This is a genomic window from Arthrobacter sp. CG_A4 (genome assembly GCF_035985125.1).
In the GTDB taxonomy this organism is placed as follows: domain Bacteria; phylum Actinomycetota; class Actinomycetes; order Actinomycetales; family Micrococcaceae; genus Arthrobacter.
The window spans coordinates 1-56,250 of record NZ_JAXCID010000027.1 but is presented as its reverse complement, the minus strand read 5'-3'; the positions used below and the strand labels follow the sequence as shown (position 1 = coordinate 56,250).

Genomic DNA, 56,250 nt, shown 5'->3' with positions numbered 1-56,250 from the left:
GAGCTGCAAATGCGGCTCGATCCCGATGACACGCGCTCGCCGGCTGCGGACATGGGCTACCGGAAGTTCCGGATCGCTATCCAGTACGACGGCGCCCCCCACCTCACGCTGCAACAGCAGTCCCGGGATATCCGCCGGGACGAGACGTTCCGCAGGGCAGGGTGGGCGTATTTCAAAGCCAACGCCGATGACCTGGCCGACGGCTTCGAAGGCGTCATCGCCCGGATCAAGAGGGTCCGGCCCGGTCGCGCCTGAACCCACTAATCCAACGCGGGGTCACATCGCGCCCATAATGTGGCTCCGGATGGGCCGTAGGTGACCCCGCGTTGCTTCAGAGGGGGCGGGAGGTGCTAGTGGGTGCGGTGGTCCTGGATGGTCATGCAGGGGCCGAAGGTCGGTTTGCGGAAGCCGCTGAGGCCGATCATCCGGACCACGCGCTGCCGGTGCCCGGCCCACGGGGCGAGCAGGCGCAGCATTCCGGCGTCGTCGGTCCGGTGGCCGGTCAGCGCCGCACCCACATACGCCGCCAGATGGTAGTCGCCCACCGAGACCGAGTCCGGGCAGCCGTGCGTGCGCTGCACCACCTCGGCCGCGGTCCACGCACCGATGCCGGGAATGGTCTGCAGCTTCGCGGAGGCCTCCGCGGCCGGGAGCGAGGCGAGCCGTTCCAGCGCGACGGCGGAGCGCAGCGCGCGCATGACGGTCGCGGAGCGCTGGGGCCCCACGCCGGCCTGGTGCCATTCCCAGGACGGGATGCGCAGCCACTGCTCGGGGGTGGGCTGGACCAGCAGATTGGCGGGGGCGATGGTGCCGGCACCCGGGGCGGGCCTCCCGAAGCGGCACACCAGGTAGCGGTAGCCGCGCCGGGCCTCAATGATAGTGACCTTCTGCTCCAGGATGGCGGGCACCAGCGAGTCGATTATGCGGCCGGTGGCGGGCAGCCGCACAGCGGGGTTCCGGCGTCGGGCCGCAACGACCATCCGGGGGAGCGTGGCGTGGAACGCGGGTGCGTCAAAGCCGGACCAGTCATCGTCGGAGCCCAGCAGCCGCGGCACGGAATCGGCGGCGTCGGCGGAGCCCGGACCCCAGGCCTGCACGTCCACGGCAGGGTCTGCGGGCGGACCGGCCGTGGTCAGCCGGAGCGTGGCCGGACCCGACGGTGTGGTGAACGCCAGCCAGAGGCCGTCCGGCGCGGTGCGGATGGACGGATCCCCGTTCCCCCGCAGGAGTGTGCCGACCGTCCGGGACAAATCGAAGGGACCGCCGGGGTGCCAGCGCAGCGAGGTGTCCGCAGCCGCGGCCAAGCCGGCGGGGACGTCTGCAATGGTCATCAGACCATGATTCCACGAAGGCCTGACGCGGCCCGTATCGGCAGGCACCAACATGGGCCGCAGGGCCCTTAAACTGCCGCGCCGCCGGGAGTAGACTCCGGCTGTGGCGCGGACCGCCCGCGCCCTGCCTTGCAGGCCGATCTTTTGGAACATCAGGTGAGCGCAGTGGCCCCAGGAGTAGTACATTTCGAGATCCCCGCCGACGACGAAAACCCGCGCGGGGAAGTTCTACAGCGAAGCGTTCGGCTGGGAAGTCAGTCCCATGCCGGAGATAAATTACGCCATGATGATGACCACACCCACCGACGAGACCGGCATGCCGGCAGAGGCAGGCTCGATCAACGGCGGAATGTTCGTCAGGGAAGGCGAGCTGAGATCACCCGTCGTCGTAGTGGATGTGGAGGACATCGACGAGGCACTGGATAAAATAGGAACCCTCGGCGGGAGCACTGTCCAGGCCAAGCAGGCCGTGATGGACATGGGCTTCGCGGCCTACTTCAGGGACCCGGAAGGCAACGTCCTTGGCCTCTGGCAGAACGCGACCCCGGCGGACGGCCCGGCGGGCAAGCAGAGCGCGGCGGCGGGCGAGGGGGCGGCGGGCAGGAACGACATCGGGGCTTGAGCGCCCCCGTTCCGGCGCCGCGGCGGCCCCCGGCGGCCGCTGGCGGGCGGAGACGGTAACTTTGTACGTATGAAGTACGCCCAGTCCGTTCTGGACCTCATCGGCAATACGCCGCTCGTCAAACTTAACCACGTCACCGACGGCATCGGGGCCACGGTCCTGGTGAAGCTCGAATACCTGAACCCCGGCGGTTCCATCAAGGACCGCATCGCGGTGAAGATGATCGAGGAGGCCGAACGCAGCGGCAGACTCCTGCCCGGCGGAACCATCGTCGAACCCACCTCCGGCAACACCGGCGTCGGGCTGGCCCTCGTGGCCCAGCAGAAGGGCTACCGCTGTATCTTCGTGGTGCCGGACAAAGTCGGCGAGGACAAACGGTCCGTGCTCCGGGCTTACGGCGCCGAGGTGGTGGTGACCCCCACCGCCGTCGCCCCGGACAGCCCGCAGAGCTACTACGGCGTCTCCGACCGGCTGGTCGCGGAGATCCCCGGTGCGTACAAGCCGGACCAGTTCTCCAACCCCGCCGCCCCGGCCAGCCACTACGAATCCACCGGCCCGGAGATCTGGCGCGACACCGACGGCCGCATCACCCACTGCGTGATCAGCGCAGGCACCGGCGGCACCATCACCGGCACCGGACGGTACCTCAAGGAAGTTTCCGCGGGGCGTCCAGTGGCCGACGGCGGCGTGGTCAGGATCATCGGCGCCGACCCGGCAGGCTCGGTCTACTCAGGCGGCACCGGCCGGCCGTACTTCGTCGAAGGCGTCGGCGAGGACATGTGGCCCGCCAACTACGACAAGTCCGTCCCGGACTCCGTCATCGCCGTCACCGACGCCGAGTCCTTCGAGATGACCCGCCGGCTGGCCCGCGAAGAGGGTCTGCTGGTGGGCGGCTCCTCCGGCATGGCCGTCGTGGCCGCACTGCATGTCGCCAAAGACCTCCCGGAAGACGCCGTCGTCGTGGTCATCCTGCCGGACTCCGGCCGCGGCTACCTGGCGAAGATCTTCAACGACCAGTGGATGCGCTCGTACGGCTTCCTCGCCAGCGGTGACGACGCCTCTGTGGGCGAGGTGCTTAAGGCCAAGACCGGCGAACTGCCGGACCTCGTGCATATCCATCCCAACGAGAGCGTCCGCGACGTCATCACCATCATGAACGAGTACGGCGTCTCGCATATCCCCGTGCTGTCCCAGGAGCCCCCCGTGGTGATGGGCGAGGTGCTGGGCGCCGTCGACGAACGCACCCTGACCGCCAAGCTCTTCCGCGGCGAGGCGCAGCTCACGGACAAGATCTCCGAACATATGGAGGCCCGGCTGCCCGTGATCGGCTCGCTCGAATCGATCTCGACGGCCCGCGAACTCCTCTCCGACACCGACACCCTGATGGTGACGTTCGTCGGCGCCCCGGTGGGGATCCTGACCCGCCACGACCTGCTCGCCTACCTCAGCAACTGACCCGGCCACGGGCATGCCGCTGCGGCATGTTCCGGCCGCCGGACGAAAGGACCGCACATGTCTTTGCCAGAAAGCCCTACCTCGAAAACTGCCGGCTTCAACACCCGTGCCGTGCATGCCGGCCAGGCCTTCGAACCGCGCACCGGCGCCGTGGTGCCGCCCGTGCACTTCTCTACCACCTACGCCCAGGAAGCGATCGGCGTGCTGCGCGCCGGCTACGAATACGGCCGCGGCACCAACCCCACCCGTGACTCGCTGCAGGAACAGCTTGCGGCGCTGGAGGGCGGCTCCGCCGCGTTCTCCTTCAGCTCCGGGCTCGCCGCCGAGGACTCGATGATCCGGGCCCTGACCCGTCCGGGCGACCACATTGTGCTCGGCAACGACGCGTACGGCGGCACCTACCGGCTGATCAGCCGGGTCCTGGGGGAGTGGGGCATAGGCAATACCCCGGTGGACATGTCCAATCTTGACGCCGTCGCGGCGGCCGTCGCGGCCGGCGGCGCGGGCGGGGGCGCCGGCGGATCAGGCGCCGGCAAGACCCGGCTTGTGTGGGTGGAGACGCCGTCGAACCCCATGATGAAAATCACCGACATCGAGGCCCTCGCAAAGCTGGCGCACGACGCCGGAGCCCTCCTGGTGGTGGACAACACCTTCGCCTCGCCGTACCTGCAGAACCCGCTGGCCCTTGGGGCCGACGTCGTGGTGCACTCCACCACCAAGTACATCGGCGGGCACTCCGACGTCGTCGGCGGCGCCATCATCGTCAACGATGCAGGCCTGGCCGAGAAGATCGGCTTCGTCCAGTTCGCTGTCGGCGCGGTGTCCGGACCGATGGACGCGTTCCTGACCACCCGCGGACTCAAGACCCTGGGTGTCCGGATGGACCGGCACAGCGGCAACGCCCAGGCCGTGGCCGAGTGGCTGCTGCAGCGCCCCGAGGTCGAAGCCGTGCTGTACCCGGGGCTGCCCTCGCACCCGGGCCACGAGCTGGCCAAAAAGCAGATGAAGAAGTTCGGCGGGATGATCTCGGTACAGTTCAAGGGCGGCGAGGCGGCGGCACGCAAGGTGGCCGAATCGACCTCCGTGTTTACCCTCGCGGAGTCCCTCGGCGGGATCGAATCCCTGATGAATTACCCCTCGGAAATGACGCACGCCTCGGTCAAGGGCACCGAACTGGCCGTACCGGTCAACCTGATCCGGCTCTCCTGCGGCATCGAGGACGTCGAGGACCTCATCGCTGACCTCGAGCACGCGTTCTCGCAGATTGAATCTGCCACCGGCGAGTCAGGCAGCTAAGCACCCGTGACAACCACCACCACGGCCATCACCTCCACCGCCCGCGGCTGGCTTGCGACGGCGGCCGGCGCGCTCGCCGTCGTCGCCGCCCTGGTGGTGCTGTACACCGCTTACATCCCGCTGCTGAACGACTTCGAGGTCTACTTCTACGGCGGCAGCCGGGTGCTTACCACCGGCGAGAGCGGCGTCAACGAACTGTATGCGCCGCGCGACGGCCTCCCCTTCACCTACCCGCCGTTCGCCGCGTTGCTGTTCGCCGCGCTCGCAACCATGGGGCAGGGCGCCGCCGGCCTGGTGTTTATTACGACGGCGCTGCTGGGCGCTGCGATCGTGTCCGCCTGGCTGGTGCGGCACTACTTCCGGCTGGGCACCTGGCGGAACGCCTTCGCGGACTGGCGCTTCCGCTCCGCGGCCCTCACCGGAACCGCCGCGATCCTGCTGCTGGGACCCTGGCGGGATACCTTTGATTTCGGCCAGATCAACATCATCCTGATGGGCCTGATCCTGGCCGACTTCGCGCTCTACACGAAGGTGCGGGCGGGGCGGCTCCGCTGGCCCGCGGGGCTCCTGATCGGAATCGCGGCCGGCATCAAGCTCACCCCGCTCGCCTTCGGACTGTATTTCCTGGTCCGCCGCGACTTCAAGGCCCTCGGCTGGATGGCCGCAGGCTTCTGCGGCTCCATCGCCCTGGCGTGGGCCCTGCTGCCGACGGCCTCGCTGACATTCTGGACCAGGATATTGCCGGACACCGGGCGGATCGGCGGCCCGGCCTATGTGGACAACCTCTCTGTTAAGGGCCTCCTGCTGCACCTGGGCATGCCCGACTCCGGCCTGGCGTCCGTGCTGTGGCTGGTGATCTCCCTGGCCCTCATTGCTGTGGCTGCGCTCGTGATCAAGTGGGCGGTGGACGCCGGCGAGAACTTCGTCGCCGTATCCGCCACCGCCCTGCTGATGCTTCTGATCAGTCCCGTGTCCTGGTCCCACCATTGGGTGTGGATGGCTGTGGCGCTGCCGTCGCTGGGCTTCGCCATTCACCGGGTGCCGTCCCGGGACGGGAAAATGCGGCTGGCCGGCTGGGTCATCGTGGCGTTCAGCGCGGCCTCGTTCTACCTGACGCCGAAGTACCTCGCGGTCATGGCCGGGGCGGACGAGTGGGGCAAGGACCCGCAGACGCAGTGGCAGCTCATCGTGGCAAGCCTGGGCGTGGTGTGCGGCATCGCCATGCTGGTTTACTGGGCCCTGGCCTACCGGCCGACCCGTGCAGGACTGCGCCCGGGAGCGTAGCGCCACCGCTTTTCCTTTCGTAACGCCGCAGGCCCGGCTGTGTCTTCGGGGCCACCGCCGCCGTCATCCGCGGCTACCGCCGGAACGACTCAGGCAAGAGGGAACCGGTTCCGGCCTGGTGCTTCTGTAGGATGGGCTTCGAGGATGGCGCCCAGAGCCCTGGGGTCCTGGTGCCGATGGGCCCGGGCGCCGATGGGCACCTAGAGACCCGGTGGACCAGTTGGACCCATTGGCCCCGGTGGCCAAGGTGGACCCGGACCAGGCGGCCAACCTCGAACCAGCAGTCAATATTGGGGGATACACATGCCACTGCTCGACGCCGTAGACAAACCCGCCGCGACTACGGAGTCCGGGTACTATACCCGGCCCGGGCGGTCCTTAGTCCCCGCGGTCAGACGGCGGATCGCCGGATACTGGCTGCTGCGGCTTTCCACAGCCCTTGCGGTGGGGGCCGCGGCGTTCCTGGTCTGGACCTGGCTCGCGGGCTGGGCCGCGCAGGGTCTTGACTTCAGTGTCTATTGGTACGGCGGCAAGATCCTCAATGACGCCGGGGCGGCGCCGTCGGACCTCTACGGGCCGTCCGTCGCCTGGGCCGGCGGGCCCGGCCTGCCATTCACCTACCCGCCCTTCGCTGCGATGATCTTCGGCCTCTTCGCAAGGCTGCCCCAGCACACCGCGCTCACACTGTTCAACAGCGCAGGCGTCGTCGTCGCAGTCTGGGTGGCGGGCCGCACGGTCCGCTACTGGAACGCAAAGACGGACTGGCGCAGTACCTTCCGCTCCCCGGCCAGCCGCTGGGCCGCCGCCGTCCTGGCTTTGGCCGTCCTTAACCTGGGACCGTGGCGCGAAACCCTGGCTTTTGGCCAGATCAACATCCTGCTCATGGGCCTGATGGCGGCGGACCTCCTGGTGCGGAATCCGCGCTGGAGCAAGGGAATCCCCGGCAGCGGGTTCCTGGTGGGCGTCGCGGCCGGTATTAAGCTGACGCCGCTGGTGTTCGGACTCTATTTCCTGGTGCGCAAGGACTGGCGCGGCCTGCTGAACATGGGTATGGGCTTTGCCTCCACCGTGCTGATCGGCTGGCTGCTGCGTCCGGCCGAATCCCTGCAGTTCTGGCTCGAAATCCTGCCCGACACCTCCCGGATAGGCGGCGCCGGCTACGTCGACAACCTGTCCCTCAAGGGTGCGCTGCTGCACTTCGGCGTTCCGGAAACCTCGGTCACGGTTCCATGGCTGCTGCTGAGCCTGCTGGTGGTGGGGACGGCAGCCGTGACCATCAGGACGGCCAGTCTCCAGGGCTCCCGCGTCGTGGCCATCTCGACGACGGCCCTCACCATGCTGCTGATCAGCCCGGTTTCGTGGTCCCATCACTGGGTCTGGATGGCGGCGGTCCTTCCGGCATTCGCCTGGACTTTGCGCGAAACCCCGCTTCGCTCCCGCGGAACCCGCTGGCTCATGGGCGGGGTGCTGGGCGTCTCCACGCTGGTGTTCCTCTTCTCGCCGAAGACTATCGGCGAAGCCCTGGGCGCGGAGAACCTCGATATCCAGTCTCCCGGGCTTTGGATCATGGCGTCGAGCGCCGGGGTCTTCTGCGCCCTGGCCATCATGGTGTGCTGGCTGGTGGTCCTGCGCCGGGCTCTTCCGTTGCCGGCGGCTGACCTCCGTGGGCGCTGGGTCCGCCCTGGCGCTGAACCGGCCGGCATCCGGGCACCTGCCGCGGGCACACCCCCGGTGGGCTGGTCAGCTTGAGCCTTCCTTCTTCCCAGCCCCCGGAGCCCCCGGTGTCTCCGGCCCAGCCCCCGGCCCAGCGCAAGTCGGCCCAGCACAAGACGGCACTCGTGACCGGCGTGGGCCGGCTGGCGGGAATCGGCGCCGGGATCGCGCGGCGGCTCGCGGCCGACGGCTGGGACCTCGTGCTGACGTACTGGCAGGACTACGACGCCCGGATGCCCTGGGGCGTCCAGCCGGACGACGTCGAACGCCTCACCTTGGAACTCCAGGCCACCGGTGCCGCCGTCGTGGCTCTGCCGGCAGATTTCGAGAACCCTACGGCCGTGGACCGGTTGATGGCCGCGGCGGCGGAGAAGGCCGGGACCCTGCAGGCCCTCGTGCTCAGCCACACCGAATCCGTGGACTCCGGCATCCTGGACACGTCGCTGGGAAGCTTCGAACGGCACTTCGCCGTCAACACCCGCGCCAGCTGGCAGCTGATCGCGGCCTTCGCCCGGCAGGCACCGGCGGAGGGCGGCGCGATTGTGGCCCTCACGAGCGACCACACCGCCTTCAACGTGCCCTATGGTGCGTCCAAGGGTGCGCTTGACCGGATCGTTTTTGCGGCGGCCCGGGAGCTGGGCCCGCTGGGGATCAGCGCCAACGCGCTCAACCCCGGCCCGGTGGACACGGGCTGGATGGACCGGCAGCTGCGCGAAGACCTGGCCCGGCGCCAGCCCGGCGGCCGGCTCGGCACACCCTCGGACGTGGCCGGGACCGTGGCGTTCCTGCTCTCCCCGGCAGGCCGCTGGGTGTCCGGCCAGCTGGTCAAGGCGGACGGCGGCTTCTCGGCATGAGCCGGGCCTGTCGTAACCCTCCAGCGGCATGGCGGGTCCGCCAGGTTCGGCGTGCTACACCGCGGCGCCGGCAGGCTTCCGCTCGACGAAGTAGCCCCGGGTGGAGGGGGCGAAGCGGCACACTGCGGCCAGCACTGCGCCGAACGCAAGCAGCACAACGCCGCTGACGAAGGTCCCGCCGACGCCCAGGATGGTTGTGTCGCCGTAGCCCGGATCCCACATCTGCACCGCGGAGATGCAGAAGGCAGCCGCCAGTGCCAGTGCGCCCAGGAACGGCAGGATCCCGCGGAACCAGAGGTTGCGGGGCGAGCTGCGCAGGGTCCCGCGGAAGTACCAGACGCAGGCGAACCCGGTCATTGCATAGTAGAAGGCGATGAACAGGCTGATGGAGCTGATCGAGTCGGAGAGCAGGTTCTCGCTGACAAGGCTCATCAGCACGTAGTAGCCGATGGCGGCGGCGCCCATCACCTGGGTGGAGAACCCGGGGGTCTGGTGGCGCGGGTGGACCGCGCCGAACTTCGCGGGCAGCGCCCCGTGCACGCCCATCGACAGGGTGCCGCGGGCCGTGGGGAGGATGGTGGTCTGCGTGGAGGAGAGTACCGAGGCCAGGACCGCGACGACGATCAGCCAGCCCCAGGGCCCGAGAACTACGTCCTTCATGGCCAGGAAGATGTCGCCCTTGTTGGCGTCGTTGCCCAGGCCGATCCCTTCCGTGCCGACGGTGGCGTACATCATCACCAGGAGGGCCACGGAAACGTAGATCGCCACCAGCACAAACGCGGAGATGACGGCGCCCCGGCCCGGTGTGGTGGCCGGGTTCTCTGTCTCTTCGTTCACGGCGAGGCAGGTGTCCCAGCCCCAGTAGATGAAGAGCGCCAGCAGCACACCGTGGACGACGGCGCCCGGATCGGCGAAGGCGCCCACCGGATTGAACCACTCAAAGTCGAAAGCCTGGCCGTTGATGGCCCCGGCAGGTGTCCCGCCGACAATCTGGACAACAATCGCGACGGCGAAGATCCCCAGCGAGACGTATTGCACGTAGGTCAGGACCCGCTGGACATGCTCACCGAGACGGATGCCCCGGTAGTTCACCACGGTCATAAAAGCAATGAACAGCACCCCCGTAGCAGTCACCACGACTCTGTTCCCGGCCAGCGAGCCGTCCCCGACCAGCAGCCACAGGTACTGCCCGGCGACCTGGGCCAGGTTGGCCAGCACCACGACGCCGGCCAGCGCCACCCCCCAGCCGCCCAGCCAGCCGGCCCAGGGGCCGAAGGCACGGCGGGCCCAGATGAAGGTGGTCCCGCAGTCCGGCATCGCGCTGTTCAGCTCGCGGAAAGCATAGGCGATGAAAAGCACCGGCACGAAGCCCAGGAGCAGGATCAGGGGCGTGTAGTTTCCGTTCACGGCCACGATCAGGCCCAGGGTGGCCGCGAGCGAGTAGACCGGGGCGGTGGACGCTAGGCCCAGCATCACCGAGTCGCCGAGATCCAGGACTCCGGCGCGTAGCCCTTTGGCAGGGATGGCAGGCTGCCCGCCGGGGCCGCCGGCCGTCGTCGTCCTGGTGCTCATAGTGTGATGCCTGCCTTGCTGGAGTGGACGGTCGAGGGAGGGGGGAGCGGGGCCAGGGAGTCAATGGTGTTTGGCACAAAGCGGCAGAAGTAGTCGGTGATCGGGCCATCGGATTCGCGGATGCCGCAGCCGACGGATTCGCCGTCGACCACCCAGAGCCCCAGCACCGGATGGTTGCCATCGAAATCCGGCAGGGCGTGGAACTGCTGGTAGCACCAGCCTTCGCGGCCGTAGCCGCCGGGCTGTTCGAGGTTGATGCCGGCGGCGTGGATCTTGATGTTGTCCCCTTCGCGGCCGTGCAGCGGCTTGGCCACCCACTCGGTGAGCGGGCCGGGACTGTCCAGATAGGCCGGCAGCAGGTTGGGGTGGTCCGGGTAGAGGTGCCACAGGGCTGCGAGCAGTGCCTTGTTGGAGAGGAGCATTTTCCAGGCGGGCTCCACCCAGCGCGGGTTGTGGGCACGCTGGAGCAGGCGGTGGCCGAACGGCTCCTTCATCATCAGCTCCCAGGGATAAAGCTTGAACATGGTGCTGATGATGAAGTTGTCCAGGTCCACGAAGCGGTTGAGGTTCGGGTCCCAGCCGACGTCGGACATGTTGATTCCGATGGTTGTCCAGCCGCCCTGGCCTGCGACGTCCCGCATGTACGCAGCCGTCATCCAGTCCTCGCCGGATTGCTCCGCTTCGGAATGGGCAATATGGAGGGTGCTCATACCGGTCCTGTACTGCAGTTTCTTCCATTGCCGGATCAGGGCTTCGTGGATGCCGTTCCACTGGTCCTTCCCGGGGAAGACATCCTGCAGCCAGAACCACTGCGCCACCGAGGCCTCAATGAGCCCCGTGGGGGTGTCCGCGTTGTACTCCAGCATCTTGGCCGGGCCGCCCTGGCCGTCGTAGATAAAGTCGAAGCGTCCGTAGACATCCGTGTCACCGGCCTGCAGCGATTCAGCGGCGAGCTCCAGTGCCTGCTGCCCGATTCCGATCGTCCCCATGGCGCCGCTCGCGAGGAACTTTGCCGCTTCCAGGGACATCAGGTGCATTTCCTCCGCGGTCTCTTCGAGCGCCTCCACCTCGTCCATGGTGAACTCGTAGTAGGCGCCTTCGAGCCAGTACTCGACGGTGCTGCCGTCCGGCCGGGCCGTGGTGGAGAAGACCAGGCCCTGCTCTTCTATCCGCTGCTTCCAGTCCGGCCTGGGCTCCGAATTAAGTCGTTTCATGCCTAACCTCCCGTGCTTCCGCCCTTGGAGCTGGATCCGAAGCCACCCCGGCTCACGGTGCCGCCCTTGGAGCTGTACCCCGTCGAGGCCTTCGCTCCTGCCGGGACGGTCCTGGTGTAGCTGGGGTAGCTGGCCCGGTTCTGTCCCAGCGCCGGTACGTTTGCACCGCGGGAGTAGAAGTACCAGGCGTAGACGCCGGAGCCGCGTCCCTCGGTGCTGCTGTTGTTGCATTGGGAGTCATCAACGCGCTCGCCGGTGCCATCGTCGAAGCAGACTTGGGCGTAGTCGGCGTCTTCCTCGTTGCTGGCCACCATCGCGGTGATGGTGCCGGCCAGCAGCGCCGTCACGCCAAGCGCGACCACCACCGTGCGCCGCTGCAAGCGTTTCTTCCGGCCGGGAGCTGACGCCTGTCGCCGCGCACTTTCACGGCTGGAGGGACCAACGGGGGGGACCGGCTGGGCAGGACCGCCCGGAGCCGGGGCGCCCGGGGGCACGGACATATCCGGCTGGCCCAGGAGCTCGGGCCGAAGGGCCGGCCGGGGCACCTGCCAGGGCGGCTGTTGACCTTCAGTGCTCCGGGGCCTCGAGGTGAAGTCCTCCCGGGCAGTTCCCCACGCAGGCGGCGCTTCATCCGTTCTTTCATGGTCCGGCTTCGGTTCCTCCGGATTCTCCTGCTTGTCCATGCTGTCCCCTGCATTCCCCTGGCTTGCGGCCGTAGTGCCGGTGCCAGCCTAACCGCCATCCGTTTCGCCTGCCAGCGAATAGCGGGGCAGCTCTCCGCGTACCGGCCGCAGCGCCCGGCCACGGGGGACACGGGCCTACACTGGTGCCATGGACACCGCATCTCTGCTTGCCGTCTGCCGCGTACACCAGTTGCTCCCGGACCCCGGCAGCGTGGGCGTTACAGCCATCGATAAGCGTCCTGTCGACGGACCTGTGCGGGTGCACAAGCTGGGCCTGCACGGCGACATCCAGGCCAGCAGGATCCACCACGGCGGCGAGGACCAGGCACTCTACGCCTATTCCCAGGACGACGCCGACTACTGGGCCGCGGAGCTGCACCGCGAGCTTCCGCCGGGCGTCTTCGGCGAGAACCTGCGTATCACCGGGATCAGCGCGAGCAACGCGATCATCGGGGAGCGCTGGAAGATCGGACTGGATGTTGAGGTCGAGGTGACCTCGCCCCGCGTACCCTGCGCCACGTTCCAGCGGCGGATGGACGTGCCGCACTGGGTGAAGCGGTTCGGCGAGGCCGGCCGGGTGGGTGCCTACCTCAGGGTGATCAGGACGGGCACCATTCAGGCCGGGGACCACATCCATCGGATCTTTGTCCCCACCCACGGGGTCACCATCGGTCAATGGTTCAGCGATCCCACGGTCGAGGACATGGAGGCGCTGCGGGACGCCGACGCCGACGGCGAGATCCGCCTCCAGCCCGAGTACCACGAATATTTCGAGAAGCTGCAGCGCCGGCTCGGCGTCTAACGGGCATTTTCCTTAGTTCGACAGGGGTCCGGGCGGGGTGGCCGGGCGCGCTGATGCGTCCGGGCTCAGGGACATGCCCCGCGCCGGGGGCAGCGGGTGGGCATAGTGTCATTGTGTCCAGTTCCCGGGTGCGAAGAATGGGCATGTCCCCGCGGCGCAGGGCGGGACGGCCCGTGTGCGCAAGCTCACCGCCGTCGTAAGCCGTTTGGGTTACCTTGCGCGCATCAATGCCTTACACTTGAAACATCCCCCACTCCGGAAATCCCTTATTCCTGCCCAATTCTTGAGGCAGGACTGGCAAGTGTTGGGGCCCGCAAATTGTGATGCGGGCATTTTCATAGGGAGAGCCGGCTAAAGAAAACGCTGTACAGACTGCTGGGATAGCAGCCAAGAGATGCAGCGGGAAGTCCTGCCACGGGATTGCGAAAGCGCCGGACTTCTATGTGACCGGCCGGTCAAAGTATGCCCGGCACTTCCGGTCACGCGTACTGCGGCTCCGCTCACCTCGGGTTGTGCCGCTTGGCCCCTATGGATGAGGAAATTTCACCTATGCCCGAAAATCAGAACAACTCCGTCGATACTGAACTCGCCACCGAGAATAGCCACGTCGACGTCGAGACTTCTGAAACGGCTGCACACGCAGCCGGCTCCGCCCCGGAATTCACCGAGGCTCCTGCCAACGTTGAGGCTCCGGCTGCTGCCGAAGACTCCGCGCAGGCTGACACCACGTCCGCTGACCCCGACACCCAGTCCGCGGACTCCGCCAAGCAGACGGAGTCCGCCAAGCAGGCTGACCCCGCCACGCAGGCTGCGCCGGCCAAGGACCAAGAGCCCGAAGATGACGGTGTCAAGTTCGTTGACCTCGGCATCGACGCCCGTGTTCTTGCCGCCCTGCAGGATGTCGGCTACGAGAAGCCGTCCCCGATCCAGGCAGCAACCATTCCGCTGCTGCTCGAAGGCCGCGACGTCGTGGGCCTGGCCCAGACCGGTACCGGTAAGACTGCAGCATTCGCAGTACCGGCGCTGTCCCGCCTGGCCGAGCTCCACGACCTCAACGGCCCGTCCCGCAAGACCCAGGCGCTGGTTCTTGCACCGACCCGCGAGCTCGCGCTTCAGGTCGCCGAGGCCTTCACCTCCTACGCCAAGCACATCGACGACTTCACCGTCCTCCCGGTGTACGGCGGCTCGGCCTACGGCCCGCAGCTCGCCGGACTGCGCCGCGGCGCCCAGGTTGTTGTCGGTACCCCCGGGCGAGTGATCGACCACATCGCCAAAGGCTCCCTCGACCTGTCCGAACTCCAGTACCTGGTGCTGGATGAGGCTGACGAGATGCTGCGCATGGGCTTCGCCGAAGACGTTGAGCAGATCTTCCAGCAGACCCCCGAGGGCCGCCAGGTTGCACTGTTCTCCGCCACGATGCCGAGCCAGATCCGCCGGCTGTCCAAGCAGTACCTGAACAACCCGGCCGAGGTGCAGGTCAAGTCCAAGACCACCACCGGCGCCAACACCCGCCAGCGCTACCTGCAGGTCATGGGCCCGCACAAGCTCGATGCACTGACCCGCATCCTCGAGGTCGAAGAGTTCGAGGGCGTTATCGCTTTCGTGCGGACCAAGATGGCCACCGAGGATCTGGCCGACAAGCTGCGCTCCCGCGGCTTCCAGGCTGCCGCCATCAATGGCGACATCCCGCAGCAGCAGCGTGAGCGCACGGTCGAGGCGCTGCGCGACGGAAAGATCGACATCCTGGTCGCTACCGACGTCGCGGCCCGCGGCCTTGACGTTGAGCGCGTCAGCCACGTGGTCAACTACGACATTCCGCACGACACCGAGTCCTACGTCCACCGCATCGGCCGCACCGGCCGTGCAGGCCGGTCCGGTGACGCGATCCTGTTCATGACGCCGCGGGAGAAGTACCTGCTGCGCTCCATTGAGAAGGCGACCCGCCAGCCGGTGGAGCAGATGCACCTGCCCACCGCGGAATCGGTCAACACGCTGCGCCTGGGCAAGTTCGCCGAAAAGATCACCGAGACGCTTGCGTCCGAGGATGTTGCGGCGTTCCGCGACCTCATCTCCTCCTACGAGGAAGAGCACAACGTCCCCGCCTCGGAGATCGCTGCCGCACTGGCCGTTATGGCCCAGGGCGGTCAGCCGCTCCTGGTCAAGGAACTGCCTGCGGCTCCTGAGTTCCAGAAGCGCGAGCGGGCTAAGGATGGCTTCGGCTCACGCGGTCCCACCCGCTCGCTGACCGAGGGCAACGCCACCTACCGGATCGCCGTCGGACGCCGTCAGCGCGTTATGCCGGGTTCCATCGTTGGCGCCATTGCCAACGAAGGCGGCATTTCCTCGGCCCAGATCGGCGGCATCGACATTCGTGCGGACCACTCCCTCGTGGAGCTCCCTGCGGACCTGAGCGCCGACCAGCTGAAGGCTCTGTCCCGCACCCGGATCGGCGGCGAGCTGATCCACCTCGAGCTGGACAACGGCCGTTCGCCCGCAAGCGACCGGGGCGGCTACCAGGGCGGCAGCCGCGGCGGCGACCGCGGCGGGTTCTCCGGCGGCAGCGACCGTGGTGGATACTCGGGCGGCGGCGGGAACTTCAAGGGCAATGGTGGCTTCAAGCGCGAGTTCCGCAAGCCCGACGGCGAGCGGTCCTCCGCCGACCGCGGCGGACGCTCGTTCAGCGACCGTGCCGAGCGCGGCGTCGGTACCGACGCGGCCCGCAAGCCCCGCACCGAAGGCGGCTTCAAGCCCCGCAACAAGTGGTAACCACCGCTGCTAGGCACTGAATCACCCTGAGATCGGGCCGGCTCCTAAGCCGGCCCGATCTTGTGTGAGTTCCTTTGGTCACATCCGTGGCCCAGGGGCTCCCGCAGGGCCCAGGCCGGGCATCGGCCTGTGCTTTCTGGACACCCCGGAAGCCCGGGTTTCCGCCGGATTCGGGGCCTTCGTAAGCCCTCCCGGCGCCGATTTGTTGGGAGCGGAATCTTCCGGTAAAGTATTTACTCGTTGCCCCCCTAGCTCAGTGGTAGAGCGCGTTCTTGGTAAGAACGAGGTCACCGGATCGATTCCGGTGGGGGGCTCTGAATGAGGGCCTGTGTCAAGGCGGTTTTTTGACCGGCTTAGCACGGGTTTTCCTCATTTGTGGCGGTGTAGCTCAGTTGGTTAGAGCGCACGACTCATAATCGTGAGGTCGGGAGATCGAGCCTCCCCACCGCTACCAGATAAGACCCCGCAGGCCAGCCTGCGGGGTTCTTTTGTTTCACCCGTTTACCCTGTCACTTGGAGTGGCTCCGGCCGCCCGAAAGCAACCAAAAGTGATAGCGCAACGGGCGCGGGCCGAGGTTTTGGGACAGAATGGTGTTATGACTCGAATCGCAATCATCGGTGGCCACGGCAAAGTGGCTCTGGAACTTTCCCGCATCCTCGCAGCAGAAGGGCAGGACGTGACATCCTTTGTCCGCAATCCGGACCACCAGTCCGACGTCGCCGCCACCGGCGCCACGCCGGCCCTGCTGGACGTTGAACATTCGACGACGGCGGAGATCGCCGAGGCGCTGCGGAACCACGACGCCGTCGTGTGGTCCGCCGGTGCCGGCGGCGGCGGCAGCCCGGAGCGGACCTACGCGGTGGACCGTGACGCCGCCGTCCGTTCGATGGACGCTGCGGCCGAGGCCGGCGTCGGACGCTACATCATGGTCTCCTACCTCGGGGCCGGGCCGGACCACGGGGTCCCCAAGGATGACAGCTTCTTCGCCTACGCCGAGGCCAAGGCGGCCGCGGACTCCTACCTGCGCGGCACCGCCCTGAACTGGACCATCCTGGGCCCCGGAACGCTCACCGACGGACCCGGCAACGGACTGATCGACGTTGACCCCGCCGACGCGGCAGAGGCCCAGGGAACAGCACGGGACAACGTGGCCCTGGTTGCCGCAGCCGTGCTTGGTCTCCCCTCGCTCGCCGGCCGGACCATCGAGTTCCGGGACGGCACGTTGCCGCTCGCGGGTGCCCTGGCGGCGCTGGGCTAGGGCGTGTCTGATGTGCCGCTGACGTGGGAAGTCCCGATTCGCAGGTAGTGCGGAATGCGCGGCCTGAAAACGCTGGCGGCCTGCGCGCTGCTACTGGCGGCGGTCCCACAGCGGTCGGCTATTGCGGCGGTGAAGAGTAACGAGCTAGTGAACCAAGCGAGACCTGGTGGTCGCTGCGCAGTAAATTGCCCTCGACGCTGCCCGCCAGGAAGTCGTGGCGGCCCGCAACGAGCCCGATATGGACCCAGAGGTGGCAGGCAGGGTGCCTCGGCGGCTGGACCTGCGCACCATGATTATTCCGGATGAGCCCGCCCGTGTGATGACGGAGGGAAGACAGGAAAGGGCCGGTCGTAGACGGACCGGCCCCTTTTCTGTCTCGCTTGGGCGCCTTGAAGATCAGCTCTCCTGCCTACGACACCGAAGCGGCGAAGGTACGGGCGATGTAACCCTCGTTCGGCTGCATGCCGGTCCCCGAGTAGGCCCAGAGCGAACCATTCGGCTGCCGGGCAACCAGGTCGGGGAAACCGTCGGCGTTCAGCTTTCCGGCTCCCAGGACCGTGTCAAAAACGTTCCAGCCTGTTCCGATCCTGCGGGGGGTGGTGAGATTTCCTCTTCCGTCCCCCGGGTACATCCAGAGCATGCCATCTAACGTCCTGGCGATAATGTCGTTCTTGCCGTCCGCGTTGAAGTCCCCGGTCCCGGCCAGCTGGTCAAAAGCTTCCCAGCCGTAGTCGCCGATCTTCACGGCCCCGGTGTAGCCGACGTTGCTGCCGCTGACGGTGCCCGTGCCACCGTAAAGCCAGAGGGAGCCGTCAGCCCGCCTTGCCAGCAGGTCGTTCTTGCCATCCCCATTGAAATCTCCGGTTCCCGTCAGAGCGGTGAAGACATCCCAGCCGTAGTCTCCGATTCGCTTCGGGGCCGAGAAACCTGAGCTCGTGGCGTCCACGCGCCCGGTGCCGGGGTACAGCCAGAGGGAGCCGTCGGGCTTGCGGGCCAACAGGTCATTCTTGCCGTCACCGGTGAAGTCACGGATGCCGATCAAGGAGTTGAAGGCCTCCCAGCCGTAGTCGCCAATCTTGCGTGCCGTTCCGTAGGCGCCGTGTCCGTTGCCAGGGTAAAACCAGAGGCTTCCGTCCGGCTTGCGCGCCAGCAGATCCGCGATCTTGTCTCCATTAAGGTCTTCAGCGGCCGTCAGGGAGTCGAAGGCCTCCCAGCCGAAGTCGCCGATTTTCCGGGCACCAGTGTAGCCCTGGTCCCTCATAGCGGTCCCGGCAAAGAAAAAGACGCTGCCGTCGGCCTGGCTTGCCACAAAGTCAGCGGTACGGTCCCCGTTGGCGTCGCCGGCGCCCATGATGGTGGTATAGATGCCCCAGCCCGTTCCAATCTGCTGGGGACTGATGAGCTTCGCCGGACCGGAGTTCGAGTACAGCCAGAGAGAGCCGTCAGGACGCCGCGCGGCGAGGTCATTGGTTCCGTCGCCGTTGAAATCCTGAATCGGGATCAGCTGGTCGAAGACTTCCCAGCCGTAGTCGATATTGCGGGGTGTCCCCGGGCGGCCCGTGCCCATGCCCGGGTACAGCATCAATACACCGTCAGGGCGACGGGCCAGGATGTCCGGCTTGCCGTCGCCGTCAAAGTCACGGACGCCCAGCAGCACGTCGAAGGCGTCCCAGCCGTAGTCGCCGATTTTCACCCCGCTGAGATATCCCTCGCTGGCGCTGGAAATCCGGCCGGTGCCAGCATAGAACCAGAGGGAGCCATCGAACCTCCTGGCCACCAGGTCGTTCCTGCCGTCACCGTTGAAGTCGCCAGTGCCGAGGATACTGGTGAAGACTTCCCAGCCGGTCCCAATTCGTTGGCCCATCCGGGACTTGCCGGTGCCGTCGCCCGGGTAGAGCCAGAGCTCGCCGTTGGCCTTGCGCTGAATGAGGTCTGCGATTCCGTCGCCGTTGAAATCGCCGGGGGCGACCAGAACCGGCTTGGCCGGCGGCAATGCATCAATCGTGATGCCTGCAGCCGAATTCGAGATCCAGTCGATGGTGACCTTGGTCCCTGCGTGGGTCTTGAAAGTCTGTCCGGGCTGCCATGCCTGGTTATAGCTGAAGTAGCCGTTGAACGTGGTGGTGCTGGGCTGCAGGGCGATGGAACCCGCGCCGTATGCTTGGACGACTTTGACTCCGCGGTTGCCGCCGACGGCCGTTGCCGCATCGTTACCCACCGGAAGACGAAGTTCGAGATAGTACGTCTCTCCGCTGACGGGATCCGCGAACCTGATGGCGCGGTTGTCGTCCGCGCTTCCCCAGGCATTCAACTGATAGGAGTTCTTCCCGGCTACCTTCCCCAGGTTCCTAACCTCGTTGCCTGAGCCGAATCCGCCAAACTCATAAATGGGGGAGCTCACCACCGGCTGGCTAGGCTGTGAAACACCCATCAGGTCGAGATTGTCCTTGTATTCTTCGGTGCTGCACGAACCGTTGGCGAATGACCCGTCTGCGTTGCTGGCCGTGTCCACGGCTCCATTTGTGCAGCGAAGCCTGTTCGCGTGCATCAGACCCAGGACGTGCCCGAATTCGTGGGTCAGGACGCTCCTGGTCAGCGTCGCCGGGAGCGGCATAAGGACGCGTCCGCTGGTTCCGTTGTAGCTCCAGCCCGCCCCATACGCCCCGTCCGAGAGTGTGGGTGCGGAAACGAACACCACGAGTGCCGTGTAGGCGCTGGGGACCCAGCCGATTTCTCCGGCGATGGTGTTCATCATCGAGGAATAGCTCTGGGTCGACGTCGCTCTGCTGGTCCTGTTTTCGACCTCGGTGACGCTCATCAGCAGTCTGCCGTTGGATATGGCGCTCCAATAGTCACTGCTGGTGTTGACTGCCGCCCTAGCGGCCGATTCTGAGATGGCCGCTTTCCTGTCCGCCAGCTGGACCATCACCAGCTTCACCTTGATATTGCCACCGCGAGCAAGGGAAAAAGCCTCGGTGGTTGCTTCGTGTGGTGCAGCCCCTTTTTTCCCGTGTGCCGACGTGCTCTCCACGGAGGAGCTGGACGTGGGGCGACTGCCCCCAACGACTTCGGTGAACAAAGGCTCCGGAGTTACCAAGGCCTGCGACTCGGCCACTTCATGGGGAGCCATGGTTGCCGGTTGAGAAGGTGCTGGTGTGGGCGAGGCTATGGCATCGGGGGAGACAGCGGCCGTCGGCGTCGGCGTCGCCACAGGTGACGAGGTCGTGGTGGGGGTCGACGCCGGATCAGCCAAGGCAGGCGAGAGCGTCACGGCGGTGAGCGAGGCGAGAGTAACAACAAACGCCGTCAGAAGCGCTGTCGTCTTCCGTATTGAATTCACTTTTTGTCTTTCATGAGTCCGCCGCCACACTGAAACCTCAGCGTGGCGGCGGGGGGAGACCGGGAAGTGAGGTCAGTCTATGGAGGGTACGCCGCCAGACTCGGCATGCTGCAGCAATCTTGCGGCTTAGGTAGCGAATCGTTGCCGAATCTTGAGCAAAGCCTGTGTCACCCTCAAAAAGTGCTGGTCCTATCCCCGCAGTTCCAGCTCCAGGGCGTTCGCCTCGACGTAGTCCAGGGCGTGCCGGATGGCGCCCATAGTGACGATTGCGTCGCCCAACGGGGAGACCGTCACACGCGGCGGGGTTGCGGTGAAGCGGGGGAGCAGGGCGGTAATGCCGGGCAGCAGCACGCCCGCGGATTCCGCCACGGCGCCGCCGATCACCACCTGCTCGGGGTTGATGAAGCTCGCCACCGTGGCGATGACGCGCGCCATCCGCTCCGAGATCCGGTCCAGGATCGCCAGCGCCGCCGGATCGCCGGCGGCGGCGTCCGCAAACACGCGACGAGCACTCACCGTGCCGCCGGCCGCGCCGCCGCCGGCCGCGGACCATTGCCGGGCCAGGCTCGCAATGCCGTCGCTCGAGCCGACACCCTCGACCATGTCCAGGTAACCCATTTCGCCGGCGGCGCCGCTGCGGCCGTGCAGCAGCCGGCCGGACTCCAGTACCCCGGCGCCCAGCCGTTCGCCGGCCAGCAGCACAACAAGGTCGTCCACCCCGGCGCCGGAACCCCGCCAGCGTTCGCCGAGTGCGGCGAGGTTCGCGTCGTTCTCCAGCAGCACCGTCCAGCCGTGCAACTCCTTCAGGGCGGCGCGGAGCCCGACGTCGAACAGGCCCCAAAAGTGCTGGGTCACCAGCACGTTGCCGTCCCGGTCCACCGGGGCCGCAATGCCTGCCCCGGCCGCGAGCACCTGGCGGGCATCGGTCCCGGCGGCTTCAAGGGCCTGCCGGCAGACCCGGTCCACGACGTCGATGCGCTCCGCGGCGGGGATGTCGGCGGCCCGGAAGCTCTCGCTGGACCGCCCGAGGACGCTCCCGCGCAGGTCCGCGACGGCCGCGGTGGTGGTTGCGGCGCCGATATCGATCCCGAGGACAAACCCGGCCCGGGAATTGAGTTCGAAGCGCCGCGCCGGGCGGCCCTTCCGCGGGTTGCCGGGCCGTTCCTCGTCCCGGGCCTCCAATTCGCGGATCCAGCCCCGCCGGATGAGGTCCTCACAGACGGCGATGACCGACGCGCGGGTGAGCCCGGTATGCGCCATCAGCCCGGTTCCGGTGGCCACGTCGGTGCTCCGGATGAAGCCCAGCACTGCCTGGGCGTTCACCCGGCGCAGCAGCCGGGGTGTGGCCGCGCCCGCCGTCGGCTTCAAATCTTGACCTCTTCCGGATCCGGACCCATAATTGTTCAGGCAATATATTTAGCTTGTATCTAAAATACTTGTATCCAAAATAACAGAAACCGTTCCGAGCTCCGAAGGATCATCCCTTGCCCAATACCGCCACGCTGGCAACCCTGTCCGGTTCCGACCTCGCCGCCGACCCCAACTGGTGGCGCCAGGCGTCCGTTTACCAGATCTACCCGCGCAGCTTCGCCGATTCCAACGGTGACGGCCTCGGCGACATCAAGGGCATTACCGCGAAGGTCCCGTACCTGGTGGGCCTCGGGATCGACGCCGTCTGGCTGAGTCCGTTTTACCCCTCGGCTCTCGCCGACGGCGGTTACGACGTCGACGACTACCGCGATGTGGACCCCAAGCTGGGCACCCTGGATGACTTTGATGAGATGTCCGCAGCCCTCCACGCCGCCGGCATCAAGCTGATCGCGGACATCGTGCCGAACCATTCCTCCAACCGCCACATCTGGTTCCAGGAAGCCCTCGCATCGCCCCGCGGCTCCGACGCGCGTGAACGCTACATCTTCCGCGACGGCACGGGCAAAAACGGCGAGATTCCGCCCTCGGACTGGGAATCGGTCTTCGGCGGCCCGGCCTGGGAACGCATCACCGAACCTGACGGCACCCCCGGCCAGTGGTACATGCACATCTTCGCCAAGGAGCAGCCGGACCTGAACTGGTCCAACCGCGAAATCCGCGACGACTTCCTCAAGACCCTCCGCTTCTGGTCCGACCGCGGTGTGGACGGCTTCCGCGTCGACGTGGCACACGCGCTGACCAAGGACCTCACCGAACCGCTGCTGTCCAGGGTGGAGCTGAATCCCGCAGGCACTGGCGCTGACGGGCACGACGACGGTTCGCACCCGTTCTGGGACCGCGACGAGGTTCACGAGATCTACGTCGAGTGGCGCGAGGTATTCAATGAGTACAACCCGCCGCGCACCGCCGTTGCCGAGGCCTGGGTCCACGCCAGCCGCCGCGGCCGCTACGCGAGCCCGGAGGGCCTGGGCCAGGCGTTCAACTTCGACCTCCTGCAGGCCGACTTCGACGCCGAGGATTTCCACGAGATCATCACCCGGAACCTGGCCGAGGCCACGCAGTCCGGTGCGTCGTCCACCTGGGTCTTCTCCAACCACGACGTCGTCCGGCATGCCACCCGGTATGGCCTGCCCAAGGGCGGCGGCCGGCATGCCAAGGGCCAGGACGGCAAAGGCTGGCTGCTTGCCGGCGCCCCGGCGGAGGAGCTCGACGTCGAACTCGGCCTGCGCCGTGCCCGCGCCGCCACCCTGCTGATGCTGGCACTTCCCGGCTCGGCGTACCTGTACCAGGGTGAGGAGCTGGGGCTGCAGGAAGTCGCCGAGATCCCCGACGCGCAGCGGCAGGACCCCACCTTCTTCCGGAACAAAGGCGTCGAAATCGGCCGTGACGGTTGCCGCGTGCCACTGCCCTGGACTCCCGAAGGCTCCTCGTTTGGCTTCGGCGACGGCGGCGCCCACCTGCCGCAGCCGGCTTGGTTCAGCCGCTACGCCGTTGCGGCCGAGGACGGGGTGGAGGGCTCCACCCTGGAGCTCTACCGCAAGGCACTCAAGCTGCGCCGCGAACTGCAGACCTCGGAGGAACTGGACTGGCTGGAATCCGGCAGCGACGACGTCCTGCACTTCAGCCGGCCGGGCGGCTGGCAGACGGTCACCAATTTCGGCGACATACCGGTGGAACTCCCCGCCGGCGACGTGCTTGTCAGCAGCGGGCCGCTCGACGGGAAGCTGCTGCCGGGCAACACCACCGTCTGGCTGCGGTGAGTCCCTCGGTTTCCAAGGCCGGGCCGCACAACGGCCGGCCCGGCCAGGAGCTGATCTACGGCTGCATGGGCCTCGGCGGCAGCTGGTCGGCGGAACCGTTCTCGTCCGCACAGGTGGATGAGGCGGCTGCCGCCGTCGATGCGGCCCTCGACGCCGGCATCACCCTGTTCGACCATGCGGACATCTACCGCAGCGGCAAGGCCGAGGCGGTATTCGGCGAGGTCCTGGCGAACATCCCGGGCCTGCGCAACAAGGTCCGGCTGCAGACCAAATGCGGCATCCGGCTCAATGAACAGGGGCTGGACACGCACTACGACCTGAGCCGGGACGCCATCCTGGCCCGGGTCAACGAAAGCCTGGAGCGGCTGCGCACGGACTATGTCGACGTGCTGCTGCTGCACCGCCCGGATCCGTTGATGGACCCCGCGGAGGTGGCGGCCGCCGTCGGGCAATTGATGGCGGAAGGCAAGGTGCGGGCCCTGGGCGTGTCCAATATGTCGGGTGCGCAGATTGAGGCGCTGCAGGACCGGCTGGAGACCCCGGTGGTCGCCAATCAGCTGGAAATGGGCCTGTCAAAGCGGGCCTGGCTGGAAAGCACCGTGCTTGTCAACCACGCCGACGCTACGGACTACAGCTTCCCGCACGGCACCGTGGAGCACTGCGTCCGGCACGGGATCACTTTGCAGGCCTACGGCGCACTGGCCCGCGGGCTGTACACGGGGGCGCCGGCCGCGACGCCCAGCGACGCGGAGGAGGCCACCGCCGCGCTTGTCGCCGAGCTGGCCGCGGAAAAGAACACAACCGGCGAGGCGGTCCTGCTGGGTTGGCTGATCAAGCACCCGGCCGGGATCGCTCCCGTGATCGGCACCGCCAACCCGGACCGCATCCGGGCCTGTGCCGGCGCCGCGGATGTCGCCGCGGCCATGACCCGGGCCGAGTGGTACCGGCTCTGGGTTACGGCCCGCGGCAGCAACATCCCGTAGCAGGACTCCGTTGTGCCCCGCCCAACTGGCTGGCAGCAGGGGCCGTTTTGGACGTCCAAAACGGCCTTAACTGCCAGCCAGTTGGGGCGGGACGTGATTTTGGTCGTAATGGTCGCCCTGAGGGAAGGATCGCTTAGCGGGAGTCGCCCCGGAACGGCTAGCGTAGATACATGACCTCTACCACCACTGCCGGGATCGTCCGGCCTCAACGCAACGTTCCGGCTGAAATCGCCCGCTCCTGGCTCCTGGTCAATGCGACGAAACGTGAGCTGTTCGATCAGTCCTCCGTCTCCCGTGCCGACGCCATCATCCTGGATATCGAGGATGCCGTGGATCCTTCGCAGAAGGACGCCGCCCGTGCGAACGTGGTCGAGTGGCTGGCCGCCGGCGGCAACGCCTGGGTGCGGATCAACGACGCCACGAGCCCGTTCTGGGCCGACGACCTCGCCGGCCTCCGCGGCACCCCGGGGCTGCTGGGCGTCATGCTGGCCAAGACCGAGTCCGCGGACCAGGTCACCGAAAGCTTCCACCGGATGGACGGCAAGACTCCGGTCATACCGCTCGTCGAGTCCGCCGTCGGCATCGAGGAGGCCAACCACATCGCCAGGGCCCAGGGTGCGTTCCGGCTGGCCTTCGGCTCCGGCGACTTCCGCCGCGACACCGGCATGGCGGCCACCGCCGAGGCCATGGCCTACCCGCGCGCCAAGCTCGTCGTCGCCAGCCGGGTGGGCAACCTGCCGGGCCCCATCGACGGACCCACGGTGGGCACCAACCACCCGATCCTGCGCGAGCAGACCGGCATCACCGTGATGATGGGCATGACAGGCAAGCTGTGCCTCGCCATCGACCAGACCAACGTCATCAACGAGGTCATCAGCCCGACGCCGTCCGACGTCGCCTGGGCCACGGACTTCATGGCCGACTTCGAGGCCAGCGGCCGCGTCATCCGGGACGGCTCGGATCTGCCCCGCCTGGGCCGCGCCGAGAAGATCATGAAGCTCGCGGTAGCGTTTGGCGTGCAGCCGGCCCTGTAGCCGCCACCCGAAGCAGAGGGGACCCCGTGACCGCTCCCTGTTATAGGGTCCGCGGGGTCTTCCGGCATTCGAGGCCTGAATTTCCTGGCGACGCGCGAAATACCGGACGCGCCCCGTATTACCGTGTCGCCAGGTATTTTGAGCGTCGCCAGGAAGATTGCGCCTCGCAGCGTTTCCGGTGCGCCCCGATAGACTGGCCCGGTGCTGAAAGAATTCTGGGACTCCGCGCCAACCACATACAAGGTGCTGGTTTTCAGTGCCATGGCCCTGATTGCCGCCGGCATCGTCCTCAATCTGGTGGGTAACTCCACGGGCAACCAGGCCCTCAGCGTAGCCTCGCTGCCGGTCATCGGCCTGGGCCTGGTCCTGCACATCGCCGGGATTGTGGTGCGCGGCCAGACCATCCGGAAAAACCTCAAGCGCTAGCCTCGGCGTTCCGCCGGACATGGCTGCGGGCATGCTCCACGGCGTCGGGCAGGGATGAGAACAGGTGCTTGTGATGCCGCAGTGAGCGGATCACCCCGACGTTCGTCACAAGGTCCAGGTGCTGCGGCTGGACACCCTTGAGCAGGACCGTGATGCCGCGCAGCTCCAGCGCCGAGATGACTTCCACCAGGGTGTGGGCCCCGGTGGCATCAAGCATTCTGACCTGCGAGAGCCGGATGATGGCGACCTGGATGTCCCTGACCTGGCTGATTTCCTGCAGCACGCGTTCCGCGGCGCCGAAGAACATGGCCCCGTCCAGCCTGAGGATGGCGATATGTCCGTCCCCGGAGACGGGTGTCCCGGGAATCTCCTCGCGCCGGACCCCGCTCAGGGAGGCGAACTTCCGCAGCGTGAAGACGGCAGCGGCGACAAACCCGATTTCGATTGCGACGATCAGGTCGAAGGCCACGGTGATAATGGCAGTCAGTACAAAGACGAAGGCGTCGGCGCGGGTGGAGCGCATGATGGCGGTGACCGTGCGCTGTGAAACCATGCGGGTTGCCGTCACCATCAGGATGCCGGCCAGGACCGCCAGCGGGATCTTCCCGACGAGCCCGGCTGCGAGGTAGATGATGGCGAGCAGCACCAGCGCGTGGACGATCGCGGAGAGCCGTGTCTTGGCGCCGGAGCGGACGTTGACGGCGGTCCGGGCGATGGCGCCGGTTGCAGGCATCCCCCCGAAGAATCCTGCCGCGACGGACGCCAGTCCCTGCCCGGTGAGCTCCCGGTCCGGGCTGTAGGCTCCGGAGGGCCTGCCGTCCGGACCCACCATGCCGGCGGCCACCCGGGCTGAGAGCAGGGATTCTATGGCGGCAAGTGTCGCGATGGACACCGCGGGCATGAGCAGCCCGCCCAGCGCACCCGGATCGAGGGAGGGCATCGACGGCGCGGGCAGGGAATGCGGCAGGGCGCCGATCCTGGGGATGTCGAGCCGGAGCAGCTCGGCGGCGACGGTGGCCAGCAGCACCGCGATCAGGCTCGCGGGCAGGGACTTGTGCAGCTTCGGCAGCAGGTACATCATGGCAGCGACCCCCACGACGACGGCGAGCGTCTGCAATACGGTGGGCGACGATGCGCGGGAGGCACTCTCGATGGCGGCCAGCAGGGTGTTGTGGCCGGGGATCCCCTCGGTGCCGGTGGCCATGGGCACCTGCTGGAGGAAAATGATCAGGGCGATGCCGAGGGTGAAACCCTCCACCACCGGCCAGGGGATGAACGCCACGGCCCGGCCCAGCCCGCTGAGGCCAAGGAGGATTACCAGCACGCCGGCCATCAGCGAGACCAGGGCGATGCTGCCGACGCCGTGGAGTGCCACCACCGGGGCCAGCACCACCACCATGGCGCCCGTCGGGCCGGAGACCTGGACATGGGAACCGCCCATAATGGCGGCCACGAGGCCGGCCACCACCGCGGTGATGAGTCCGGCCTCGGCGCCTACGCCGGAGCTGACGCCGAAGGCGAGGGCCAGCGGCAGGGCCACAATGCCGACCGTGATGCCAGCCACCAGGTCAGCCCGCCAGGCTGAGCGAAGTCCGTCGTAGTCGCGGCGGGACGGCAGGAAGGTCCGCAGCAAAAACCGCCGGCCCTGGACGGGCTGCACCCCGCGGGGCTGCAGTGTGCGGGGGTCTTCCCCGGTGGATCTGCCGGCGATGCGGGGCTCTGGCGGAATGCTCATATTGCCGATCCTTTTGTGGGGGAGGTGGCTGGTCCTTCGGCCGGGGAAGCGGCGCCGCCGACGCGGACTGCGAGGTGTCCGCCCGGCAACTCCTGCGCCAGCCGAAGCTGTTCGTTGGAGCCGGCCAGGCTGTCCAATAGGAAGGTCCTGGCGATGGAGAGCAGCCCCGAAATCATCGGATGCGCCAGCCGATAGGTCACCGCGTTTGCTGTCCGCACCGACGTGACTACCCCGTGCCGGCGGAGCGTGGCCAGGTGCTGGGACAGGTGCGAGGCTTCAAGGCCCGTCTCTGCCAGCAGGTAGCTGACCGGCGCCGAGTTCTCCGGGGCCGCGGCCAGGAGTTCCAGCACCCTGATTCGGGCCGGGTGGGCAAGAGCCTTGAACAGGTTGGCTTTGATCTCATACAAGGGGCTCTGTGCTGTTGAAATCACGGCTGGTCCGCTCCCTTTCTGCGCTGCGGGCTGGAAAGAGTCCGCATGAATTGATGAGTTGATGTTTTCATCATACCGCGGTGGCCGGCGGGGTGTCACAACAGATGAGCTGCGCGCAGGCCCGCTAGGCTGGAACCATGACTATCAATCCGGATCTGCAGGGCAGAAGCTACCCTGCCGCAGAGGTGTACGACGTCGGCCGCGAGAAGATCCGCGAGTTCGCGCGCGCCGTCAAAGCCACCCACCCCGCCCACTTCGAGGTCGGCGCGGCAGCGGCCCTGGGCCACCGCGACCTGGTGGCCCCGCCCACCTTCGCGATCATCGTCGCGCAGCGGGCCGACGCCCAGCTGATCGAAGACCCGGACTCCGGCATCGACTTTTCCCGCGTGGTCCACGCAGACCAGCGCTTCAGCCACCACCGGCCCATCATCGCCGGCGACCGGCTGGTGGCCGAACTGCACGTCGACGGCGTCCGCGCCATGGGCGGCGGCGCAATGATCACCACCCGCTCGGAAATCTTCGCCCTGGCCCGCGACGACGCTGGCGACGGTGCCCGCGACGACGCCGGCGACGGTTCCCGCGGCGCCCCCGACGGTTCCGGCGTCGAATCCCGCGAGGCCGTGGCCACCGCCACCTCGTCCATTCTGGTCCGCGGAGAGGGGCAGTAGACATGACACCCACATTCTCGGAACTCACGGTCGGCCAGGACATCGGCAGCCGCAGCATCGACGTCACCCGCACGGACCTGGTCAGGTACGCCGGCGCTTCGGGCGACTTCAACCCGATCCACTGGAACGGCTCATTCGCTACCGGCGTCGGGCTGCCGGGGGTCATCGCCCACGGCATGTTCACCATGGGCGCAGTGGTCCAGCTCGTGACCGACTGGGCAGGCGACCCCGCCGCCGTCGTCGACTTCCAGACCCGCTTCACCAAGCCCGTCCCGGTGGCCGACACCACCGGGACGCCCGACGCCGGTGCCGTGATCGAGGTCAGCGGCGCCATCGGGGCGCTCGACGCCGGGGCCGGCACCGCGCGCGTCGACCTCACGGTCGTCTCGGCCGGCCAGAAGGTTCTGGTGAAGGCCCAGGCCGTCGTCAGGCTGGCCTGAACCCGCCTGTCGCTGCAGTGAAGACAGACACTGCAACGGCTGCAGAGACCACCCGCTGGCGCAACGCCGTCGTCGCGGCCTACGCGATGAGTGGCGTCGCCTTCGCCAGCTGGGTGTCCCGGCTACCGGCCATCCGGGACGGCCTCGAACTCACACCGGGGAACATCGGCCTGCTGCTGCTCAGCCTGTCGTTTGCTTCCTTCATCTCCGTGTCCGCCTCCGGCCTGATCGTGCTGCGCTTTGGATCCAAGCAGACCATCCGGATCGGCAGCATCATGGTCGGCGCCGGTCTGGTTCTCGCCGGGTTCGGCACCTCGGTACTGGTCAACCCGCTGGTCGTGGCCGCGGGACTCATCGTCATTGGTCTGGGCACGGCCAGTTGGAACACGGCCTCCAACGTCGAGGGCGCCGCAGTGGAACGGGCTGTGCGCCGGCACATCATGCCGCGGCTGCACGGAGCCTTCAGCCTGGGCACCGTCGCAGGCGCAGGGGCCGGGGCATGGGCCGCCGGCGCGAATGTTCCGGTCTTCTGGCATCTCGCCGCCGTGGGGATCCTCGTGGCCTTCACCGTAGCGACCGCCGCGGGGTGGTTCCTGGCTGACATAACTGCGGTGGAGGTCCCACAGAACGCCAGGCCTGCTGCACCGGACACCTTCGAGGATCCCTCCACCGGCCCGCTGGCCATCATCACCGCCGCCGCCAGCCCCGGGGAGCCACTGGACAACAAACGCCGGATCGCGCAGGCCTGGCGGGACCGCCGGACCCTGCTGCTCGGCGTCCTGGTGCTGGGGCTTGCCCTCGCCGAAGGGGCGGCGGCGGACTGGGTGGCGCTGGCGCTCGCCGACGGCTACGGCCAGTCCGACGCCGCGGGAGCCGCCGGGTACGGCCTCTTCGTCACCTTCATGACGGTGGGCCGCTTCGCCGGAACCCTGGTCCTGGATCGCTTCGGCCGCGTCCCGGTGATGCGCTGGTGCGCCGCGCTGGCCGTGCTCGGCCTCGGCCTGTTCGTCGTTGCGCCGGTGCCGTGGCTGGCTTACGTGGGCCTGGCCGTGTGGGGGCTGGGCGCCTCGCTGGGCTTCCCGGTGGGCATGTCCGCCGCCGCCGACGACCCCGTCAAGGCAGCCGCCCGCGTTTCCGTGGTTTCCACGATCGGCTACGGCGCGTTCCTTTGCGGGCCGCCGCTGCTGGGCCTGCTGGCGGAACACGTGGGAATCCTGCACTCGCTGCTGGCCGTCATCGTGATGCTTGTGGTCAGTTTCCTGCTGTCCCCGGTGGCGCGGAAGGCCGGCCCGGCGTAGCCCTGGCGGGCGGGCCACGGAACCGGCTCATCCCCGTTAGGCTGGTCGGGTGACCCAGATTCTGCTTTCTGACTTGACCACGGCTGCCGTCGGCGGCCCCGCCGGCACTTTCATCGAAGCCCGCACCGAGACCGAAATCATCGACGCCGTCCGCTCGGCCGACGCCGCCGGCGAGCCGCTGCTCATCATCGGCGGCGGCTCCAACCTGCTGGTGTCCGACGACGGGTTCCCCGGCACGGTGCTGAAAATCGCCTCCGAGGGGTTCACCGTCAACTCGGAGGACTCCTGCGGCGGCGTGGCGGTCGTCGTCCAGGCCGGCCATAACTGGGACGCCCTGGTCGAACACGCCGTGCGGCACGCCTGGTCCGGCATCGAGGCGCTGTCCGGCATCCCGGGCGCTACCGGCGCCACCCCGGTCCAAAACGTCGGTGCGTACGGCTCGGAGGTCTCCCAGACCATCGCCGCGGTGCGGACCTGGGACCGGGAGCGCACGGCCGTGAAGACGTTCACCAACTCGGAGCTGAAGTTCGGCTACCGCGACTCCCTGCTGAAACAGACCACGGTCCACGGATCCCCGCGCTATGTGGTGCTCACCGTCGAGTTCCAGTTGCCGCTGGGCCGGATGAGCTCCCCGATCCGCTATGCAGAACTCGCCCGGGTACTCGGCGTCGATACCGGGCAGCGGGCCTACGCGAACGAGGTCCGCCGGGAGGTGCTGCGACTTCGGGCGTCCAAGGGCATGGTCTGGGATGCGGCAGACCGGGACACCTACTCCACCGGTTCTTTCTTCACGAACCCGATTGTGCCAGCCGATGTGGCCGCGCAGCTGCCGGCGGACGCCCCGCGCTATCCGGGTGGCGCGGAGGGGATGACCAAGCTCTCGGCGGCCTGGCTGATCGACCAGGCCGGCTACGGCAAGGGCTTCGGACTCGGGCAGGACAGTATCTCCGGCGGCCGGGCATCCCTGTCGACCAAGCACACCCTGGCCATCACCAACCGCGGTGGTGCCAGCACCGCGGACATGCTGGCGATCGCACGCGAGGTACGCCGCGGCGTCGTCGAACGCTTCGGGATTGAACTGCACCGGGAACCGCTACTGATCGGCGTCGAGCTCTAGGAAGTCGGGCTCCAGGGAAGTCGGGGTCCCGGCTACGAGCCGCCGGCGGCGGAGTCAGTCGCTGCTGCCGGGCGGGGCGGTCTCGGGCGGGCCGACCTTGCTGAAGAGCATAAAGGTGAAGCCGGACGCCGCGGCGCCCAGCAGGAAGACCTGGCAGAAAGCCACGGACTGGGCGCTGGGCCCGCTCCGGAGCAGCAACCCGGCGCAGGCGAAGGCGACGGCCCCGGCGAGCAGCGCGAGGGAACCGAGCAGGAAACTCTGCACCGTGGCGGGAAAGTCCGCGGGGGAATCAAAACGGAGTTCCCGGTCGCGCTGCCGGGCCTCGTGCGGTGTCCCGGCGCGGGGCTGCAGCGTGGCGGCCGTGACAAAACTGGTGACGGACACCGCCATGCACACCCCGGCCGTCAGCTGCAGGGTGCTCATCATGGGGGAGAGCCGGGTGCCGCTGGCGATCGCGACGGCCAGGCCGGCTGCCATACCGGCGGCGCTGGCGGCCCAGCCCAGCACAGCCAGCCTCCTGCTCAGGGGCCGCAGCCGCGGCCACATCTCACTCATGGTCATCCATCAAGGGTAGGCAGCTCTGCTGGACGGCGGCTGGGAACGGCATGGGCCGGAGCCGGGCCGGGCGGGGAATGACGGTCCCCGGCCCTAGGATGTGTCCATGGCAGCAGCGGTTAACTCCCGGCTCAGCAAGGGCATCATCGGCCGGCTCCGGCTGGCGTCGCAGGGCCTGGTGGGGCCGGGCTTCAACAGCGCCGCGGACGCCGTCCGGTGGATGACGGCGATGCAGGGCCAGGATCTACAGGCAGCCCTCTGGGCCGTCGGGCAGCGGGTCCCGGGCTCCCGTATCGGAGATGTCCGGTCGGCGCTTGACCGGGGCGAAATTGTCCGGTCCTGGCCGATGCGCGGCACGCTGCACCTGCTTGCCCCCGAGGACCTGAAATGGATCCTGGGCATTACCGCCGATCGGCTGCTCCGGGGTATGGCCGGACGTCACCGGGAGCTCGAAATTTCCGCGGCCGACGTCGGCGCCGCGGCCGACGCCGCGCTGCAGCTGGTCGCCGGCGGATCAGCCGCCAGCCGCGCGGAGCTGTTCCGGGCCTTCGAACGGTCCGGGCAGTCCAGCGCCGGCCAGCGCGGCATCCACCTGCTGGGGATCCTCTGCCAGCGGGGATGGCTGGTGCAGGGTCCGCTGGCCGGCAACCAACAGCTCGTCATGGCCTTTGACGACTGGATCAAAGACTCGCGCACCCTGGACCGGGCCGAGGGCATTGCGGAGTGGCTGCTGCGGTACCTGCGCAGCCACGGTCCCGCCACCGAGCGTGACTTCTCCTGGTGGGCGGGTATCCCGCTCACAGAGGTCCGGGCGGCGCTGGCCGAGGTCAAGGGACAACTGGTGGAACTTGAGTTTGACGGGACCAGCTACTGGCTCTCCCCGGAGACGGCGGCGCTGCTCGACGGCGGTGTCCCCGGCGCGCGGACGGTGCTCGCGCTGCCGGGCTTTGATGAGTTCCTGCTGGGCTACACCGACCGGTCCCTGGTAGTGCCGCCGGAGCATGCGAACAGGATCGTGCCGGGCGGCAACGGCGTGTTCATGAAGACCATTGTGGCCGGCGGCGGGGTGATCGGCACCTGGGCGCGCTCCGCGACCGGCCGGGGCGCCGTCGTCGTGCCCCAGCCCTTCGACGCCGTCAACGGTCTGCGGCCTGCGGCTCAAAAGTCCTTTGAGCTGCAGGCCGCGAAGTACCGGCGATTCTTGGGACCCTGACGTGCGGCGGGTGAACGTCCCTAGAGTGCGCCGGTGGCGATGTTGAGCATACGCCGCAGCGGCTCGGCCGCGCCCCACAGCAGCTGATCTCCGACCGTGAAGGCGCTGATGTACTGCGGGCCCATCTCCAGCTTCCGGATGCGGCCCACCGGGATGTCCAGGGTGCCGGACGCCGCCACCGGGGTGAGGTCTGCCATTGAGGCCTCCTTCGTGTTGGGCACCACCTTGGCCCACTGGTTGTCAGCGCCGAGGAGCCCCTCGATCTCGGCGACGGAGAGGTCCTCCCGAAGCTTCAGTGTCAAGGCCTGTGAGTGCGAGCGCATGGCGCCGATCCGGATGCACAGGCCGTCCATGATGATGTGGTCATCGCCGGCGGTGCCCAGGATCTTGTTCGTCTCCGCCCCGGCCTTCCACTCTTCCCTGGACTGGCCGTTGCCGAGGTCCGCGTCGATCCACGGGATCAGGGAGCCGGCCAGCGGCACCCCGAACTGCGAAGCATCGATGCCGGTGCGCTGGTGCGCCAGGACCTTGCGGTCGATCTCGAGGATGGCCGACGCCGGGTCGTCCAGTTCGGTGCTGACCTCGGCGTTGAGCGTGCCGAACTGGCTCAGGAGCTCACGCATGTGCCGGGCGCCCCCACCGGAGGCCGCCTGGTAGGTCATTGAGGTGCCCCACTCGACGAGGCCGTTCTTGAACAGCCCGCCGAGGCCCATCAGCATGCACGAGACCGTGCAGTTGCCGCCGATGTAGTCCTTCACACCGCCGGCGAGGCCGGCATCGATCACGTCACGGTTGATCGGGTCCAGGACGATGATTGAGTCGTCGTTCATCCGCAGTGTGGAGGCGGCATCGATCCAGAGGCCGTCCCAGCCGCGGCTGCGCAGTTCGCCGTGGACCAGCTTGGTGTAGTCCCCGCCCTGCGCCGTGACGATGATCGGCAGCTTGGCCAGGGTCTCGACGTCGAACGCGTCCTCGAGCCGGCCGGCGTCGCCAACGGCTGGACCGGCAAGGGCCGGGGCGGCACCTCCGGCATTCGAGGTGGAGAAAAATACCGGGTTGATGGTGGCGAAGTCGCCCTCGTCCTGCATGCGCTGCATCAGGACGGAACCGACCATGCCACGCCAACCGACCAGTCCGACGGACGGAGTAGCTGCTGTAGTCATTGGGCCAGTTTAGACTTCGCCGGCGCAGTGGCGCAGCCGGTTACGCCACCACGGCGCTACAACCGGCCGCCCCGTTACTCGACGGGCCTCGGGAGGTTGCGCGTCCTGCGCAGTTTCCCGGCCCGGCGCTCCTTGGCGAAGCTGGTCCACGCGACCAGCGGCACCAGGATTCCCACTGGGATAGTCCACCAGATGTCGCCCAGCATCTCCCAGGTGCCGTCAACCGCGATGCGGGCCAGGCCGTAGGCAACGCCGCCGGCGAAGAGCGAGGCAAGGATGGCCAGGAAGAGCAGGCCGCCGGAGGAGCCGACGGGTTTGACCAGCCCGTGGCCGCGGTCCTTCCTGACTCCGTACTCCTCGGCGGTATAGGCAATCAGGTCGCCGTTCCCGGCCCGGCGCTGGATGGGACCGTCTTTCCCGGGCTGGGCGTGCGGGTAGCCCGGTTCCTGGGGCACATCCGAACTACGCCTGGCCACGGATGTCCTCAATGGCGCGCAGCAGCCCGCCGTCGTCCAGGCCTTCGGTTTCCGTGACCTCATCGGCCGCGAAATCCGGAATGCCCGTAGTCCACGAGCTTGCCTCGCGGCGGACAAGCAGGTGCTGTTCGGCGTCGAGGGTCTTGACGACGAGGTAGGCGGAGCCGCCGGCATGCTGTTCTACGTGCCGGCGCACCAGGCGGAGCGTGGCTTCGGCGGAGCTGATAGCGGGGTCCTGGGCGAAGACGAACCAGGTTCCCAGCAGCCGCGGCTGCAGCATGAGGGCCACGCCGGGAGCCTCGATCAGCACCACGTTGTCCATGGTGTCCCCGGTGAGCAGGGATACTTCGGTCCACCGGGTTGCCGTGCCGAGGGCCGTGGCGACGGCCGCGGCCACCCCCTTCACGCCCAGGTCACCGTCATCATCGATGCTGGCCATGTCCCGCGCCATCAGGGACGATGCTCCGGCCGTGGACAGCGTGACATCGTCCACCATGTCCGCGGCGCGGAAGACGCCGACCGAACGGTCCCGGCAGGGACCCTCGAACACGTTGAGCAGGTAAGCGAATTCGCCCACGCCAAAGCCGATCACGTCGACGCCGAGCCGCGGCTCCTGCGTTGTCTCGTTCTGCATAGTCTCGTTCTGCATCGTCTCGTTCTCGACAGTCATTGTGGTCTCCTAGTCCCCGAAGCCGAAGAACTTCGCCACGGATTTGCCTGCATCTTTGGCGGTATCTGCCGCGTCACTGACGAACTCGCCGGGGTCCTGCACCGCGTTGACGATACCCTCCCCGATGTTCTTCCCGACGCTGGAGATGGTGTCCCAATTCTCGTAGATTGCAATCCCCACGCTGGCGACCTGGCAGACGGTGCCCGCGGGCGGCGGCAGGAAGGAGCCGACCGCGAGGAGTCCCTTGCCTGCGCTGGCCATACCGCCTTTGACATCGCCATCGGCGAAACTCCGCACGGAGTCGACCGCGCTGAAACCGACGCCGGCCCAGCCGAGACCGCGGGCGAGCCCGGATTTGCCGAGCCACTCAAGCTTGGTGCCGGCTCCGAGCCAGGGTTTCTCCTCCAGCAGCGGCCCGAACCTGGCCAGCGGCCCGATGTACTGGTTGAGGTTCCTCAGGGACGCGATATCCGAGGCCTTGTCGATCGCGGCGAGGCCGCGGTTCGCTGCTGCGGAGCCTTTGAGCAGGTTGGCAAGGGCCGGGTTGCTGATCAGCCGGTGCGGGGCGAATCCGGGACCGCCGATCCGGTGCTTTCCCTGCGCGAATGACCTGACAAAGTCCGCGCGCTGGTTGTTCAGCACCCAGCCCAGCTGGCCGGTGTTCTTGGCCAGGGTCAGGGGCGCCTTGATGAGCTTTTGCACGCCCATGGCGGCTTTGAGCCCGCCGGCTCCGCCCACCAGCGCTCCGCCGAGCAGCGCCCAGCCGCCTGCGCCGTTTCGGGCCCCGCCGATGGTTCCCGGCCCTCCGCCGGATCCGGTGGTCCCAGGCCCCCCGGCGGCGCTGGCCTTCTCCTGCTGGTCCGCGTGCGTCAGCAGCCGCTTGGACTCTTCCTTGAGTGCCCGGGCCGTCTTCTGGATAAGCGCGCGGTGGCTTCCGTTCCATTCAGACGTGAAGCGGGCGCCGTCGGCACCCTTCCAGGAGGAGCTGTTGTTGATGGCCGACGTGAGTGTGGTCGACTGCTGCAGCAGCGTCTCGGACGTCTTACCAAACTGCTGCGCGAGCGTGCGCAGTTGGGTGACGTCGCCGCCCCACAAGTTTCCTGCCATTTCGGCTCCCCCTCTCCGTGCACCAGCCCCGCCGTGCACCAGCCGGGACCTGATGTCTTCCGGCATTGGTATCTAACCGGCTCCAATGTAGCCGGAATGGCCGAATCCCGCGATGGGGTGATCTCCCCATTCGGGCCCGCCCGGCCACGGCGGCAGCCGTTACTCGCCCTTATGCTCCGAAAGCAGCGCGTGTTTGCGCTTCCGCAGCGCAAATACCGCCCCGAAGACGAACACCTGGGTGACCACCACGAGAACGACTGCCCCGACGATCCTGCTGTCACCCAGGATCATGGTCAGTCCCACAATCGCCGAGAGCAGTGCCAGCAGCGGAAGCAGCATATAGCCGAGGACAAAAAGGGTTTCCGGCTTCTTTAACATCCCTCAGCCCTCCGTCCGGCGCCACACATTGATGCGGTAACGGGTGCCGTTGTCGGCGGTCTGCCAGCCGTCGGGCGGCAGGGCTGATTCCGCTGTCCAGTCGTAGCCGAGTTCCGGGGCGAAGGTGTCGCCTTCCGTGGTGGTGTCGATTGTGGTGATGACGGCGACGTCGGCGAGGTCCATGGACCGGCCAAAGATGGTGCCGCCGCCGATGATCCAGACCATGTTGTTGCCCGGCGCGAACGCGGATTCCAGCAACGCGTCGTCGAGGGACTTGACCGCGACGGCGCCTTCCGCCCCCGGTGTGCCGCCCCAGCCCTCCTGCCGGGTGATGACGATGTTCGTCCGCCCGGGCAGCGGGCGGTATTTGTCCGGGAACGATTCCCAGGTCTTCCGGCCCATGATCACCGGGTGGCCGGTGGTGAGACGGGTGAAGTGCGCCATGTCCTCCGGGAGGCGCCACGGCATGCCGCCGTCCTTGCCGATGACCCCGGTGCTGGTCTGGGCCCAGACGACGCCGAGCCCGGTGAGGGCAGCCAGCGTGCCGGCAAAGTCGGCGGGCCGTGCGCCCTGCATCTTGTCGTTGCTCATACGGCTATCGGGGCCTTAATCGTCGGGTGGTGCCGGTATCCCACCACGTCAAAGTCATCGAGGGTGTAGTCGAGGATGGACTGCGGTTTACGGGTGATCACCAGCCGCGGGTAGTCGTAGGGCTCACGGGTCAATTGTTTGAGGACCTGGTCCATGTGGTTGTCATAGATATGCACATCGCCGCCGGTCCAGACGAATTCGCCGGGTTCCAGGCCGGTCTGCTGGGCGATCATGCAGGTCAGCAGGGCGTAGGAGGCGATGTTGAACGGCACACCCAGGAACGTGTCCGCCGAGCGCTGATAGAGCTGGCAGGAGAGCTTTCCGTCGGCCACATAAAACTGGAAGAACGCGTGGCATGGGGGCAGGGCCATGTCCGTGAGTTCGGCCACATTCCAGGCGGAGACGATGTGTCGGCGTGAGTCCGGGTTGGTTTTGAGGTTCTCCACCAGTTCTGCGATCTGGTCGATGTGGCCGCCGTCGGGCGTGGGCCAGGAGCGCCACTGGACGCCGTAGACCGGGCCGAGTTCGCCGTCGGCGTCGGCCCATTCGTTCCAGATGGTCACGCCCTGGTCCTGCATCCACTTTACGTTCGTCTCCCCGCGGAGGAACCAGAGCAGTTCCACGGCGACGGACTTGAAGTGCACGCGCTTGGTGGTGATCAGGGGGAAACTCGTTGCCAGGTCGAAGCGCAGTTGTCGGCCGAACACGCTGAGCGTGCCCGTCCCGGTACGGTCCGATTTGTGCGTGCCGTGTTCCAGGACATCGCGCAGCAGGTCTTCATAGGGCGTAGGGATGCTCACCGTCACAGTCTACTGAGCTATCCGGGAGCCCCGCCCAGTGTTAAGGCGGTCAGTCGTCGAAGGGCCTGAACCGCTCCACCGCGACCACCTTGTTCTTGCTGCCGCGCGCCACATGGCACACCACGAGCTCGCCGGGGGCCAGAAACGGATCGGCGTCCGGCAGCAGTGCACGCAGCCGGGCGCCCATGTGCTTTCCGAGCTGGGCAAACACGGTGGGCAGGGCCGGGCGGTGGGTGCAGAGCGCCACGGCCCGCTGCTTGTCGAACAGGCCCTCGACGGCGGCCGCCGTCTTGTGCGGATGCCGGCCGTGCCGGTTCTCGGTGAGGGCGTCATTGAGCTTGACCTTGGCCCCGGATGCTTTGGCATATGGGGCGATCGTGGCCACACACCGGCGCCACGGGCTCGAGACGAGGCGCAGGGGTTTCCAGACCTGCAGGAGCCGCCCCACCGCCTGCGCCTGCCGCATCCCGGTGGCGGCCAGCGGGCGGTCCCCTTCGGCCTTGGTCCACGAGGAACGCGGCTTGGCTTTGGCATGCCGTACGATCACCAGCGGCCAGGTGTCCAGTTCGCCGCGGGCATGGGCCGCCGCCAGCTGCTCCAGCGGGCCGACGTCGCTCGGGTTGCTCAGCAGCCGGGCGGCCTTCTCCGGCGGACACCACATGACGCTGTCCACCTCTTTGCCGTCGGGCACCAGCGAAGCGCCGTCGACGTCGACCGCCCAGTAGTGGACCACCTTCAACCCGGCCTGTACGCGGTACTGAATTGACGGCAGCGGGATCCCCAGTGTGGCCTTCAGCCCGATTTCTTCCTCCACCTCGCGGATGGCACATTCGGGAACCGTCTCGCCGGGGTCGATCTTGCCCTTGGGCCAGGACCAGTCGTCGTACCGCGGGCGGTGGATCAGCAGGACCTCGAGCTGGCCTTTGTCGCCCGGGTTCGACGTCAGACGCCATGGCAGGGCGCCCGCCGCCGTCACGGCAATCTCCTCGCCGGAATGGTCCGTCTGGTCGGCGATCGGGGTATCGCTACTCAATGCCAGAGCCACTACCGCAGGCCGGTGGAGCGTTGGCGCGAGCGCGACGCCAGCAGCCAGGACTGGATGTCCGCCAGGTTCCGGCCGTCCTCCGCCAGATGGTGGCGGGTCCATTCCCCGCCGTTGTCCAAATGCCAGCTCGCCGTGGCCGGATCCATGTAGCGGCGCAGCAGGTCCATGACGTACGTCGTGTCGTCCCCGCTGGTGAGCTGGACCAGGGCCTCCACGCGGCGGTCCAAGTTCCGGTGCATCATGTCGGCCGAGCCGATGTACACCACCGGATCCCCGCCGTTGGCGAACGCGAAGACGCGGGAGTGCTCCAGGAAGCGGCCCAGAACCGAGCGGACCGTGATGTTCTCGCTGAGGCCGGGAATTCCGGGGCGCAGGGAGCAGATGCCGCGGACGATGATATCCACCGGGACGCCGGCCTGGGACGCCCGGTAGAGGGAATCGATGAGTGCCTCGTCCACGATCGAGTTGACCTTGATCTGGACCCGCGCGGCGAGGCCCGCCTTGGCGTTGCGGATTTCGGTTTCGATCCGGTCAATGAGACCGGACCGCACGGAGCGGGGTGCCACCAGCAGCCGCTTGAAAGTCGACTTCGGGGCGTAGCCGGAGAGCTGGTTGAAGAGCTTGGAGAGGTCCTCGCCCACTTGCTCGTTCGCTGTCAGCAGTCCAAGGTCCTCGTAGTAGCGGGCCGTTCGCGGGTGGTAGTTGCCGGTGCCGATGTGGCAGTAGCGGCGCAGGCCATCCACTTCCTGGCGCACCACGAGGGAGAGCTTGCAGTGGGTCTTCAGTCCCACGATGCCGTAGACCACGTGGACACCGGCCTGTTCGAGTTTCCGGGCCCACGAGATGTTGGCCTGCTCATCGAAGCGGGCCTTGATCTCCACGAGGGCCAGGACCTGTTTGCCTGCCTCGGCGGCGTCGATCAGGGCATCGACGATCGGGGAGTCACCGGAGGTCCGGTACAGGGTCTGCTTGATCGCCTGGACCTTCGGATCCGAGGCGGCCTGCTCGAGGAACGCCTGGACCGAGGTGGAGAAGGAATCGTAGGGGTGGTGCAGGAGGATGTCCCGGCGGCGCATGGCCGCAAAGACGTTGGCCGGTTTGGAGGTCTCCGACTCATTGAGGTAGCGGGAGGTGTGGGGGACGTGCTTTGGGTAGTGCAGGTCCGCCCGGTCGATCCCCGCGATGACCGAGAGACCGCGCAGGTCCAGCGGCGCCGGGACGGAGTAGACCTCGGATTCCTCGACGCCGAGCTCGCGGATCAGCAGCGCCCGGATGTTCGGATTGATGTCATTGGTGACCTCGAGCCGGACCGGAGGGCCGAAACGGCGGCGCAGCAGTTCCTTTTCCAGCGCCTGCAGCAGGTTCTCGGCGTCGTCCTCTTCCACCTCGACATCTTCGTTGCGGGTCACCCGGAAGGTGTGGTGCTCCAGCACTTCCATGCCGGCAAACAGCTGGTCCAGGTGGACCGCGATGACTTCCTCGAGGGCGATGAAGCGGGCCACCCGTCCCGGAATGGAGCCGGCGCGGGGACCGTCGATGGAAATCAGGCGCGGGAGCTGGTCCGGGACCTTCAGGCGGGCGAAGAGCTCTTTGTCGCTGACCGGGTTGCGGACCACCACAGCCAGGTTCAGGGACAGCCCGGAGATGTAGGGGAAGGGGTGCGCGGGGTCCACGGCCAGCGGCGTCAGGATGGGGAAGACCTTCTCCGCGAACATGGCGCTGAGCTGGTCTTTGGCCTGGGAATCGAGCTCATCCCAGTGCATGAGGTGGATGTGCTCGTAGGCCAGCGCGGGCCGGAGCTGATCGGCGTAGACCTGTGCGTGCCGCTGCTGCAGCCGGCGGGCCTCCTCGCCGATCTGCTCCAGCACCTGAACGGGGCTCAGCCCGGCGGGGGAGGGCACAGCGAGGCCGGTCGCGATCCGGCGTTTGAGCCCCGCCACCCGGACCATAAAGAACTCGTCCAGGTTCGACGCGAAGATGGACAGGAAGCTGACACGCTCCAGCAGATGCAGATCCGGGTCTTCGGCCAGTTCCAGGACGCGGGAGTTGAAGGCGAGCCAGCTCAGCTCCCGGTCCAGGAAGCGGTCCGGGCTGATGTCACCCTCCGGTTCCAGGTTGGGGGCGAACTCGGGGATGTCGATCCGGTCCTGGGTGGCGCGTGAGGCCGGCACTTCGGAGGAGCCGAAACGGGCACGCACCGGAAGTGCTCTCTTCTCCGAGGTTGCGGGGTCAGACGTGGCGGTCCGGGCGGCGTCCGGTTGCATGGTCTCTCCTAATGCTGGCGCGATTTAGTTTCAACCATACAAGCATTCGCCGTCCGGTCACGTTCCGCAGAGTCCGGGTTCCGGCCGGTGCGGAGCTGAAGTCCGGCGCCTTTATTAGCGCTGCTCCAGGGGTGCGTACATAACGTCGACATCCCAGCGGGCGAAGCCGAGCCTCCGGTACAGCGACACGGCCGGAACGTTGTCCGCGTCGACGTACAGCATGACCGCGTGCAGGCCCAGGTCCTGGAGGTACCTGATGCCGGCGACGGTGAGCGCCTTGCCCAGGCCGGTTCCCTGCGCTTCCGGGGCAACGCCCACCACGTAGACCTCGCCGATGGCCGGGTGCCCGCCGTGCCGGGGGTGCACCTTGGTCCAGTGGAAGCCGAGCAGCCGGCCCGAGGCGTCCACGGCCAGCAGGAAGCCGGCGGGATCAAACCATGGCTCGGCCATCCTGGCGTCGAGGTCGGCGCGCGTCATAGAGCCCTGTTCCGGGTGGTGCGCGAACGCCGCCCTGTTCGCCGCGAGCCAGGCGTCCTCGTCCTGGCCCGGGACGAAGGCGCGCAAGCTGACGCCGTCGGGCAGGGCAGCGTCCGGGAGGGCGGCGTCGGGCAGGTCGACGTCGGACGGGGCGGCCGCCGCGGTGGTGAGCCGCATCTTCCACAGTTCACGGACCGGTCCGTAGCCGTAGCGGGCCGCCAGGTCCGCGGCGGCCTCGTGGTTGCCATGGGACCAGGCGCTAAGCCCGGCGAGACCGCGGGTGTCCCGGAGTTCTGCGACAAGCCGGTCCGCCGCACCCTGGTTGCGGTAGCTGGGATGCACGGCGATTTCCAGCACCCCGGTGCCGTCCGGTTCCCCGACGACGACGGCGACGCCCGCCAGATCCTGCGCTGTGGCGGGGTCGGACTTGTCATCGGGCGAGTAGAGGGCGAGGGTCAGCACGGTGTGTTCGCCGGCGTCGGACGCCCGGAGCGTCACCAGGGTCTGCTCGGACAGCGGCGGGTTGCCGTCGGACTCCTCGGCGGCGGTCACGAGGGCCAAGACGTCCCTCCACAGCTGTTCATCCACAGCTCCCACGGCAGCGAGTACGGGCCAGTTTTCCGGATGCGCAGGACTCATGGTGCAAGGCTATACGCTGGCGCCGCGGCGGGGCCGCTTTTGTTGTTTCCGGAACTGTTACGTATAGTCGTTATCTCATCCGGCCTGCGAGTGACTTGCCGAGCCGGAGGCGAGGGGGATCCACCACTGGGGTGGCCTCGATACGTTCGACCCGTATGTCCTCCACCAAAGAAATACAGCAGTGAACACGGCGAAAGCCCCGGACCCATCGTCCGGGGCTTTCGCTGTGTCCGTGGCGTTTGAGCCGGGTGGTTCCGCATTCGACGGCGTGCCGGCTCAGTAGTGGGCCGGGCTGAACCTGTCTCATCTTCCGATGGCGAGCACGCGGATCGCCGGGGAGGCCACACGCGCACCTCACGTTGAGACACACGCCCTAGGCCTCGGCCAGCTCTCCCTCGGGGTGGCGGACCAGGGTCAGGCGGTAGCCGACGTTCCGCACGGTGCTGATCAGGTTCTCATGATCCGCGCCGAGCTTCGCGCGCAGGCGCCGGACGTGGACATCCACGGTTCGGGTGCCGCCGTAGTAGTCGTAGCCCCACACTTCGGTGAGCAGCTGCTGGCGGGTGAAGACGCGTCCGGGGTGCTGGGCGAGGTACTTTAGAAGTTCAAATTCCTTGAACGTCAGGTTCAGTGCCGCGCCGTTGACGCGGGCCGTGTAGCTTGCCTCATCGATGACGACGCCGGCGGCCCGGATCTCCGTCGGGGCATCGTCCTTGTCCGGGACGGCGCGCGCCATCCCCAGCCGGATGCGGGCTTCGACTTCGGCCGGTCCTGCGGATTCGAGCAGGATGTCATCGACGGCCCAGGCCGAGGAGACTGCCGCCATGCCGCCCTCGGTGAGAATGAGCATGAGCGGGGCGCTCAGGCCGGTGGCCTTGAGCAGCTGGGTGAGGGAGCGGGCTCCAACCAGGTCCTTGCGGGCGTCCAGCAGGACAATGTCGCAGGGATCGGTGTCCAGCAGAGCCGTAGGCTCGGCCGGAAGAATGTGTACCCGGTGGTTCAGCAGTTCCAGAGCAGGCAGAACATCCACCGATGAGCCGGTGCTGTTCGTCAGGAGCAGGATGTGCGACATGGTTCCTCCAAGGGGTGTCCGCGCATCTTTGGGCGTCTGTAGCTGATGCCGAGTATACCCAAAGGCCCCTTTCCGGACACGGTCCCGTCACCTGGAGCCGGATCTTTTGCGACATAAAACGGTCACATAGGGCAGGATTGATCCGTCAGGGCCCGCAGCCCTCCGAGGTTGATCAGGTCGAATTGGGGTCCGCAGTGAGCGAAGGTACGGATTGATGGCGGGTACACAGTGAAGTCGTGGAGCATAGGAATCATCGGCCTGGCCGGGCTCGCGGCCACTGTCGGCGCCGCCTATTCCTCGCCTGAGGCTCTGCTGGCCGTCGCAGTGCTCACGGCCGCCGGCGTCGGCATCGGCTGGCCGCACTTCCTCGGCATCCCGGCCAAGAAGACGCTGGCCGCCCTGATCGCGCTGCCTGGCATCGGCTCCGCCGTCGCCGCCACCTACCTTCCCGCCCCGGGCTTCCTGGACTGGACACCGGGCTTTATGGCCGCCGGCGTCATGGCGGTCTTTGTGATGCAGCTGATCCGCGGCACCGGCCAGGCCCAGCGCCTCGAATCGACGCTCGGCTCCAGCGCCGGAGTGATGCTGTCCTGCCTGGGTGCGGGCTGGATCGCCTGCTCCCGCTTCAACGGGGTGCGGGAAATGCTGCTGGTCGCCGCCATCAGCTCCGCGATCGCGCTGATGGCCGGCCTGATCCGCTGGCCGGACCGGATAGTGGCGCCGCTGGGGATCGTCGGCGCCGGGCTGGCCGGGCCTCTCGCCGGGCTCGTGTTCTCCGACATCGCCGTCCTGCCGGCTGCGCTGGTCGGCGTTGTGGTGGGGGCCGTGCTGGTGAGCTTCCGCCGCCTGGTGATCCTCCGCGGCGAATCGCTCAACCTTGCGGCGGCTTTGGGCATGGGCCTGGGGCCGGTCTCCGCCGTCGGTTCTTTGGCTTACTTCATAGACAAACTCCTCATCTACTAAGCGTTAGGATGGCATCATGTCCGTACTTGCCTTTGAAATCTTCTTCCTTGTTCTGCTTGGCATCGCCAGCCTCTCCATGGCCTGGTTCGCCGGCTTTGTGGTGTACCGCCTTTTCAAGGGCCAGAAGTAAAGACCCCACACTTTCCGCCCGTCGTTTCCAGAGGTAGCTGCTGTGCCGATTGAAATACCCACAGATCTGACCCCAGAAATCGTCCCGCTGTCCTGGCTCATTGGTGAGTGGGAGGGCGGCGGCCGGCTGGGCGCCGGGGAAGAGGATTCCGAGCACTTCGTGCAGCGAGTCTCCTTCACCCACAACGGTCTGCCGTACCTGCAGTACCGGGCCGAGAGCTGGCTGACAGATGACCAGGGGACCAGGCTTCGGCCGCTGACGGTCGAGACCGGGTTCTGGGCCCTGGAACGCACGCAGCGCGAAGAGGACGGCGGACCCGGCCTGGTGCCGGCCGACATCGTTCCTGTGCTCAAGAGCGCCGACGAGGTGGAGGCCCTGCGCAACAACGACGGCGGTTTCGACATCGCCGTTTCAATTTCCCATCCCGGCGGAATCTCCGAGCTGTACTACGGCCAGATCAAGGGTCCGCAGATCCAGCTCAGCACCGATATGGTGATGCGCGGCAGCCACTCCAAGGAGTACGCGGCGGCCACCCGGATCTTCGGGCTCGTGAACGGGCAGCTGCTGTGGCGCTGGGACGTTGCAGCCGGTAAGAGTACGACGCCGGGCGGCGGCCTGGAGGCCCACGCCTCCGCCATGCTCAGCAGAGTCAGCTGACACGGCCGGCAGCGTCCCGCCGCCAGGGTCGAAGTCTCAATGGTTGTCCGTTGTCCGCAGCGACCGTAAGGAGCACTACTGTGAATGCCACACCGACTGAGGCTGTCAAACCAGCCGATTACAGCGACCTCAAAGCCGTGTTCTTCAACGGCACCCTCAAAAAGTCGCCCGAGACCTCGAACACCGAGGGGCTGATCGACGTCAGCCGCCGGATCATGGAGAAACAGGGCGTTGGCACCCGCGTCATCCGGACGGTGGACCACGACATCGCCAGCGGCGTCTACCCGGACATGCGCGAGCACGGCTGGGAAACTGACGAATGGCCAAGCCTGTACCCCGCCGTCCTGGCAGCCGACATCGTCATTATTGCCGGACCCATCTGGCTGGGCGACAATTCCTCCGAGACCAAAAAGCTGGTTGAACGGCTTTACGCGCATTCGGGCCAGCTCAACGCCAAGGACCAGTGGGCGTTCTACCCGAAGGTGGGCGGCTGCCTGGTCACCGGCAATGAGGACGGCATCAAACACTGCGCCATGAACGTCCTCTACAGCCTCCAGCACGTCGGCTTCACCATCCCGCCGCAGGCCGACGCCGGCTGGATCGGCGCCGTCGGTCCCGGTCCCAGCTACCTCGACGAAGGCTCCGGCGGCCCGGAGAGCGATTTCACCAACCGCAACACCACCTTCATGACCTGGAACCTGCTGCACCTGGCCCGGATCCTCAAGGACGCCGGCGGCATCCCCGCGTACGGCAACCTGCCTGAGGCCTGGGACGCCGGCACCCGGTTCGACTTCGAAAATCCGGAATTTCGCTGACGCCGCCGGTGGACAACGCCGCGGTGCCCGTGCCCGTCGAAACCGGAATACAGCCTGACCAAAGGATGTTCCCATCAATATGAGTATCAAGAGCCCCCTGCTGTTGCGCCCGGGCGCCGTCGACGCCGGCGGCGCTGACGCCGGCGTCGCCTCCCACTACGGCGAGCCGCTCCGTGAGCAGCGGGCGCTGGCCGCCGGCACCGCCGTCGTCGATCTGTCCCACCGCGGTGTGGTTACCGTGAGCGGGCCGGACCGGCTGAGCTGGCTCAACACCCTGTCCTCCCAGCAGCTCACCGATCTGGTCCCGGGCCGGTCCACCGAGCTGCTCCTGCTGAGCGTGCAGGGCCGGATCGAGTTCGACGCCGGTGTGGTGGACGACGGCGGGACCACCTGGCTGATCGTCGAGGCCGCCGAAGCCGCCCCGCTGGCCGAGTGGCTGAACAAGATGAAGTTCATGCTCCGGGTCGAAATCAGTGACGTGACGGATGACTGGGCGGTACTCGGCTCCACCCGGCGGACTCCGGAATGGTCCGCGCTGCAGGTCTGGGAAGATCCCTGGCCGCACGTCGGCGCCGGCGGCTACTCCTACGCCGTCGTAGCCGAGGAGTCCCACCCGGGGATCGAACGGCCCTGGTTCGAATACCTCGTTCCGGCGGCAGACCTCGAAGCCACGGTGGGCGACCGGCCGCTGGCCGGCGTCTGGGCTGCCGAGGCGCTGCGGATCGCTGCATGGCGGCCCCGCTGGGGCGCAGAGACGGACGACAAGACCATCCCGCACGAACTTGACCTGCTCCGCACGGCCGTGCACCTGAACAAGGGCTGCTACAAGGGTCAGGAAACCGTGGCGCGCGTCCATAACCTGGGCCACCCGCCGCGCCGGCTGGTGTTCCTCCAGCTCGACGGCTCCCAGCACACGATGCCCGCCGTCGGCAGCGAGGTCCGCGTCGGGGGCCGCCTGGTGGGCGCCGTGACCTCCGTGGCGCAGCACTACGAGATGGGCCCGGTGGCCCTGGCCGTCGTCAAGCGGTCCGTCGCCCCGGACCAAGTCCTGACCGTGCTCGACGGCGAGGAGCCGTACACCGCAGCGCAGGAAGTGATTGTGGCCCCCGACGCCGGCCAGGTCGTGGGGCGCCAGACCGGGTTCCTGCGGGGACCGCGATGACCGGCGACGTCGCAGCGCCCGGCACAGCGCCCGGCACAGCGCCGGGCACAGCGCCGGATGACGAGACGCTGGCGCTGGCCCATCGGCTCTTCGACGCGGCGCGGGAGGGGAACTCCGAACTCCTCGGCGGCTACCTCGCCGCGGGCGTGCCGGCCACACTGACCAACGACGCCGGGGACACCCTGCTTATGCTCGCTGCCTACCATGGCCACGCCGGCACGGTCCGGCTGATCCTGCAGCACGGCGGTGACGCCAATTCCGCCAACGACCGCGGCCAGACACCGCTCGCCGGCGCCGTTTTCAAAGGCTATCCGGAGGTGGTGCAGGCGCTCGTGGCGGCGGGTGCCGACCCCGACGCCGGGACCCCCTCCGCGCGGGCGTCGGCCCGGATGTTCGAGCGCAAGGATATCCTCGCCCTGCTCGGCTGACTCTTACCTCCACAACCACGGCAAGACGCGTACCCGAAGGAACCGGATGGAAAACGTAGCAAGGCCGTGGCCGGCACTCTGGTCCCTGGTGATCGGATTCTTTATGATCCTGGTCGACACCACCATCGTCTCGGTGGCCAACCCCAGGATCATGGAGGGCCTGGACACGGACATCAACTCGGTGATCTGGGTGACCAGCGCCTATCTGCTGGCCTACGCGGTCCCGTTGCTGATCACCGGCCGGCTGGGAGACCGCTTCGGCCCGAAGAGGCTTTACCTGTCGGGGCTCGTGGTCTTCACCCTGGCCTCGCTTTGGTGCGGGCTGTCCGGCGACGTCCAGACCCTTATTGCGGCCCGGGTGCTCCAGGGCTTTGGCGCGGCCATGATGACGCCCCAGACCATGGCCGTCATCACCCGGATCTTCGCGCCGGACCGGCGCGGCGCCGCCATGGGCATCTGGGGCGCCACCGCCGGCGTTGCCACCCTCGTCGGGCCGATCCTCGGCGGCGTCCTCGTCGACACACTCGGCTGGGAATGGATCTTCTTCATCAACGTCCCGGTGGGAATCGCCGGGTTTATTCTGGCCCTGCGTTACGTGCCCGCGCTCAGTACCCACCCGCACAAGTTCGACATCCCCGGCGTGCTGCTCAGCGCCGTCGGGCTCTTCCTGCTGGTGTTCGGCATCCAGGAAGGCGAGACCTATAACTGGGGCACCATCACCGGCCCCATCACCGTCTGGGGACTTATCATCGCCGGGATTGCCGTGCTTACCATCTTTGTGGTGTGGCAGCGGTTCAATAAGGGCGAACCCCTGCTGCCGCTGTCCCTGTTCAAGGACCGCAACTTCTCGCTCGCCAACATCGGCATCACCACGGTCGGCTTCACGGTGACGGCCTTCAGCCTGCCGCTGATCTTCTACTACCAGATCGTCCGCGGCCTGACGCCTACCCAATCCGCGCTCATGATGGTGCCCATGGCGGTGATCTCGGGAGGACTCGCCCCCGTGGTGGGCAAGATCATCGACCGGGTCAACCCGAAGTTCATCACCGCCACCGGTCTGGTCCTCATGTCAGTGGCGCTTTTCTGGAATGCCGCCCTCATGCACCCGGACACACAAATCTGGTTGTTCCTGCTGCCGAGTGCGGTCCTGGGATTCGCCAACGCCGGTATCTGGGCGCCGCTGAGCACAACCGCCACCCGGAACCTGCAGCCCCGGCAGGCCGGCGCCGGTGCCGGGGTCTACAACACCACCCGGCAAATCGGGGCGGTCCTCGGCAGCGCCGCGATCGCCGTGCTGATCCAGGCCCGGCTCGCGGCGGAGCTCCCCGCGGTTCCGGGGGGATCCGGAGGGGCCGGTCCAATGCTGTTCGGCGGCACCCTGCCCGAGCCGTTGCGTGCGGGCTTCTCGACGGCGATGGGCCAGTCCATCCTGCTGCCCGCCGCGGTTATCCTGCTGGGCGCCGCGGTAGCCTTGTTCTTCGCCAAGCCGCAGCCGGTGCAGGGCTGGGGCGCTCCGGGTCCGGTGCCGGCGGCGTCGGCCGCCACCGGGGGCGCCGGGGGCGCCGGGGCGAAAACCGGGGTCTACCCGAGCTGATCCCGGCCTCCCGCCCTGGGGCTGCCGGTTTAGCCCAGCAGAACGCTGGTCTGGATGCCGCCGGCGGTAAATCCGAGGCTCCGGGCGATGGCCAATGAGCCCTTGTTGCTGACTTCGGCACGCCACTGCAGGGTCAGGCCGGAGGCGAGGGCTTCGTGGGCCGCGATGGAGGCAGCCAGCGATCCGACCCCGCGGCGCCGCCACTCGGGTGCGACCAGCACGCCCATGTGCGCCAGGATGCCTTCCCACTCGGTGTAGGCGGCGCACGCGACGGGTGCCCGGCGTCCGTCGTCCACATGCATGATGGTGAAGCGGTGCTCGAGCTCCGAGAGACCGACTTCGTTGACGTCATCCGGTGGGCAGGCAGCTTCCAGCTGGAACGCTTCCGGGTTTCCGTGCGAGACGGTCAACTCCTCCGACGGCTGCCGCAAGGGCAGATCGTCAGCGAAGAACAGTGCGGCGCCGCCAAGCCCGTGCCCGCCATGGCTGCGGGTGATGGTCAACAGCGTGACATGCTGCGCGAGCTCCTCGTCGGCCAGCCCGGCGGCGGCATCGAGTGCCCACTGCGGACCCGTCAGGGCGGAGTTGCCGAACAGGCGGACAAACTGGACGGCACGGGCCGCGTCGTCGGCCCGCGTGAGGCGTTCGCCCGCGGCGGCGGCAAACGCGCCGTCGTCGAACCCCAGGCGGCGGGCCCACGCGAGCTGGACGATGTCGGCGGAACCTGGCTCAAGAGTCATGACTCAACCCTACCCACGCCCGCCTGCAGGGCACCCGACGGCGGCGGCTGGGCCCTCGGGCCGGGCGCCCGGGCACTCGACGTCGGCTCAGCCGAAGAGGACGGCGGCCTCGTCGTAGCGGTGCTGCGGGACGGTCTTCAGGTTGCCCAGGGCCGCCTCGAACCCCACATGGACGATGTCCGTGCCGTTGAGGGACACCATGGTGCCCCAGCGCCCTTCGACCACGGAGTCGATGGCGGCCATGCCGAGGCGGGTGGCCAGCACCCGGTCGAAAGCCGTCGGAACCCCGCCGCGCTGGATGTGGCCGAGGACGGTGGCGCGGGTCTCGATGCCTGTCATGGCCTCCAGCTCGGGGGCGAGCCGTTCGCTGATGCCGCCAAGCCGGGGCCGGCCGAAGGTGTCCAGGCCGCGTTCGGAGTGCGGCGTTTCCTTGCCGTCGGGGACGAAGCCTTCCGCCACGACGACGAGGGGAGCGCGGCCCCGGTCGCGGGCCGAGAGGACCCACTCCGCGATCTGGTCCATCGAGGCTTTCTGCTCGGGAATCAGGATGGCGTGCGCGCCGGAGGCCATGCCCGCGTGCAGCGCGATCCAGCCCACGTGCCGGCCCATAACCTCGGCGATCATGCAGCGGTGGTGGGACTCTCCCGTGGTGCGCAGGCGGTCGATTGCCTCGGTGGCGATCTCCACGGCGGTGTCGAATCCGAATGTGTAGTCGGTGGCGTCGAGGTCGTTGTCGACCGTCTTGGGGACGCCGACGATCCTGAGGCCGGCGTCGGTGAGGCGCTTGGCCGCGGCGAGGGTGCCCTCGCCGCCGATCGCGATGATGGCGTCGATGCCGAGCCGGTCCATATTGGCCTTGATGACCTCCGGGCCGCCGTTGTTTTCGAACGGGTTGGTGCGGGAGGTGCCGAGGATGGTGCCGCCCTGCTTGGCGATGCCGCGGACCATGGCGCGGGGGATCCCGACGATGTCGCCCTCGACGACGCCGCGCCAGCCGTCCAGGAACCCGACGAATTCGTGGCCGTGGACGGCGATGCCCTTGAGGACGGAGCCGCGGATGACGGCGTTCAGCCCGGGGCAGTCTCCGCCGCTGGTGAGAATTCCAATTTTCATGACTCGGCTCAAATCCTGGTTCGAAGGGGTACAGGCAGAGCGCTACTCTGAGCTCACCAAGAGTCTAATGGGGGATGTGGGGAAGGACACAAAAGGTTACAGCACCAGGTGCCCCCGCCCGAGCGGCGGGGGCGCCTGGTTTTTGCTGATGGGCCGGGCCCGTCGGGTGCGCTTCGCGGACGGGCCTTAGAGCCGGGGGGAGCGCTTGTCCAGGAAGGACTGGAGGGCTATGGCGTTCCGCTGGTCCGGGAGGAGCAGCCAGGCCGCGAGGTAGGCCACAAACGCGGGTCCGGGGAGCAGGGAGAGGAGCAGGAAGGCGATCCGGACGAACGCCACATCGACGTTCAGCCGGGCGGCGATGCCGCCGCAGACACCACCCAACCAGCGTTGCGGACCACGTTTCAGGCCGAGGCCCCTGACGGTGCTGAAGAATTTATCCATGGTTCAAGACTTCCTTGTTGACGACTCTTTGTCACGTCCGCGGGCCGAGAGGAGCCCGCCGATCACGAGTGCTGCCCCGGCGCCGATCATCAGGCCGATCAGCACATAGGTTCCGTTCAAGGCGATCAGGCCGAGCCGGGAGATGATGATCAGTGCGGCGAGGGCCAGCACGATCAGCCCCCAGACGACGGTTCCCACGCGGGCCGGGGAGTCCTCCCGCGGTTCCGGGTCCCCGGGCTGCAGGGGAGCGGCCGGCACGCTGACCGTCGATTCGCCGGCGCCATTGGTGTTCTTTTCGTCAAAGCTGCTCATGTCAGTTCCCTTCCTGGATGGTCACGTTGCTGGCGGTGCCGGAGATCTTGAGGATCAGCCTGGCCCCCGGCATGCCTGTGTTGTAGTCGCTTTGCCGGGTCGTCATCCCGCCCTGGCTCCGGCCGCCCTCGTTGAGGTTGCCCATTGTCATGTCCGCCTGGATCTGTACGGGAACGGTGTCCGGGATGAGCACCGTGAGATTGCTGGCGGTCGCGTCGATGGGGACCACGACGTCGGTGCCCAGCGGCGGGTTGAGAGCCAACGTCCGCAGATCCGCCGTCCCGGTGCCGCCGGTGAGCTCGAACCCGTCCCGGGCCTGCTCAATGCTGGCCGGAGACCAGTCAGCGTTCTGGAAGCGGAACCTGTCGCCGTTCGGGACCACATTGAAGATTCCTCCGATGATCAGGGCCACCGCGGCGAAGAATCCGAGGATGCCCGAGGTGCGTCCCCTGAGCCCGGCGACGAGAATCCCGAGTCCCAGGACGGCCGCCCCGCCCGCCCAGACCACGGCGTTACTTGAATCGCCGAGGTTGGCTACGCCGGCGGCGTCGAGCGCCTTGATGCCGCCGCCCACCAGAAGCGCGAGTCCGGCCGTGACTGCCACGGCGGGCGCGCCGGGGCCAAGGTTGCGGGCTTTGGCCGGCGGCACCGGACCCGGCGGTACCGGACCCCCGCCGGGGACGGGACGGTAGGCGCCGCCTGGCGGGAGCATTGGTCCGGACGGCAGGGGTGCGCCCCACGCCGGGCCGGGCACGGTGGAATAGTCATACCCGGACGCGCCATAAGCCGGCAGCGTGCTGCTGGTCTGGCCATGGCTCGCCGGGGTGGACATGGCGGCTGTTCCGTTCCGGGTCTTCTTGCGTTGGGTCAGGTAGTAGGCGAGGTAGATGGCGCCGCCTACCCAGAACACGGTCCAGACGAAGCCGCCGAAGCCGTAGCGGTCCCAGCCCCAGACGCCGCTGCCCAGGGTGGGAAGACCGATGATCGTGGTGATCAGGGCGCCGGTCATTCCTGAGGTCCACCGGCCGGCGGCCGCTTCCTGGACGTGGATGCGTCCGTCGGGTTCGGGCAGCAGCGCCCAGGCGACGCCGTAAAGGAGTACGCCGACGCCCGCGAAGATCGTCAGAACAATCAGGATGCCGCGGACAATCAGGGGATCGACGCCGAGCCGCTGGGCGATGCCGCTCGCGACGCCGCCGATCCAGCGCCCGCGTCCGCGGTAGATGCCGTGGCTGCGGAGCCAGTCGAAGAAGTTCTGCGGCTGCGCCCCGGCAGGCGGAGGGGCGGGTCCGTAGTAAGGCGGCGGCAGAGGAGCCCCGGGTCCGTCCGGCTCGCCGGGCGGGTAGAGCGGCGGGGCCTCGCGGTGCAGCGGCAGATCCTCGGGTGAGGGGCCGCCAGCGGAGTCGCTGGGCTGCCCAGCTTGCTGTCCGGCCGGCTCGCCGAAGGATTGCCCACCGGTCTGTCCACCCGGCTGTCCTGCCGGGCTGCCGGAGGGGTCGTTGCTTTCATCGGGGTGCGGAGTGTGCGGATTCATACTTCGATCCTGCCGTCAGTGGCGGTTCCGTTCTACTGGGGACTACCCTGACCTGTCCCTGAGTCGCCCCCGGTTAGGGCCGTAGACCGGTTCGGGGAACCCTGATCCGTGCTTGGATTGATCCATGACAACCGCCGTACCCCGCCCGCCGCTGGTCCGCGGCGGCGACCGTGTGATTGCCGGCGTCTGCGCCGGCCTCGCCAATCATCTGGGCTGGCCGGTCCGGATGGTCCGGATCGCCATGGTGGTCGCTGCACTCGCCGGCGGCGCCGGCGTCGTGCTTTACGCCTGGTTCTGGATTATGGTCCCCACCGCCGATGAAAGCGCCAAGCGCGACGCCCGCCGGCCGGCGTCGCCCATCGCCCCTGCAGTGAGCGCACCATATTCGGGCTTTCCAGCCCCCTCCACCCCGGCGGCCCAGCCGCCGGCCCCAGCTCCGCGGGCCCCGGGCCGGCCAGGCCCGGTTGCACCGGAGCAGCCTGCCGCACCGGAGCTGGCGGCCACTACGGAGTCCTGGCGGAGCCGGGTCAGCGGCGTGAGGTACGGCAAGGAGATCCTGCTCGGCGCGGGTCTGCTCCTGGCCGCCGGGATCCTGATCGCCCGGTTGCTGGGATTCGACATCCCACTGGGCACCCTCATCCCGGCGGCGGCGATCCTCGGCGGCGCCGCCATCGCCTGGATGCAACTGGACGAAACCCGGCGGGCGGGGCTTGTGGACAAGACCAAGGCCGATCAGGCCGGCGGCTGGGCCCGGCTGGCGGCAGGGCTGGCGCTGGTGGTGGCCGGCGTGCTCGTGATGGTGTCGGGTTCGGGGTCCTGGGAGCAGACCTGGCTGGCCTTGTTGTCCTCCGTGGCGGTGCTGGGAGGCGTGGCCCTGGTGCTGCTCCCATGGGGGCTGAAGTTCTGGCGTGATCTGGAGACCGAGCGCGCCGGCCGCGTCCGCGCCACCGAACGGGCCGAGATTGCCGCCCACCTGCACGACTCGGTTCTCCAGACCCTGGCCCTGATCCAGCGGCGTGCCGGCAACGAGCACGACGTCGTCCGTCTGGCCCGCGCGCAGGAACGCGAGCTGAGGGGCTGGCTGTACCGGGACCCGGGCAAGGACGCGGGCCAGCTCTCCGAACGCATCAGGGCCGCGGCCGCGGAAGTCGAGGACTCGCTCGGCCACGCTGTCGAGGTGGTGAGCGTGGGCGACGGCGCCATGACCGACCGCGGCGAGACCTTGGTCCAGGCCGCCCGCGAGGCCATGCTGAATGCAGCCCGACACGGCGGAGGCGCGGTGTCCGTGTACCTGGAAGTCACCGACGACGCCGCCGAGGTATTCGTCAAGGACCGCGGCCCCGGCTTCGATCCAGACACCGTCCCCCCGGACCGGTTCGGCGTCCGCGAATCGATTATCGGCCGGATGAGCCGGCACGGCGGAACCGCGGCCATCACCAGCGGCCCGGACGGCACGGAGGTGCGCCTGCGGCTGCCGCTGGCCGCGGACCATACCACCGCTGCCGCCAACACGGCCGGCGCCGACAACGGAGAGGCAAGAGTGTGAATCACGCAGAAGCAGGGAGCCCGGTCCCCGGGATCCGGGTGGTGATCGTGGATGACCACGCCATCTTCCGGTCAGGCCTGAAATCCGATCTCGATCCCAGCATCGTCGTCGCGGGGGAGGCCGGAACGGTCGAAGAGGCCATCGCGGTCATCGCCGCCGTGCGCCCCGACGTCGTCCTGCTGGACGTGCACCTGCCCGGCGGGCTCGGCGGCGGCGGGCGCGAGGTGCTGGCCGGTTCGGTGCCGCTGCTGGGCAGCACCCGGTTCCTTGCCCTCAGCGTCTCCGACGCCGCCGAAGATGTTGTATCCGTGATCCGGGCCGGTGCCCGCGGCTATGTCACCAAGACCATTTCCGGCGCGGAAATTTCCAGCGCAGTGCGCCGCGTGGCCGGCGGAGACGCCGTCTTTTCACCCCGGCTGGCGGGCTTTGTGCTGGACGCGTTCGGCACCGCGCCCGCCGACATCGCCGACGACGAACTGGACCGGCTCTCCGCCCGTGAGCTCGAGGTGATGCGGCTTATTGCCCGCGGCTACAGCTACAAGGAGGTCGCGAAAGAGCTGTTCATTTCGATCAAGACGGTCGAAACCCACGTCTCGGCGGTGCTGCGCAAACTCCAGCTCTCCAGCCGGCACGAAATCACCCGCTGGGCCGCCGAACGCCGCCTCCTCTGACCAAGGATGCGCTATCACTTGTGGTCCCTTTGGGGCAGGGTTAAGGACCATAAGTGATAGCGCATCGGGGTATTCGGGTTAGGTGCAATGCCGTTCGGTTAGCGGCCTGGGTCCGGCGTCAAGGCTGTGGGAGATCGGCGTGTCACCGGGTTAAGTAGGCGTGGCTCCTGTTTGAGTAGT

General features: G+C 67.7%; 53 protein-coding genes, 2 tRNA genes and 1 pseudogene (1 of these 56 only partly in view). 31 read left to right on the top strand and 25 right to left on the bottom strand.

Features of this window, described 5'->3' with window-relative positions:
- Positions 1 to 255, top strand: partial view of a hypothetical protein gene (locus RCH07_RS12540; protein WP_326967805.1) — the end only. 666 nt of this gene lie to the left of the window's left edge; the window shows 255 of its 921 coding nt (coding positions 667-921); its start codon lies off the left edge, out of view; it ends in the stop codon at positions 253 to 255.
- A gap of 95 nt (positions 256 to 350) precedes the next feature.
- On the opposite strand, the gene RCH07_RS12535 is transcribed toward RCH07_RS12540, so the two are convergent.
- Positions 351 to 1,331, bottom strand: coding sequence for a DNA-3-methyladenine glycosylase family protein (locus tag RCH07_RS12535; RefSeq protein WP_326967804.1), 981 nt, complete (start codon positions 1,329 to 1,331; stop codon positions 351 to 353).
- 184 nt (positions 1,332 to 1,515) lie between these two features.
- On the opposite strand from RCH07_RS12535, the pseudogene RCH07_RS19310 reads away from it, so the two are divergent.
- From RCH07_RS19310 to RCH07_RS12505, 7 genes and pseudogenes are all read left to right on the top strand, one after another.
- Positions 1,516 to 1,590 (top strand): annotated as a pseudogene (locus RCH07_RS19310) (hypothetical protein); the annotation flags it as partial.
- A 3-nt stretch (positions 1,591 to 1,593) separates the two neighbouring features.
- The gene (locus tag RCH07_RS12530) at positions 1,594 to 1,953 is read left to right on the top strand and encodes a VOC family protein (protein WP_326967803.1); all 360 of its coding nucleotides are present in this window, start codon (positions 1,594 to 1,596) and stop codon (positions 1,951 to 1,953) included.
- A 69-nt stretch (positions 1,954 to 2,022) separates the two neighbouring features.
- Positions 2,023 to 3,408: a cystathionine beta-synthase gene (locus RCH07_RS12525; protein WP_326967802.1), complete on the top strand. Its 1,386-nt coding sequence runs from the start codon at positions 2,023 to 2,025 to the stop codon at positions 3,406 to 3,408.
- A gap of 57 nt (positions 3,409 to 3,465) precedes the next feature.
- Complete coding sequence (locus RCH07_RS12520; RefSeq protein WP_326967801.1) at positions 3,466 to 4,704, top strand: cystathionine gamma-synthase; 1,239 nt, start codon at positions 3,466 to 3,468, stop codon at positions 4,702 to 4,704.
- Positions 4,705 to 4,710: 6 nt separating this feature from the next.
- A complete protein-coding gene (locus RCH07_RS12515; protein WP_326967800.1) occupies positions 4,711 to 5,988 on the top strand; it encodes a glycosyltransferase 87 family protein in 1,278 nt (425 codons plus the stop codon).
- Positions 5,989 to 6,291: 303 nt separating this feature from the next.
- Complete coding sequence (locus RCH07_RS12510; protein WP_326967799.1) at positions 6,292 to 7,737, top strand: glycosyltransferase 87 family protein; 1,446 nt, start codon at positions 6,292 to 6,294, stop codon at positions 7,735 to 7,737.
- 32 nt (positions 7,738 to 7,769) lie between these two features.
- Positions 7,770 to 8,555: an SDR family oxidoreductase gene (locus RCH07_RS12505; protein WP_326967798.1), complete on the top strand. Its 786-nt coding sequence runs from the start codon at positions 7,770 to 7,772 to the stop codon at positions 8,553 to 8,555.
- Positions 8,556 to 8,609: 54 nt separating this feature from the next.
- Here RCH07_RS12505 and RCH07_RS12500 read toward each other — a convergent pair whose 3' ends face one another.
- Genes RCH07_RS12500 through RCH07_RS12490 form a run of 3 tightly spaced genes read right to left on the bottom strand, consistent with a single transcriptional unit; the run spans position 8,610 to position 12,024 of the window.
- Positions 8,610 to 10,127: an APC family permease gene (locus tag RCH07_RS12500; protein ID WP_326967797.1), complete on the bottom strand. Its 1,518-nt coding sequence runs from the start codon at positions 10,125 to 10,127 to the stop codon at positions 8,610 to 8,612.
- Positions 10,124 to 11,341 (bottom strand): glutathionylspermidine synthase family protein, encoded by a 1,218-nt coding sequence (locus tag RCH07_RS12495; protein ID WP_326967796.1) that lies wholly within the window; start codon positions 11,339 to 11,341, stop codon positions 10,124 to 10,126. The genes RCH07_RS12500 and RCH07_RS12495 overlap by 4 nt, the downstream gene beginning before the upstream one ends.
- A 2-nt stretch (positions 11,342 to 11,343) precedes the next feature.
- Positions 11,344 to 12,024, bottom strand: a complete 681-nt coding sequence (locus tag RCH07_RS12490) for a Tat pathway signal protein (RefSeq protein WP_326967795.1) — start codon at positions 12,022 to 12,024, stop codon at positions 11,344 to 11,346.
- Positions 12,025 to 12,172: 148 nt separating this feature from the next.
- On the opposite strand from RCH07_RS12490, the gene RCH07_RS12485 reads away from it, so the two are divergent.
- The 5 genes from RCH07_RS12485 to RCH07_RS12465 all read left to right on the top strand — a co-directional run bounded on the left by RCH07_RS12485 (position 12,173) and on the right by RCH07_RS12465 (position 16,851).
- A complete protein-coding gene (locus RCH07_RS12485; protein ID WP_326967794.1) occupies positions 12,173 to 12,826 on the top strand; it encodes an MOSC domain-containing protein in 654 nt (217 codons plus the stop codon).
- Between the two features lie 549 nt (positions 12,827 to 13,375).
- Entirely contained in the window at positions 13,376 to 15,592 is a 2,217-nt protein-coding gene (locus RCH07_RS12480; protein WP_326967793.1) for a DEAD/DEAH box helicase, read from the top strand.
- Between the two features lie 242 nt (positions 15,593 to 15,834).
- Positions 15,835 to 15,906 (top strand) — tRNA-Thr (locus RCH07_RS12475).
- Positions 15,907 to 15,969: 63 nt separating this feature from the next.
- Positions 15,970 to 16,046 (top strand) — tRNA-Met (locus RCH07_RS12470).
- 142 nt (positions 16,047 to 16,188) lie between these two features.
- Positions 16,189 to 16,851: an NAD(P)-binding oxidoreductase gene (locus RCH07_RS12465; protein WP_326967792.1), complete on the top strand. Its 663-nt coding sequence runs from the start codon at positions 16,189 to 16,191 to the stop codon at positions 16,849 to 16,851.
- Positions 16,852 to 17,260: 409 nt separating this feature from the next.
- Here RCH07_RS12465 and RCH07_RS12460 read toward each other — a convergent pair whose 3' ends face one another.
- Complete coding sequence (locus RCH07_RS12460; RefSeq protein ID WP_326967807.1) at positions 17,261 to 19,777, bottom strand: FG-GAP-like repeat-containing protein; 2,517 nt, start codon at positions 19,775 to 19,777, stop codon at positions 17,261 to 17,263.
- 229 nt (positions 19,778 to 20,006) lie between these two features.
- On the opposite strand from RCH07_RS12460, the gene RCH07_RS12455 reads away from it, so the two are divergent.
- The gene (locus RCH07_RS12455; RefSeq protein WP_326967791.1) at positions 20,007 to 20,207 is read left to right on the top strand and encodes a hypothetical protein; all 201 of its coding nucleotides are present in this window, start codon (positions 20,007 to 20,009) and stop codon (positions 20,205 to 20,207) included.
- 173 nt (positions 20,208 to 20,380) lie between these two features.
- On the opposite strand, the gene RCH07_RS12450 is transcribed toward RCH07_RS12455, so the two are convergent.
- Entirely contained in the window at positions 20,381 to 21,559 is a 1,179-nt protein-coding gene (locus RCH07_RS12450) for an ROK family protein (protein ID WP_326967790.1), read from the bottom strand.
- Between the two features lie 116 nt (positions 21,560 to 21,675).
- Between RCH07_RS12450 and RCH07_RS12445 the strand changes: the two genes are divergently transcribed.
- The 4 genes from RCH07_RS12445 to RCH07_RS12430 all read left to right on the top strand — a co-directional run bounded on the left by RCH07_RS12445 (position 21,676) and on the right by RCH07_RS12430 (position 25,825).
- On the top strand, positions 21,676 to 23,382 hold the full coding sequence (locus RCH07_RS12445) for a glycoside hydrolase family 13 protein (protein WP_326967789.1): 1,707 nt from the start codon (positions 21,676 to 21,678) through the stop codon (positions 23,380 to 23,382).
- Positions 23,379 to 24,365, top strand: a complete 987-nt coding sequence (locus tag RCH07_RS12440; protein ID WP_326967788.1) for an aldo/keto reductase — start codon at positions 23,379 to 23,381, stop codon at positions 24,363 to 24,365. The genes RCH07_RS12445 and RCH07_RS12440 overlap by 4 nt, the downstream gene beginning before the upstream one ends.
- Positions 24,366 to 24,535: 170 nt before the next feature.
- Positions 24,536 to 25,399: an HpcH/HpaI aldolase/citrate lyase family protein gene (locus RCH07_RS12435; protein ID WP_326967787.1), complete on the top strand. Its 864-nt coding sequence runs from the start codon at positions 24,536 to 24,538 to the stop codon at positions 25,397 to 25,399.
- A 201-nt stretch (positions 25,400 to 25,600) separates the two neighbouring features.
- Positions 25,601 to 25,825 (top strand): DUF3188 domain-containing protein, encoded by a 225-nt coding sequence (locus RCH07_RS12430; protein ID WP_326967786.1) that lies wholly within the window; start codon positions 25,601 to 25,603, stop codon positions 25,823 to 25,825.
- Here the strand turns inward: RCH07_RS12430 and RCH07_RS12425 are convergent.
- Both RCH07_RS12425 and RCH07_RS12420 read right to left on the bottom strand, forming a co-directional pair.
- A complete protein-coding gene (locus RCH07_RS12425) occupies positions 25,815 to 27,560 on the bottom strand; it encodes a SulP family inorganic anion transporter (protein WP_326967785.1) in 1,746 nt (581 codons plus the stop codon). The two genes, RCH07_RS12430 and RCH07_RS12425, sit on opposite strands and share 11 nt — an antisense overlap.
- Entirely contained in the window at positions 27,557 to 27,991 is a 435-nt protein-coding gene (locus RCH07_RS12420; protein ID WP_326967784.1) for an ArsR/SmtB family transcription factor, read from the bottom strand. Before RCH07_RS12420 ends, RCH07_RS12425 begins: the two co-directional genes overlap by 4 nt.
- 137 nt (positions 27,992 to 28,128) lie before the next feature.
- Between RCH07_RS12420 and RCH07_RS12415 the strand changes: the two genes are divergently transcribed.
- The 4 genes from RCH07_RS12415 (at position 28,129) to RCH07_RS12400 (ending at position 31,514) form a co-directional block, all read left to right on the top strand.
- Entirely contained in the window at positions 28,129 to 28,659 is a 531-nt protein-coding gene (locus tag RCH07_RS12415; protein WP_326967783.1) for an FAS1-like dehydratase domain-containing protein, read from the top strand.
- A gap of 2 nt (positions 28,660 to 28,661) precedes the next feature.
- On the top strand, positions 28,662 to 29,099 hold the full coding sequence (locus tag RCH07_RS12410) for a MaoC family dehydratase (RefSeq protein ID WP_326967782.1): 438 nt from the start codon (positions 28,662 to 28,664) through the stop codon (positions 29,097 to 29,099).
- A gap of 86 nt (positions 29,100 to 29,185) precedes the next feature.
- Positions 29,186 to 30,397 (top strand): MFS transporter, encoded by a 1,212-nt coding sequence (locus RCH07_RS12405; RefSeq protein ID WP_326967806.1) that lies wholly within the window; start codon positions 29,186 to 29,188, stop codon positions 30,395 to 30,397.
- 49 nt (positions 30,398 to 30,446) lie between these two features.
- Complete coding sequence (locus tag RCH07_RS12400) at positions 30,447 to 31,514, top strand: UDP-N-acetylmuramate dehydrogenase (RefSeq protein ID WP_326967781.1); 1,068 nt, start codon at positions 30,447 to 30,449, stop codon at positions 31,512 to 31,514.
- A 54-nt stretch (positions 31,515 to 31,568) separates the two neighbouring features.
- On the opposite strand, the gene RCH07_RS12395 is transcribed toward RCH07_RS12400, so the two are convergent.
- The gene (locus tag RCH07_RS12395) at positions 31,569 to 32,075 is read right to left on the bottom strand and encodes a hypothetical protein (RefSeq protein ID WP_326967780.1); all 507 of its coding nucleotides are present in this window, start codon (positions 32,073 to 32,075) and stop codon (positions 31,569 to 31,571) included.
- A 100-nt stretch (positions 32,076 to 32,175) separates the two neighbouring features.
- On the opposite strand from RCH07_RS12395, the gene RCH07_RS12390 reads away from it, so the two are divergent.
- Positions 32,176 to 33,282: a winged helix DNA-binding domain-containing protein gene (locus tag RCH07_RS12390; RefSeq protein WP_326967779.1), complete on the top strand. Its 1,107-nt coding sequence runs from the start codon at positions 32,176 to 32,178 to the stop codon at positions 33,280 to 33,282.
- A gap of 20 nt (positions 33,283 to 33,302) precedes the next feature.
- On the opposite strand, the gene asd is transcribed toward RCH07_RS12390, so the two are convergent.
- The 11 genes from asd to RCH07_RS12335 form a co-directional block, all read right to left on the bottom strand.
- Positions 33,303 to 34,445: an aspartate-semialdehyde dehydrogenase gene (gene asd, locus RCH07_RS12385; protein ID WP_326967778.1), complete on the bottom strand. Its 1,143-nt coding sequence runs from the start codon at positions 34,443 to 34,445 to the stop codon at positions 33,303 to 33,305.
- Positions 34,446 to 34,519: 74 nt separating this feature from the next.
- Positions 34,520 to 34,900: a hypothetical protein gene (locus tag RCH07_RS12380; RefSeq protein ID WP_326967777.1), complete on the bottom strand. Its 381-nt coding sequence runs from the start codon at positions 34,898 to 34,900 to the stop codon at positions 34,520 to 34,522.
- Between the two features lie 7 nt (positions 34,901 to 34,907).
- Positions 34,908 to 35,591, bottom strand: coding sequence for a hypothetical protein (locus RCH07_RS12375; RefSeq protein WP_326967776.1), 684 nt, complete (start codon positions 35,589 to 35,591; stop codon positions 34,908 to 34,910).
- Positions 35,592 to 35,600: 9 nt separating this feature from the next.
- Entirely contained in the window at positions 35,601 to 36,698 is a 1,098-nt protein-coding gene (locus tag RCH07_RS12370; protein ID WP_326967775.1) for a WXG100 family type VII secretion target, read from the bottom strand.
- 159 nt (positions 36,699 to 36,857) lie between these two features.
- Positions 36,858 to 37,076, bottom strand: coding sequence for an NF038396 family protein (locus RCH07_RS12365; RefSeq protein WP_326967774.1), 219 nt, complete (start codon positions 37,074 to 37,076; stop codon positions 36,858 to 36,860).
- Between the two features lie 3 nt (positions 37,077 to 37,079).
- Entirely contained in the window at positions 37,080 to 37,667 is a 588-nt protein-coding gene (locus tag RCH07_RS12360) for a dihydrofolate reductase (protein WP_326967773.1), read from the bottom strand.
- Positions 37,664 to 38,467: a thymidylate synthase gene (locus RCH07_RS12355; RefSeq protein ID WP_326967772.1), complete on the bottom strand. Its 804-nt coding sequence runs from the start codon at positions 38,465 to 38,467 to the stop codon at positions 37,664 to 37,666. The genes RCH07_RS12360 and RCH07_RS12355 overlap by 4 nt, the downstream gene beginning before the upstream one ends.
- Positions 38,468 to 38,516: 49 nt before the next feature.
- A complete protein-coding gene (locus RCH07_RS12350) occupies positions 38,517 to 39,500 on the bottom strand; it encodes an NUDIX hydrolase (RefSeq protein WP_326967771.1) in 984 nt (327 codons plus the stop codon).
- Positions 39,501 to 39,511: 11 nt separating this feature from the next.
- Positions 39,512 to 41,776, bottom strand: coding sequence for an RNA degradosome polyphosphate kinase (locus RCH07_RS12345; RefSeq protein ID WP_326967770.1), 2,265 nt, complete (start codon positions 41,774 to 41,776; stop codon positions 39,512 to 39,514).
- Between the two features lie 114 nt (positions 41,777 to 41,890).
- Positions 41,891 to 42,892: a mycothiol synthase gene (gene mshD, locus RCH07_RS12340; RefSeq protein WP_326967769.1), complete on the bottom strand. Its 1,002-nt coding sequence runs from the start codon at positions 42,890 to 42,892 to the stop codon at positions 41,891 to 41,893.
- 373 nt (positions 42,893 to 43,265) lie between these two features.
- Positions 43,266 to 43,964 carry a winged helix-turn-helix transcriptional regulator gene (locus RCH07_RS12335; RefSeq protein WP_326967768.1) on the bottom strand — a complete coding sequence of 233 codons (699 nt, stop codon included), beginning with the start codon at positions 43,962 to 43,964 and terminating at the stop codon, positions 43,266 to 43,268.
- 228 nt (positions 43,965 to 44,192) lie between these two features.
- Between RCH07_RS12335 and RCH07_RS12330 the strand changes: the two genes are divergently transcribed.
- The 6 genes from RCH07_RS12330 to RCH07_RS12305 all read left to right on the top strand — a co-directional run bounded on the left by RCH07_RS12330 (position 44,193) and on the right by RCH07_RS12305 (position 49,713).
- Positions 44,193 to 44,927 carry a permease gene (locus RCH07_RS12330; protein ID WP_326967767.1) on the top strand — a complete coding sequence of 245 codons (735 nt, stop codon included), beginning with the start codon at positions 44,193 to 44,195 and terminating at the stop codon, positions 44,925 to 44,927.
- Between the two features lie 172 nt (positions 44,928 to 45,099).
- The gene (locus RCH07_RS12325) at positions 45,100 to 45,714 is read left to right on the top strand and encodes an FABP family protein (protein WP_326967766.1); all 615 of its coding nucleotides are present in this window, start codon (positions 45,100 to 45,102) and stop codon (positions 45,712 to 45,714) included.
- Positions 45,715 to 45,794: 80 nt separating this feature from the next.
- Positions 45,795 to 46,529, top strand: a complete 735-nt coding sequence (locus RCH07_RS12320; protein WP_326967765.1) for a flavodoxin family protein — start codon at positions 45,795 to 45,797, stop codon at positions 46,527 to 46,529.
- A gap of 79 nt (positions 46,530 to 46,608) precedes the next feature.
- On the top strand, positions 46,609 to 47,691 hold the full coding sequence (ygfZ, locus tag RCH07_RS12315; RefSeq protein WP_326967764.1) for a CAF17-like 4Fe-4S cluster assembly/insertion protein YgfZ: 1,083 nt from the start codon (positions 46,609 to 46,611) through the stop codon (positions 47,689 to 47,691).
- Positions 47,688 to 48,119, top strand: coding sequence for an ankyrin repeat domain-containing protein (locus RCH07_RS12310; protein ID WP_326967763.1), 432 nt, complete (start codon positions 47,688 to 47,690; stop codon positions 48,117 to 48,119). The genes ygfZ and RCH07_RS12310 overlap by 4 nt, the downstream gene beginning before the upstream one ends.
- A 46-nt stretch (positions 48,120 to 48,165) precedes the next feature.
- Positions 48,166 to 49,713 carry a DHA2 family efflux MFS transporter permease subunit gene (locus tag RCH07_RS12305; protein WP_326967762.1) on the top strand — a complete coding sequence of 516 codons (1,548 nt, stop codon included), beginning with the start codon at positions 48,166 to 48,168 and terminating at the stop codon, positions 49,711 to 49,713.
- Between the two features lie 29 nt (positions 49,714 to 49,742).
- Here RCH07_RS12305 and RCH07_RS12300 read toward each other — a convergent pair whose 3' ends face one another.
- From RCH07_RS12300 to RCH07_RS12280, 5 genes are all read right to left on the bottom strand, one after another.
- Positions 49,743 to 50,453, bottom strand: coding sequence for a GNAT family N-acetyltransferase (locus RCH07_RS12300; protein ID WP_326967761.1), 711 nt, complete (start codon positions 50,451 to 50,453; stop codon positions 49,743 to 49,745).
- A gap of 87 nt (positions 50,454 to 50,540) precedes the next feature.
- Positions 50,541 to 51,566, bottom strand: coding sequence for a 6-phosphofructokinase (locus tag RCH07_RS12295; RefSeq protein WP_326967760.1), 1,026 nt, complete (start codon positions 51,564 to 51,566; stop codon positions 50,541 to 50,543).
- A gap of 186 nt (positions 51,567 to 51,752) precedes the next feature.
- The gene (locus RCH07_RS12290; protein WP_326967759.1) at positions 51,753 to 52,007 is read right to left on the bottom strand and encodes a PspC domain-containing protein; all 255 of its coding nucleotides are present in this window, start codon (positions 52,005 to 52,007) and stop codon (positions 51,753 to 51,755) included.
- Positions 52,008 to 52,010: 3 nt separating this feature from the next.
- Positions 52,011 to 52,319 (bottom strand): hypothetical protein, encoded by a 309-nt coding sequence (locus RCH07_RS12285; RefSeq protein ID WP_326967758.1) that lies wholly within the window; start codon positions 52,317 to 52,319, stop codon positions 52,011 to 52,013.
- A gap of 1 nt (position 52,320) precedes the next feature.
- Positions 52,321 to 53,853, bottom strand: a complete 1,533-nt coding sequence (locus tag RCH07_RS12280; RefSeq protein ID WP_326967757.1) for a PspC domain-containing protein — start codon at positions 53,851 to 53,853, stop codon at positions 52,321 to 52,323.
- A gap of 124 nt (positions 53,854 to 53,977) precedes the next feature.
- On the opposite strand from RCH07_RS12280, the gene RCH07_RS12275 reads away from it, so the two are divergent.
- The gene (locus RCH07_RS12275; protein WP_326967756.1) at positions 53,978 to 55,399 is read left to right on the top strand and encodes an ATP-binding protein; all 1,422 of its coding nucleotides are present in this window, start codon (positions 53,978 to 53,980) and stop codon (positions 55,397 to 55,399) included.
- The gene (locus tag RCH07_RS12270; protein ID WP_326967755.1) at positions 55,396 to 56,070 is read left to right on the top strand and encodes a response regulator transcription factor; all 675 of its coding nucleotides are present in this window, start codon (positions 55,396 to 55,398) and stop codon (positions 56,068 to 56,070) included. Before RCH07_RS12275 ends, RCH07_RS12270 begins: the two co-directional genes overlap by 4 nt.
- Positions 56,071 to 56,250 lie beyond the last annotated feature (180 nt).

What these genes read in the sequence shown, in the direction of transcription:
- RCH07_RS12435 (WP_326967787.1), top strand. Translation starts at nt 24,536, where the DNA reads ATGACCTCTACCACCACTGCCGGGATCGTCCGGCCTCAACGCAACGTT.
- RCH07_RS12490 (WP_326967795.1), bottom strand. Translation starts at nt 12,024, where the DNA reads ATGGACAAGCAGGAGAATCCGGAGGAACCGAAGCCGGACCATGAAAGA.
- RCH07_RS12415 (WP_326967783.1), top strand. Translation starts at nt 28,129, where the DNA reads ATGACTATCAATCCGGATCTGCAGGGCAGAAGCTACCCTGCCGCAGAG.
- RCH07_RS12520 (WP_326967801.1), top strand. Translation starts at nt 3,466, where the DNA reads ATGTCTTTGCCAGAAAGCCCTACCTCGAAAACTGCCGGCTTCAACACC.
- ygfZ (WP_326967764.1), top strand. Translation starts at nt 46,609, where the DNA reads ATGAGTATCAAGAGCCCCCTGCTGTTGCGCCCGGGCGCCGTCGACGCC.
- RCH07_RS12345 (WP_326967770.1), bottom strand. Translation starts at nt 41,776, where the DNA reads ATGCAACCGGACGCCGCCCGGACCGCCACGTCTGACCCCGCAACCTCG.
- RCH07_RS12275 (WP_326967756.1), top strand. Translation starts at nt 53,978, where the DNA reads ATGACAACCGCCGTACCCCGCCCGCCGCTGGTCCGCGGCGGCGACCGT.
- RCH07_RS12530 (WP_326967803.1), top strand. Translation starts at nt 1,594, where the DNA reads ATGCCGGAGATAAATTACGCCATGATGATGACCACACCCACCGACGAG.
- RCH07_RS12500 (WP_326967797.1), bottom strand. Translation starts at nt 10,127, where the DNA reads ATGAGCACCAGGACGACGACGGCCGGCGGCCCCGGCGGGCAGCCTGCC.
- RCH07_RS12410 (WP_326967782.1), top strand. Translation starts at nt 28,662, where the DNA reads ATGACACCCACATTCTCGGAACTCACGGTCGGCCAGGACATCGGCAGC.
- RCH07_RS12495 (WP_326967796.1), bottom strand. Translation starts at nt 11,341, where the DNA reads ATGAAACGACTTAATTCGGAGCCCAGGCCGGACTGGAAGCAGCGGATA.
- RCH07_RS12290 (WP_326967759.1), bottom strand. Translation starts at nt 52,007, where the DNA reads ATGGATAAATTCTTCAGCACCGTCAGGGGCCTCGGCCTGAAACGTGGT.
- RCH07_RS12310 (WP_326967763.1), top strand. Translation starts at nt 47,688, where the DNA reads ATGACCGGCGACGTCGCAGCGCCCGGCACAGCGCCCGGCACAGCGCCG.
- RCH07_RS12300 (WP_326967761.1), bottom strand. Translation starts at nt 50,453, where the DNA reads ATGACTCTTGAGCCAGGTTCCGCCGACATCGTCCAGCTCGCGTGGGCC.
- mshD (WP_326967769.1), bottom strand. Translation starts at nt 42,892, where the DNA reads ATGAGTCCTGCGCATCCGGAAAACTGGCCCGTACTCGCTGCCGTGGGA.
- RCH07_RS12280 (WP_326967757.1), bottom strand. Translation starts at nt 53,853, where the DNA reads ATGAATCCGCACACTCCGCACCCCGATGAAAGCAACGACCCCTCCGGC.
- RCH07_RS12335 (WP_326967768.1), bottom strand. Translation starts at nt 43,964, where the DNA reads ATGTCGCACATCCTGCTCCTGACGAACAGCACCGGCTCATCGGTGGAT.
- RCH07_RS12525 (WP_326967802.1), top strand. Translation starts at nt 2,023, where the DNA reads ATGAAGTACGCCCAGTCCGTTCTGGACCTCATCGGCAATACGCCGCTC.
- RCH07_RS12375 (WP_326967776.1), bottom strand. Translation starts at nt 35,591, where the DNA reads ATGACTGTCGAGAACGAGACGATGCAGAACGAGACTATGCAGAACGAG.
- RCH07_RS12460 (WP_326967807.1), bottom strand. Translation starts at nt 19,777, where the DNA reads ATGGTCCAGCTGGCGGACAGGAAAGCGGCCATCTCAGAATCGGCCGCT.
- RCH07_RS12295 (WP_326967760.1), bottom strand. Translation starts at nt 51,566, where the DNA reads ATGAAAATTGGAATTCTCACCAGCGGCGGAGACTGCCCCGGGCTGAAC.
- RCH07_RS12370 (WP_326967775.1), bottom strand. Translation starts at nt 36,698, where the DNA reads ATGGCAGGAAACTTGTGGGGCGGCGACGTCACCCAACTGCGCACGCTC.
- RCH07_RS12510 (WP_326967799.1), top strand. Translation starts at nt 6,292, where the DNA reads ATGCCACTGCTCGACGCCGTAGACAAACCCGCCGCGACTACGGAGTCC.
- RCH07_RS12405 (WP_326967806.1), top strand. Translation starts at nt 29,186, where the DNA reads ATGAGTGGCGTCGCCTTCGCCAGCTGGGTGTCCCGGCTACCGGCCATC.
- RCH07_RS12285 (WP_326967758.1), bottom strand. Translation starts at nt 52,319, where the DNA reads ATGAGCAGCTTTGACGAAAAGAACACCAATGGCGCCGGCGAATCGACG.
- RCH07_RS12465 (WP_326967792.1), top strand. Translation starts at nt 16,189, where the DNA reads ATGACTCGAATCGCAATCATCGGTGGCCACGGCAAAGTGGCTCTGGAA.
- RCH07_RS12365 (WP_326967774.1), bottom strand. Translation starts at nt 37,076, where the DNA reads ATGTTAAAGAAGCCGGAAACCCTTTTTGTCCTCGGCTATATGCTGCTT.
- RCH07_RS12390 (WP_326967779.1), top strand. Translation starts at nt 32,176, where the DNA reads ATGGCAGCAGCGGTTAACTCCCGGCTCAGCAAGGGCATCATCGGCCGG.
- RCH07_RS12425 (WP_326967785.1), bottom strand. Translation starts at nt 27,560, where the DNA reads ATGAGCATTCCGCCAGAGCCCCGCATCGCCGGCAGATCCACCGGGGAA.
- RCH07_RS12305 (WP_326967762.1), top strand. Translation starts at nt 48,166, where the DNA reads ATGGAAAACGTAGCAAGGCCGTGGCCGGCACTCTGGTCCCTGGTGATC.
- RCH07_RS12360 (WP_326967773.1), bottom strand. Translation starts at nt 37,667, where the DNA reads ATGAGCAACGACAAGATGCAGGGCGCACGGCCCGCCGACTTTGCCGGC.
- RCH07_RS12535 (WP_326967804.1), bottom strand. Translation starts at nt 1,331, where the DNA reads ATGACCATTGCAGACGTCCCCGCCGGCTTGGCCGCGGCTGCGGACACC.
- asd (WP_326967778.1), bottom strand. Translation starts at nt 34,445, where the DNA reads ATGACTACAGCAGCTACTCCGTCCGTCGGACTGGTCGGTTGGCGTGGC.
- RCH07_RS12480 (WP_326967793.1), top strand. Translation starts at nt 13,376, where the DNA reads ATGCCCGAAAATCAGAACAACTCCGTCGATACTGAACTCGCCACCGAG.
- RCH07_RS12485 (WP_326967794.1), top strand. Translation starts at nt 12,173, where the DNA reads ATGGACACCGCATCTCTGCTTGCCGTCTGCCGCGTACACCAGTTGCTC.
- RCH07_RS12395 (WP_326967780.1), bottom strand. Translation starts at nt 32,075, where the DNA reads ATGACCATGAGTGAGATGTGGCCGCGGCTGCGGCCCCTGAGCAGGAGG.